The organism is Clostridium sp. CTA-6, from assembly GCF_054768115.1.
This window is the reverse complement of record NZ_BAAAAU010000002.1, coordinates 57,672-115,342: the sequence shown is the minus strand read 5'-3', so window position 1 is coordinate 115,342 and position 57,671 is coordinate 57,672. Positions and strand designations below refer to the sequence as shown.

The 57,671-nt window shown below is 27.0% G+C and carries 58 protein-coding genes (1 of these 58 only partly in view); 4 read left to right on the top strand and 54 right to left on the bottom strand.

From position 1 onward, the window contains the following. Window positions 1-340: 340 nt before the first annotated feature. The 25 genes from spoIID to ACYUDJ_RS03755 all read right to left on the bottom strand — a co-directional run bounded on the left by spoIID (window position 341) and on the right by ACYUDJ_RS03755 (window position 22,151). The gene (gene spoIID / locus ACYUDJ_RS03875; protein ID WP_042385920.1) at window positions 341-1,417 is read right to left on the bottom strand and encodes a stage II sporulation protein D; all 1,077 of its coding nucleotides are present in this window, start codon (window positions 1,415-1,417) and stop codon (window positions 341-343) included. Window positions 1,418-1,675: 258 nt separating this feature from the next. Next, window positions 1,676-2,932 carry a UDP-N-acetylglucosamine 1-carboxyvinyltransferase gene (gene murA, locus ACYUDJ_RS03870; protein WP_003487852.1) on the bottom strand — a complete coding sequence of 419 codons (1,257 nt, stop codon included), beginning with the start codon at window positions 2,930-2,932 and terminating at the stop codon, window positions 1,676-1,678. Between the two features lie 23 nt (window positions 2,933-2,955). After that, window positions 2,956-3,663: a YwmB family TATA-box binding protein gene (locus ACYUDJ_RS03865; RefSeq protein ID WP_003487853.1), complete on the bottom strand. Its 708-nt coding sequence runs from the start codon at window positions 3,661-3,663 to the stop codon at window positions 2,956-2,958. A 190-nt stretch (window positions 3,664-3,853) separates the two neighbouring features. Beyond that, the gene (locus ACYUDJ_RS03860) at window positions 3,854-4,255 is read right to left on the bottom strand and encodes a F0F1 ATP synthase subunit epsilon (protein ID WP_043030923.1); all 402 of its coding nucleotides are present in this window, start codon (window positions 4,253-4,255) and stop codon (window positions 3,854-3,856) included. Between the two features lie 30 nt (window positions 4,256-4,285). After that, window positions 4,286-5,674 (bottom strand): F0F1 ATP synthase subunit beta, encoded by a 1,389-nt coding sequence (gene atpD, locus ACYUDJ_RS03855; RefSeq protein WP_003487857.1) that lies wholly within the window; start codon window positions 5,672-5,674, stop codon window positions 4,286-4,288. 13 nt (window positions 5,675-5,687) lie between these two features. After that, on the bottom strand, window positions 5,688-6,536 hold the full coding sequence (gene atpG / locus ACYUDJ_RS03850) for an ATP synthase F1 subunit gamma (RefSeq protein WP_043030922.1): 849 nt from the start codon (window positions 6,534-6,536) through the stop codon (window positions 5,688-5,690). 21 nt (window positions 6,537-6,557) lie between these two features. Then, window positions 6,558-8,072, bottom strand: a complete 1,515-nt coding sequence (gene atpA / locus ACYUDJ_RS03845) for a F0F1 ATP synthase subunit alpha (protein ID WP_003487862.1) — start codon at window positions 8,070-8,072, stop codon at window positions 6,558-6,560. 10 nt (window positions 8,073-8,082) lie between these two features. Next, window positions 8,083-8,622: a F0F1 ATP synthase subunit delta gene (locus ACYUDJ_RS03840; RefSeq protein WP_003487864.1), complete on the bottom strand. Its 540-nt coding sequence runs from the start codon at window positions 8,620-8,622 to the stop codon at window positions 8,083-8,085. Between the two features lie 2 nt (window positions 8,623-8,624). Next, window positions 8,625-9,104, bottom strand: coding sequence for a F0F1 ATP synthase subunit B (locus ACYUDJ_RS03835; protein ID WP_003487867.1), 480 nt, complete (start codon window positions 9,102-9,104; stop codon window positions 8,625-8,627). 64 nt (window positions 9,105-9,168) lie between these two features. Then, window positions 9,169-9,411 (bottom strand): ATP synthase F0 subunit C, encoded by a 243-nt coding sequence (gene atpE / locus ACYUDJ_RS03830; RefSeq protein ID WP_003487868.1) that lies wholly within the window; start codon window positions 9,409-9,411, stop codon window positions 9,169-9,171. A 41-nt stretch (window positions 9,412-9,452) separates the two neighbouring features. Continuing rightward, complete coding sequence (locus ACYUDJ_RS03825; protein WP_003487869.1) at window positions 9,453-10,133, bottom strand: F0F1 ATP synthase subunit A; 681 nt, start codon at window positions 10,131-10,133, stop codon at window positions 9,453-9,455. 14 nt (window positions 10,134-10,147) lie between these two features. Continuing rightward, on the bottom strand, window positions 10,148-10,516 hold the full coding sequence (locus ACYUDJ_RS03820) for an ATP synthase subunit I (protein ID WP_003487870.1): 369 nt from the start codon (window positions 10,514-10,516) through the stop codon (window positions 10,148-10,150). A 487-nt stretch (window positions 10,517-11,003) separates the two neighbouring features. After that, window positions 11,004-12,161, bottom strand: a complete 1,158-nt coding sequence (wecB, locus tag ACYUDJ_RS03815) for a non-hydrolyzing UDP-N-acetylglucosamine 2-epimerase (RefSeq protein WP_042385924.1) — start codon at window positions 12,159-12,161, stop codon at window positions 11,004-11,006. A 13-nt stretch (window positions 12,162-12,174) separates the two neighbouring features. Next, window positions 12,175-13,209, bottom strand: coding sequence for an MraY family glycosyltransferase (locus ACYUDJ_RS03810; RefSeq protein WP_003487872.1), 1,035 nt, complete (start codon window positions 13,207-13,209; stop codon window positions 12,175-12,177). A gap of 106 nt (window positions 13,210-13,315) precedes the next feature. Then, window positions 13,316-13,804, bottom strand: a complete 489-nt coding sequence (locus ACYUDJ_RS03805; protein WP_003491904.1) for a deoxycytidylate deaminase — start codon at window positions 13,802-13,804, stop codon at window positions 13,316-13,318. Window positions 13,805-14,514: 710 nt separating this feature from the next. Continuing rightward, window positions 14,515-15,144 (bottom strand): uracil phosphoribosyltransferase, encoded by a 630-nt coding sequence (gene upp / locus ACYUDJ_RS03800; RefSeq protein WP_003487874.1) that lies wholly within the window; start codon window positions 15,142-15,144, stop codon window positions 14,515-14,517. A gap of 29 nt (window positions 15,145-15,173) precedes the next feature. Then, the gene (rpiB, locus tag ACYUDJ_RS03795; protein WP_003487875.1) at window positions 15,174-15,611 is read right to left on the bottom strand and encodes a ribose 5-phosphate isomerase B; all 438 of its coding nucleotides are present in this window, start codon (window positions 15,609-15,611) and stop codon (window positions 15,174-15,176) included. A 59-nt stretch (window positions 15,612-15,670) separates the two neighbouring features. Next, on the bottom strand, window positions 15,671-16,123 hold the full coding sequence (locus ACYUDJ_RS03790) for a low molecular weight protein arginine phosphatase (RefSeq protein WP_030032878.1): 453 nt from the start codon (window positions 16,121-16,123) through the stop codon (window positions 15,671-15,673). A gap of 9 nt (window positions 16,124-16,132) precedes the next feature. Then, complete coding sequence (locus ACYUDJ_RS03785) at window positions 16,133-17,188, bottom strand: L-threonylcarbamoyladenylate synthase (protein WP_043030919.1); 1,056 nt, start codon at window positions 17,186-17,188, stop codon at window positions 16,133-16,135. 20 nt (window positions 17,189-17,208) lie between these two features. Continuing rightward, window positions 17,209-17,928, bottom strand: coding sequence for a ZIP family metal transporter (locus tag ACYUDJ_RS03780; protein WP_080333472.1), 720 nt, complete (start codon window positions 17,926-17,928; stop codon window positions 17,209-17,211). Window positions 17,929-17,988: 60 nt separating this feature from the next. After that, window positions 17,989-18,597, bottom strand: a complete 609-nt coding sequence (locus ACYUDJ_RS03775) for a hypothetical protein (RefSeq protein WP_003487879.1) — start codon at window positions 18,595-18,597, stop codon at window positions 17,989-17,991. Between the two features lie 27 nt (window positions 18,598-18,624). Beyond that, the gene (gene prfA, locus ACYUDJ_RS03770; RefSeq protein WP_172819847.1) at window positions 18,625-19,704 is read right to left on the bottom strand and encodes a peptide chain release factor 1; all 1,080 of its coding nucleotides are present in this window, start codon (window positions 19,702-19,704) and stop codon (window positions 18,625-18,627) included. A gap of 78 nt (window positions 19,705-19,782) precedes the next feature. Then, window positions 19,783-20,634 carry a peptide chain release factor N(5)-glutamine methyltransferase gene (gene prmC / locus ACYUDJ_RS03765; RefSeq protein ID WP_042385933.1) on the bottom strand — a complete coding sequence of 284 codons (852 nt, stop codon included), beginning with the start codon at window positions 20,632-20,634 and terminating at the stop codon, window positions 19,783-19,785. Between the two features lie 7 nt (window positions 20,635-20,641). Further along, window positions 20,642-21,559 carry a DUF1385 domain-containing protein gene (locus tag ACYUDJ_RS03760; RefSeq protein WP_003487885.1) on the bottom strand — a complete coding sequence of 306 codons (918 nt, stop codon included), beginning with the start codon at window positions 21,557-21,559 and terminating at the stop codon, window positions 20,642-20,644. A gap of 16 nt (window positions 21,560-21,575) precedes the next feature. After that, window positions 21,576-22,151: a thymidine kinase gene (locus ACYUDJ_RS03755; RefSeq protein ID WP_003356155.1), complete on the bottom strand. Its 576-nt coding sequence runs from the start codon at window positions 22,149-22,151 to the stop codon at window positions 21,576-21,578. A gap of 226 nt (window positions 22,152-22,377) precedes the next feature. On the opposite strand from ACYUDJ_RS03755, the gene rpmE reads away from it, so the two are divergent. Beyond that, complete coding sequence (gene rpmE / locus ACYUDJ_RS03750) at window positions 22,378-22,596, top strand: 50S ribosomal protein L31 (RefSeq protein ID WP_003487888.1); 219 nt, start codon at window positions 22,378-22,380, stop codon at window positions 22,594-22,596. A 39-nt stretch (window positions 22,597-22,635) separates the two neighbouring features. On the opposite strand, the gene rho is transcribed toward rpmE, so the two are convergent. The 7 genes from rho to ypeB all read right to left on the bottom strand — a co-directional run bounded on the left by rho (window position 22,636) and on the right by ypeB (window position 30,043). Further along, window positions 22,636-24,081, bottom strand: coding sequence for a transcription termination factor Rho (gene rho / locus ACYUDJ_RS03745; protein WP_042385937.1), 1,446 nt, complete (start codon window positions 24,079-24,081; stop codon window positions 22,636-22,638). 171 nt (window positions 24,082-24,252) lie between these two features. Then, complete coding sequence (locus ACYUDJ_RS03740) at window positions 24,253-24,597, bottom strand: hypothetical protein (protein ID WP_003487891.1); 345 nt, start codon at window positions 24,595-24,597, stop codon at window positions 24,253-24,255. Window positions 24,598-24,865: 268 nt separating this feature from the next. Continuing rightward, window positions 24,866-26,467 (bottom strand): CTP synthase, encoded by a 1,602-nt coding sequence (locus ACYUDJ_RS03735; protein ID WP_042385940.1) that lies wholly within the window; start codon window positions 26,465-26,467, stop codon window positions 24,866-24,868. A 235-nt stretch (window positions 26,468-26,702) separates the two neighbouring features. Beyond that, window positions 26,703-27,002, bottom strand: coding sequence for a hypothetical protein (locus ACYUDJ_RS03730; RefSeq protein WP_042385942.1), 300 nt, complete (start codon window positions 27,000-27,002; stop codon window positions 26,703-26,705). A gap of 141 nt (window positions 27,003-27,143) precedes the next feature. Further along, on the bottom strand, window positions 27,144-27,572 hold the full coding sequence (locus tag ACYUDJ_RS03725) for a YwiB family protein (RefSeq protein ID WP_003487897.1): 429 nt from the start codon (window positions 27,570-27,572) through the stop codon (window positions 27,144-27,146). A gap of 18 nt (window positions 27,573-27,590) precedes the next feature. After that, window positions 27,591-28,571, bottom strand: coding sequence for a DUF814 domain-containing protein (locus ACYUDJ_RS03720; RefSeq protein WP_042385950.1), 981 nt, complete (start codon window positions 28,569-28,571; stop codon window positions 27,591-27,593). A gap of 101 nt (window positions 28,572-28,672) precedes the next feature. Next, the gene (gene ypeB / locus ACYUDJ_RS03715) at window positions 28,673-30,043 is read right to left on the bottom strand and encodes a germination protein YpeB (RefSeq protein WP_003487901.1); all 1,371 of its coding nucleotides are present in this window, start codon (window positions 30,041-30,043) and stop codon (window positions 28,673-28,675) included. A gap of 382 nt (window positions 30,044-30,425) precedes the next feature. Here ypeB and ACYUDJ_RS03710 point away from each other — a divergent pair, with 382 nt between their 5' ends. Further along, window positions 30,426-31,667, top strand: a complete 1,242-nt coding sequence (locus ACYUDJ_RS03710; protein ID WP_003487905.1) for an MGDG synthase family glycosyltransferase — start codon at window positions 30,426-30,428, stop codon at window positions 31,665-31,667. Window positions 31,668-31,703: 36 nt separating this feature from the next. Here ACYUDJ_RS03710 and spoIIR read toward each other — a convergent pair whose 3' ends face one another. The 12 genes from spoIIR to ACYUDJ_RS03650 all read right to left on the bottom strand — a co-directional run bounded on the left by spoIIR (window position 31,704) and on the right by ACYUDJ_RS03650 (window position 45,359). Further along, on the bottom strand, window positions 31,704-32,336 hold the full coding sequence (gene spoIIR / locus ACYUDJ_RS03705) for a stage II sporulation protein R (protein WP_042385953.1): 633 nt from the start codon (window positions 32,334-32,336) through the stop codon (window positions 31,704-31,706). Between the two features lie 73 nt (window positions 32,337-32,409). After that, a complete protein-coding gene (locus ACYUDJ_RS03700) occupies window positions 32,410-33,588 on the bottom strand; it encodes a Ger(x)C family spore germination protein (RefSeq protein WP_045515707.1) in 1,179 nt (392 codons plus the stop codon). A gap of 43 nt (window positions 33,589-33,631) precedes the next feature. After that, window positions 33,632-34,735, bottom strand: a complete 1,104-nt coding sequence (locus ACYUDJ_RS03695) for a GerAB/ArcD/ProY family transporter (RefSeq protein ID WP_043030913.1) — start codon at window positions 34,733-34,735, stop codon at window positions 33,632-33,634. 19 nt (window positions 34,736-34,754) lie between these two features. After that, window positions 34,755-36,215, bottom strand: a complete 1,461-nt coding sequence (locus tag ACYUDJ_RS03690; protein WP_043030911.1) for a spore germination protein — start codon at window positions 36,213-36,215, stop codon at window positions 34,755-34,757. Between the two features lie 59 nt (window positions 36,216-36,274). Then, window positions 36,275-36,472 (bottom strand): CLC_0170 family protein, encoded by a 198-nt coding sequence (locus ACYUDJ_RS03685; RefSeq protein ID WP_003487916.1) that lies wholly within the window; start codon window positions 36,470-36,472, stop codon window positions 36,275-36,277. A gap of 161 nt (window positions 36,473-36,633) precedes the next feature. Further along, the gene (gene ispE, locus ACYUDJ_RS03680; protein WP_042385957.1) at window positions 36,634-37,476 is read right to left on the bottom strand and encodes a 4-(cytidine 5'-diphospho)-2-C-methyl-D-erythritol kinase; all 843 of its coding nucleotides are present in this window, start codon (window positions 37,474-37,476) and stop codon (window positions 36,634-36,636) included. Between the two features lie 92 nt (window positions 37,477-37,568). Further along, on the bottom strand, window positions 37,569-40,190 hold the full coding sequence (gene cphA, locus ACYUDJ_RS03675; RefSeq protein ID WP_003487920.1) for a cyanophycin synthetase: 2,622 nt from the start codon (window positions 40,188-40,190) through the stop codon (window positions 37,569-37,571). A 43-nt stretch (window positions 40,191-40,233) separates the two neighbouring features. Beyond that, a complete protein-coding gene (locus tag ACYUDJ_RS03670; protein WP_003487922.1) occupies window positions 40,234-41,034 on the bottom strand; it encodes a cyanophycinase in 801 nt (266 codons plus the stop codon). A 197-nt stretch (window positions 41,035-41,231) separates the two neighbouring features. Then, window positions 41,232-42,794 (bottom strand): DUF3794 and LysM peptidoglycan-binding domain-containing protein, encoded by a 1,563-nt coding sequence (locus ACYUDJ_RS03665; protein ID WP_003487924.1) that lies wholly within the window; start codon window positions 42,792-42,794, stop codon window positions 41,232-41,234. Window positions 42,795-42,896: 102 nt separating this feature from the next. Continuing rightward, window positions 42,897-43,133, bottom strand: coding sequence for a Veg family protein (locus ACYUDJ_RS03660; protein ID WP_003491830.1), 237 nt, complete (start codon window positions 43,131-43,133; stop codon window positions 42,897-42,899). 195 nt (window positions 43,134-43,328) lie between these two features. Then, window positions 43,329-44,231 (bottom strand): sporulation peptidase YabG, encoded by a 903-nt coding sequence (gene yabG, locus ACYUDJ_RS03655; RefSeq protein WP_003487928.1) that lies wholly within the window; start codon window positions 44,229-44,231, stop codon window positions 43,329-43,331. Between the two features lie 123 nt (window positions 44,232-44,354). Further along, window positions 44,355-45,359, bottom strand: a complete 1,005-nt coding sequence (locus ACYUDJ_RS03650) for a CotS family spore coat protein (RefSeq protein WP_003487930.1) — start codon at window positions 45,357-45,359, stop codon at window positions 44,355-44,357. A gap of 116 nt (window positions 45,360-45,475) precedes the next feature. On the opposite strand from ACYUDJ_RS03650, the gene ACYUDJ_RS03645 reads away from it, so the two are divergent. Continuing rightward, entirely contained in the window at window positions 45,476-46,603 is a 1,128-nt protein-coding gene (locus ACYUDJ_RS03645; RefSeq protein WP_003487932.1) for a glycosyltransferase family 4 protein, read from the top strand. A 208-nt stretch (window positions 46,604-46,811) separates the two neighbouring features. On the opposite strand, the gene ACYUDJ_RS03640 is transcribed toward ACYUDJ_RS03645, so the two are convergent. Genes ACYUDJ_RS03640 through ACYUDJ_RS03625 form a run of 4 tightly spaced genes read right to left on the bottom strand, consistent with a single transcriptional unit; the run spans window position 46,812 to window position 49,851 of the window. Continuing rightward, on the bottom strand, window positions 46,812-47,825 hold the full coding sequence (locus tag ACYUDJ_RS03640; protein WP_003487933.1) for a CotS family spore coat protein: 1,014 nt from the start codon (window positions 47,823-47,825) through the stop codon (window positions 46,812-46,814). Between the two features lie 12 nt (window positions 47,826-47,837). Continuing rightward, window positions 47,838-48,605: a hypothetical protein gene (locus tag ACYUDJ_RS03635; protein ID WP_003487935.1), complete on the bottom strand. Its 768-nt coding sequence runs from the start codon at window positions 48,603-48,605 to the stop codon at window positions 47,838-47,840. Window positions 48,606-48,631: 26 nt separating this feature from the next. Next, on the bottom strand, window positions 48,632-48,826 hold the full coding sequence (locus ACYUDJ_RS03630; RefSeq protein WP_003487937.1) for a hypothetical protein: 195 nt from the start codon (window positions 48,824-48,826) through the stop codon (window positions 48,632-48,634). Window positions 48,827-48,840: 14 nt separating this feature from the next. After that, window positions 48,841-49,851 (bottom strand): CotS family spore coat protein, encoded by a 1,011-nt coding sequence (locus ACYUDJ_RS03625; protein WP_042385960.1) that lies wholly within the window; start codon window positions 49,849-49,851, stop codon window positions 48,841-48,843. A 165-nt stretch (window positions 49,852-50,016) separates the two neighbouring features. On the opposite strand from ACYUDJ_RS03625, the gene ACYUDJ_RS03620 reads away from it, so the two are divergent. Further along, the gene (locus ACYUDJ_RS03620; protein ID WP_042385962.1) at window positions 50,017-51,132 is read left to right on the top strand and encodes a glycosyltransferase family 4 protein; all 1,116 of its coding nucleotides are present in this window, start codon (window positions 50,017-50,019) and stop codon (window positions 51,130-51,132) included. A gap of 117 nt (window positions 51,133-51,249) precedes the next feature. On the opposite strand, the gene ACYUDJ_RS03615 is transcribed toward ACYUDJ_RS03620, so the two are convergent. The 6 genes from ACYUDJ_RS03615 to ACYUDJ_RS03590 all read right to left on the bottom strand — a co-directional run. Beyond that, complete coding sequence (locus ACYUDJ_RS03615; protein WP_003487943.1) at window positions 51,250-52,524, bottom strand: ABC transporter substrate-binding protein; 1,275 nt, start codon at window positions 52,522-52,524, stop codon at window positions 51,250-51,252. Window positions 52,525-52,710: 186 nt separating this feature from the next. Continuing rightward, on the bottom strand, window positions 52,711-54,093 hold the full coding sequence (locus tag ACYUDJ_RS03610; RefSeq protein ID WP_003487946.1) for a radical SAM protein: 1,383 nt from the start codon (window positions 54,091-54,093) through the stop codon (window positions 52,711-52,713). Window positions 54,094-54,317: 224 nt separating this feature from the next. Next, complete coding sequence (larB, locus tag ACYUDJ_RS03605) at window positions 54,318-55,064, bottom strand: nickel pincer cofactor biosynthesis protein LarB (RefSeq protein ID WP_003487948.1); 747 nt, start codon at window positions 55,062-55,064, stop codon at window positions 54,318-54,320. Between the two features lie 19 nt (window positions 55,065-55,083). Beyond that, window positions 55,084-55,890, bottom strand: a complete 807-nt coding sequence (gene larE / locus ACYUDJ_RS03600) for an ATP-dependent sacrificial sulfur transferase LarE (RefSeq protein WP_042385964.1) — start codon at window positions 55,888-55,890, stop codon at window positions 55,084-55,086. 4 nt (window positions 55,891-55,894) lie between these two features. Beyond that, window positions 55,895-57,178 (bottom strand): nickel pincer cofactor biosynthesis protein LarC, encoded by a 1,284-nt coding sequence (gene larC, locus ACYUDJ_RS03595; protein WP_003487951.1) that lies wholly within the window; start codon window positions 57,176-57,178, stop codon window positions 55,895-55,897. Between the two features lie 336 nt (window positions 57,179-57,514). Continuing rightward, window positions 57,515-57,671: the final stretch of a mannose-1-phosphate guanylyltransferase gene (locus ACYUDJ_RS03590; protein WP_042385966.1), read on the bottom strand. Its footprint extends 911 nt past the window's final position; only the last 157 of its 1,068 coding nucleotides appear in the window; its start codon lies beyond the right edge, outside the window; it ends in the stop codon at window positions 57,515-57,517.

Genomic DNA, 57,671 nt, shown 5'->3' with positions numbered 1-57,671 from the left:
AAAAAATACATATTTTATTAAGAAATTTTCCCTTTTTTTCTCCAAAATTCAACATTGCTTTTGTTGTATTTGATATCTAATTGTTGATGCTTGTAAATTCTTAAATTGCAATTTGAATAATTAAAAATATTATTCAAAATAAAATAGATTTAATTTTAACACCACAAAGATAAAAAAATATACTTCACATAAGTCTTATTAATATGTTTATAATGTATATTTTTTATTTTTGCTATATTAAAATTAAATCTATTCTTAGGCATACACTTATATAAATTTTAAAGTTCTATGTTATATAAAAACTTATGATTATAAATGCCAATCCATAAATTTATTAACACTAATTTTTATATTTAAGAATTTCTATATCTACTCCTTTATAATAATGTTTAAGTATATAATCATATTTTTCTCCTGATTTACCCATACTATTTGCTCCCCATTGACTCATTCCAACATTATGTCCATACCCATTACAATTAACTATAAAATAGTTATCTTTAAATTCTAAGGAAAATTTAGATGAATTTAACCCTAAAATTTTTCTAAATTCTGTACCTTTAATTTCTATATTATCTATTTTAATTTTTTTAATACTACCACTTTCTGTTTTATCCTTTATTATTATTTTTTTATTTATATCTTTTTTATTTATATTACACTTAGGATATTGTTTTTTTATAATTTTTATAAATTCATCATAAGTAATTTTTTTACTGCTCTTAAATTTAGGAGCCCTCTCTTCTCCTGGACTTTTTACACTTTTTAAATAAGGAACGTCACTATTAAACACATTTTCGCTATTTTCTGTTTTTCCATTACTAGTAGCAAAATAATATGGAGCCATAACTATTTCATTGTTATATACAAGTACATTTCCCTTAGTACTATTAACGCTTTCTTCTATTTTATTCCAATATTCATTTCTCTTTCCTTTTGGCCAAGATTTTATTCTTTTATCCTTAGGCATAAAAACTTGAGACTGAACACTATCACATACATCTGCATTTATTCTTTTATTATATTGATTTTCACCAAAACCTTTCATATGAGCTAAGGCATATGTTCTAGCCGCTACTGCTTGAGCCTTTAGTGCTTCTATATGAAACTCTGCTGGCATTTCCGCTGAAACAACACCCTTTACATATTCTTCTAAAGGTATTGATCTTACAACCTTTTCATTAACAAAATAAACTCTAACCTGTGGCTCTGATTCCACTTTATATTTTTTATTTATATCTACCTTTTCTTCTTGTTTTTTCTTCTCTAGCCCGATCTTATTTATGGAATTCTTAACCTTTTGCTCTTTGTTTCCACTAAAAGATAACACAAAGCTTAAAATTAACATAATACAAACAGTACTTATTATTGTTATAACTAACTTATTAATATTAGTATACCTATTTAATCTTCTCATGTTTTCCCTCTTTTCATAATAAAGTTTTCTATACAATTATATTTTTCATAAAGGTGTATTATGCTAAAAGATAAGCTAAAACTTAATTATAATTTTGTTATAAGCTTAATATTATTTCCTATATGTATACACAAATTATTATAATTTTAATGCTAAGTAAATTTTTAAAATAAACTCAAAAGTTTACATATAAATATAATAAAAAAACTCATAGCAAATAATCACCATGAGTTATTCATCATATACAATTATTAAATTTTAATTTACTCGTATAATATCTGCTCCTAATTTATTTAACTTTTCCTCTATCTTTACGTATCCTCTATCTATATGATAAACATCAGTTATTTCCGTTTTGCCTTCAGCCACTAGAGCACATAATATAAGAGCTGCTCCTGCCCTTAAATCTGTAGCTTTAACTTCTGTTCCTGTTAATTTACTTACACCTTCTATTACGGCACTTCTTCCATCTATTTTTACATCTGCACCCATTCTCTTCATTTCAGATACATGCATAAACCTATTTTCAAATATAGTTTCTGTAATAATACTGGTTCCTTTTATAGTAGACAATAAAGCCATCATTTGAGCTTGCATATCTGTTGGAAAGCCTGGATAAGGCATAGTTTTTATATCTACTGGATTTAATACTTTTCTTCCATCTACTATAGCAGTTTCTCCTTTTATTTTTATATCAACACCCATTTCTGTTAACTTTGCAATTATGGGTTTTAAATGTTCTTCTATAACACCATTTATTTTTATTTTACTCTTAGTTATAGCAGCAGCTATCATAAAAGTTCCTGCTTCTATTCTATCATATATAGGTCTATGTGTTGCTCCCTTTAATTCATTAACACCCATTATTCTTACTGTATCTGTTCCTGCTCCTATAACCTTTGCTCCTATACTGTTTAAAAATCTTCCTAAATCCTCTATTTCTGGTTCCTCTGCTGCATTCTCTATAATAGTTTCTCCTTCTGCCATAACTGATGCCATCATTATATTTTCTGTAGCCCCTACAGAAGGAAAATCTAAATAAATTTTATTTCCTATCAATTTATCTGCCACGGCTTCTACATAACCATGGCCTATATTAACTTTTGCTCCAAGGGCAGTGAATCCTTTTAAATGTAAATCTATAGGTCTTGTACCTATATTACATCCTCCAGGTAATGATATTTTAAACCTTCCAAATCTAGACATCATAGGACCCATTAATAAAAATGATGCCCTCATTTTCTTAACTAAATCACTATCAGGTTCTAAATTATCCACTGGTTTAGAATCTATTATAACTCTATTGTTAACCTCATCTATATTCACCTTAGCTGAAATACTTTTTAAAATTTCTCCAATAACAAACACATCTTCTAGCATTGGCGCGTTATCTATAACACATTTATCTCCACTCAATATACTACCTGCAATGATTGGTAATACTGAATTTTTAGCTGTACTTATGTTTACATCACCTTTTAATTTATTTCCACCATTAATCACTATCTTATCCATTATTATCCTCCATTTCGATATTACTAATATGTTAGGTTTATCTGTGGTGTTCCTAATATTAAGTAGGTTTTTTCTGAATTATATTTACATACAGCATGATTAAAATCTATTTTTTTACCACAGACCTTTATTGGAGTATATCGTTTTGTATAAGCTGTAGTGCTATATCCATTATCTATTTTTATTGTTTCTATATTCCTAGCACCATTTTTATTTAAAATTAAATTTATATCATCATTTAATTTTTTTAAATTTTTACTATTATTTTCTGCTTTTAAATATTGAAAAATATAGTCTTTTTTATTTTTAAAGCTTAAATATGACTTTAAATTATTTTTAAAATTTATAAAGCTCTTGTTTAATGTAGAACTTTTAAAATCTATCATGACTATATTTTCATCATTATATTCTTTTATACTTATATTTCCTGACATCTCTTTGTTATAAAAATATATATTATAATTACCATTTTTATTAAGGTATTTTTTATTAAAATCTTTATCTAATCTTAAATACGAACATATTTCTTTAGCAATTTCTTCATTTTGTGATTTTGCAGAAAAAGTTACATTACTTCCTACTTCAACTATATTACTATTTGTTTTATCTACTATTTCAAAAAATAACTCATCCTTATCTTTTGCTTTAGAATAATTCTTGGGTATAAATAAAACTGCTATTATAGAAAATAATAAAATAATTAATATGCCAAATTTTATTCTTTTCTTCATTTATATCTCCCCCTTTCTCTTTAGATTATTTACATAAATTTCTAATTATATTCAATCCTAATATATTATTAATATATAGTTCTCAATAAAAAGTGTGAATTGTTTTTAAAATACTTACAAAAAAAGCTTACAAGGTATACATAACTTTAATATTAAAGTTATGTATACCTTGTAAGCTATAAAAATTTCTCTAATGTTCTTTAGTTTTAATTCTAGCAATAGATCTAAACAATGCTAATTCTGCTCTTTTTACATCTATTTCTTTTTTATTTAGTAATCTTTCCTCTGCTCTTTTTTTAGCATTTTCTGCTCTATTTATATCTATATCTTCTGGTTTTTCACTAGCATCACAGATAATATATATATTTTTATCATCTACTTTTAATACTCCACTAGATGTAAATATATTTTTTTTATTGCCATTTAAATCTATATATGTCGTAATAGTTGGCTTTAAATAAGTAATCATATTGACATGATTAGGAAGTATCGCTAATTTGCCATCTAATCCTTCGGTTATTACTTCTTTTATCTCTCCAATTTTAATGTTTTTTTCAGGAGTAAATATAGTAAGTTCTATATTATCTTTCATATTATTCTCCTCTATTAACCTATTATAATTCTATTCCATTTCCTCTGCTTTCTTTAAAACCTCTTCCATGGTTCCTTGGAATAAGAAAGCTGATTCTGGAATATTATCATGTTTACCCTCTAATATTTCTTTAAAACCTTTAACAGTTTCTTTTATAGGCACATATTTACCCTGCATTCCTGTAAATTGTTCTGCTACTGTAAATGGTTGAGATAAAAATCTTTGTATTCTTCTTGCTCTACCAACTACTAATTTATCTTCTTCTGAAAGCTCATCTATACCTAATATAGCTATTATATCTTGAAGTTCTCTATATCTTTCAAGTATATTTTTAACCTTTATAGCTACATCATAATGTTCTTCACCTATTATTCTAGGATCTAGCATTCTGGATGAAGACTCTAATGGGTCTACTGCTGGATAAATTCCAAGCTCTGCTATAGATCTTGATAAAACTGTTGTTGCATCTAAGTGAGTAAATGTTGTCGCTGGTGCTGGGTCTGTTAAATCATCCGCTGGAACATATACTGCTTGAACAGATGTTATAGAACCATTTTTTGTAGATGTTATTCTCTCTTGAAGAGCTCCCATTTCAGTAGCTAAAGTTGGTTGGTATCCAACTGCACTTGGAATTCTTCCTAAAAGAGCTGAAACTTCTGATCCTGCTTGAGTAAATCTAAAGATATTATCTATAAACAACAATACATCTTGACCTTGGTCTCTAAAGTATTCTGACATTGTCAAACCTGTAAGCGCTACCCTCATTCTAGCTCCTGGTGGTTCGTTCATTTGTCCAAATACCAATGCTGTTTTTTCCAAAACTCCTGATTCTTTCATTTCATAGTAAAGATCGTTTCCTTCTCTAGTTCTTTCTCCAACACCTGTAAATACTGATAGTCCACCATGTTCTTTAGCTATATTATTTATCAACTCTTGTATTAATACAGTTTTTCCTACTCCTGCTCCTCCAAATAAACCTATTTTTCCACCTTTTTGATAAGGCGCTAATAGATCTATTACTTTTATACCTGTTTCAAATATCTCTGGTTCTACAGATTGTTCTTCAAAACTTGGAGCTGATCTATGAATAGGATAACTTTCATTTGATGTAAATTCTCCTACTTCATCTATAGGGTTTCCTAAAACATTAAATAATCTTCCTAAAACTTCTTTACCTACTGGTACTGAAACTGGACTTCCTGTATCTAAAACTTCCATACCTCTTCTTAGTCCTTCAGTACTTTCCATAGCTATAGCTCTAACTGTGTCATCTCCTATATGTTGTTCAACTTCAGCTATAACTTTTTTATCGCCAGCATTTATTTCCAATGCATTAAATAAATCTGGAAGATTTTCCGAATCAAATTTTATATCTATAATTGGTCCTATTATTTGTATAACTTTTCCTAAGTTTGGCACTATAGTACACCTCCTACCTTTGAGCTTCTGCACCACCAACTATTTCTGATATTTCTTGTGTAATAGCACTTTGTCTTAATCTATTAAATTGTACATTTAAATTATCTAGCAAATCATTAGCATTATCTGTCGCACCATTCATTGCTGTCATTCTAGAACCATTTTCACTAGCTTTTGAATTATAAAAACAATTTAATACCGTTGCTTTTAAGTAATTTTCTAAAACTTCATCCATCACCTGAGTTATTGAAGGATTAAATTCTATATATCTATTATCATTTTTATTTTCTTTAGTAAATGGTAATATTTTATTAATTAAAACCTGCTGTTTAACAGGTGAATAAAACTCTGAATATACTAAGAAAACTTCTCCTATTTTTTTAGTGCTATAAAGTTCAATTATACTCTGTGCTATAGTTCTAGCTTCTTTTGCTGTAGGAACATCAGGTATTTCTATGTATTCTGCTAAAGTTTTTACACCTAATTTCTTTAAATACATTCTTCCTTTTTGTCCTATCACTATAGCCGAAGATTTCTCTCCATCTTTTTTTATTTCATCTATAACATTGTTTATTATGTTTACATTAAAGCTACCACAAAGACCTGAATCAGATGTAAATATAACATATAGCTTATTATCACTATCATTGCCATCTATATAAATATTTTTATCTTCCATAGAGTTAATTATATCTTTTAATACTAATTCATACTTATTATAGTATTTTTTATTTATTTCTAAATTAACCCTAGCTTTTCTAAGTTTAGCAGTAGCCACAAGCCCCATAGCTTTTGTGATTTTTCTTATATTGGTTACAGATTTTATTCTTCTTCTTATTCCGATAAGCCCTGCGCCTGCCATATCTTACCTCCTTCAGAGATATTACATCTCTGATAAAAATACATTTTTAAAATCATTAATAGCTTTATCTAGCTTGCTTTTAAGCTCATCAGTTAATTGTTTCTTTTCCAATATCTCTTTTTCTATTTCTCTATAATGAGTATCCATATATTTAAATAATTCTTCTTCAAATGCTTTTATTTTATTTACAGGTATATCTGAAAGATGATTATTAACTACGGCATAAAGAATTATTATCTCTTTTTCAACAGGCATAGGTCTGTATTGAGGTTGTTTTAATATCTCAACCAATCTTTTACCTTTTTCCAATCTTTTCACTGATTCTTTATCTAAATCAGATCCGAATTGAGAGAAAGCTGCTAATTCTCTATATTGTGCTAAATCTAATCTCAATGTACCAGCTACTTGTTTCATAGCCTTAATTTGAGCATTTCCACCAACCCTTGATACTGATATTCCTGCGTTAACCGCTGGTCTTTGTCCTGCATTAAACAAATCAGCTTCTAAGAATATTTGACCATCCGTTATTGATATAACGTTAGTTGGTATATATGCAGTAACATCTCCTGCTAAAGTTTCTACTATAGGTAAGGCTGTTAATGAACCTCCTCCTAGCTTCTCTGACAATCTAGCAGATCTTTCTAGCAATCTTGAATGTAAATAAAATACATCTCCTGGATAAGCTTCTCTTCCTGGTGGTCTTCTAAGTAATAGAGACATTGTTCTATAAGCTACCGCATGCTTAGATAAATCATCATATACTATTAAAACATCTTTTCCTTTATGCATAAAGTATTCACCCATGCTGCATCCAGCATAAGGAGATAAATATTGTAAAGGAGCTGAATCTGATGCTGTAGAGGAAACTACTATAGTGTAGTCCATGGCTCCCATTTTAGTTAAGTCATTAACTATATGTGCTACTGTAGATTGTTTTTGTCCTATAGCAACATATATACATATTACATCATTATCCTTTTGGTTAAGTATTGTATCTATTGCTATAGCCGTTTTTCCTGTTTGTCTATCCCCTATAATCAACTCTCTTTGCCCTTTACCTATAGGTATCATGGAGTCTATAGCTTTTATTCCTGTTTGCAATGGTTCTTTTACAGACTGTCTATCTATAACTCCTGGTGCTTGCACTTCAACTGCTCTAGTTTCATTAGTTAAAACTGGTCCTTTCCCATCTATAGCCATCCCTAAAGAATTTACTACTCTTCCTACTAAGGCTTCTCCTACAGGTACTTCAACTACTTTTCCAGTTCTTTTTACTACATTTCCTTCTTTTATACCTTCTTCAGACCCTAGTAAAACGCAACCTACATTATCTTGTTCTAGGTTTAGAGCCATTCCATAAACATCATTTGGGAACTCTATAAGTTCTCCTTCCATACAATCTTGCAATCCATAAACTCTAGCAATTCCATCTCCAATTTGAATTATTGTTCCAGAATCTACAGTCTCTACGTTAGTATTAAATTTTTCTATTTGTTGTTTTATTATTGATGTTATTTCTTCTGGCTTTATATGCATAGTCTCACCTCTATTCTCTTTTGAGCATCATTTTTTTTATGTCTTTTAATTTTGTACTTAGAGTACCATCTAAAACGTCATCTCCAACTCTTACATATACTCCACCAAGTATGTTTTTATCTAATTCTTCTTCTAATATTATTGTTTTATTATATTTATTTTCTAATTTTTTTATTAGCTCTTCTTTTTCTTCTTTTAATAGTGGAATTACAGTTTTAACATTAGCTAAAATCATGTTATTCTTTTCTAGATATATTTTTTCCATTTCCTTTAGCTTTTCTCTTAAATACAAAATTCTATCTTTATCTATTAATACTAATAAAAATGATAAAATCTCATCGTCTACTTTATCTTTAAATATTTCAGTAAATATATCCTTCTTTCTAGAAGTGCTTATTTCTGGATGCTTTAGTACATTTAAAATATCTTCGTTATTTGTTATTACATTTACTACATCTTTTAGATCTTTTAAATATTCATCTACTTTATTGTTCTGTTCTGCTATTTCATAAAGAGCTAGAGCATATCTCCTATCTAAATATTCATACATAGCTATATACCTACCTTACTTATAAAATCCTTTATAAGTCTTCTATGCTCAAGATCATCTATAGTTTTTTCGAATGCTTTAGAAGAAACTAATACAGCAAGTTCTACTGCTTCTGTCTTTATTTCATCTTCCGCATTTTTCTTTTGTCTTTCCGCTTCTAATCTTGATCTTTCTATTATTCTATCTGCTTCTTCATGAGCTTCTTTAACAATGTCCTCATATACTGTTTCAGCTTTTGATTTATAATCTTCTACTATAGTTTTACCTTGTTTTTTTGCATTGCTTAGTTCTAATTGATTTTTTTCTTTTAGATCTAATGCTATTTTTTGATTTCTATCTGCATCTTCTATTTTAGTTATTATTTCATTTTGTCTTGAATCAACTACAGCAGTTATTTTATCAAACCAAAAATGTTTTAATATTAAAAGCAGTATAATAAAATTTAATATTGAAGCTATGACTTGCGGAATGCTTATTTCCATATATTAAAAGCCTCCCTTCGGCTTTTAATTTTACAAGTTCCTATGTAAATAGATACTTATAAAATTAAACTACCTTAGATATTAAAATTAATGCTACTATTAATCCATAAATTGCTGTTGCTTCTGAAAAAGCACTACCTATAAGAAGAGTACTCATAATCTTACCACTTGCTTCTGGTTGTCTTGAAACTCCTTCTACTGCCTTTCCTGTAGCATTACCTGTTCCTATACCTGCTCCTATACAAGCTAATGCTGCTATTCCTGCTCCTAAAGCCGCCATTCCTGATACAAATGCTTTTGGATCCATAACAAATTCCTCCTTAAATTTAAAAAAATTATATTTCTTAATTAATGTTCTGATATTACTTTTATATTAATCATAGTTAACATAACAAATATAAACATTTGAATTGTTCCATCAAACAAATCAAAATATATATGGAATGGAATAGGTATTACCAATTGTGCAAAAGAACTTACTCTAGATAAAGCTGAATAAACCAAGTCCATAATAAGTACTGCTGCAGTCATATTACCAAATAACCTTAGACTTAAAGATACTGGTAACATAATCCTTTCCAATATATTTAAAGGTAATAAAAACAAATACGGCTTCCCATATCCTGCCAAATAATGTGTTGCTCCACTTTTCTTTATGGCATATCCTTGTATTACTATAAAAGATATTACTGCTATTCCTGCCACTAGACTTAAATCTAAAGTTGGTGGTTTTAAACCTAATAATCCCATTAAATTCATAAGTAGTAGATATATCATTAATGTTCCTACATATGGGACAAATTTTTTAAATTCTGGTCCCATATTTTCATTAACTAAACCCCTAACAGAATTTAACATTATTTCCATAATTGTTTGTTTTTTATCTGGAACTTTCTTTAGATTTCTTGTCAATATAATGCTCATTAAAGATATTATTACAATAATTACCCATTGAGTTATTAAAGTTGAAGTAATACCAAACTTATATCCAAACAAATTAATATAAAATAATGGTAAAATCTTTTCCAATTCATCACTTCCTTTTATACTTCATTTTTACCTAAATTTGTTCCATAAAATATTATAGATATAAAATTTGAACTATATCCAAGTAAAAAAGGAATAATATTTTTTGTATTGTTTTTAGACAATACTAAGCCTATTACACACACGGTAATAATTCTAATAAAAAAACTTAGCATAGAAAATATAGGACTTTTATTTTTTACTACTACCATATTAGTGATTTTAGCATTTATAAACAGGTTAACATTAGATAATATTAATCCTATTAAAAAATAAAAACCATATCTAATATTAAAAATAAAACTAATAGTAATAAAAAAAATTGTTCCTATAATGATATTAAATATTATTATTTTAGAAATCATTTTTTTAATTTCTGCTATCAATTACAAATCCTCCGGAGTCATCTTTGTGATAACTTATTATATAACTTATAGTATAATAGTCAAAATTTTAATTATACTTATTTATCACCTTTTAGGCCTATTATTGGCAATTTAAACGTTTTACATACTTTTAACCATTACTTATCTCCAAATAAATATGAATTCCTTACTGTAAGAATGTTTTAAAACATTTTATGCAATTTCATCATTTAATTCACAATTCCAAATATTTTGTTTTTCATAATTTTTTTATACTTTTTTTTCAATTTTCATAATTTTTTTCAGAAAACTTATAATTTAATTATAAATTCATTATAAATTCATTATAAATTCATTATAAATATCACTGTTTTATATAGTAATTGTTACAATTTCGCAAAATAATAATGAATTAATGGTTTTTGATTCTTTCAATTGTTTTTAATAAAAAAACAATATAAATAAATAATATTTATATTGCTCTTTATTTTACCCATATTTTGTTTTATTATTTATTAATTTCAAACTCTTCTGGTCTTTTTTCTATCTTATCAAAATAGTATAATATACTATCTACTATTCTAGTTGATGCCTTACCATCCCCATATGGATTTATAGCTTTGCTCATAACATCATATTTTTGTTTGTTTTCTATTAAATCGGAGGCTTCTTTAGTTATAACTTCCTTATCTGTCCCCACAAGCTTAACTGTTCCTACTTTTACAGCTTCTGGTCTTTCCGTTACATCTCTTAGTACTAAAACTGGTTTACCTAAATGAGGTGCTTCTTCTTGAAGTCCACCTGAATCTGTCATTAACATATAACATTTATTCATTAAATTATGTGTTTCTTTTGTATCTAATGGATCTAATAAATGTACTCTTTCTAAATCTCCTAAGATACTATAAACTGTATCTCTTACCACTGGGTTTAAATGAACTAAATATACAATCTCCACATTCTTGTATTTTTCTATTATAGTTTTTAATGCATTACATATATTTTCTATACCTTCTCCCCAATTTTCTCTTCTATGAGCTGTAACCATTATTACTTTTTTATTTTTATAATCTATTTTATTTAAATCTTTATTTTCAAAAACGTAATCTTGTTCTACAGTAAACTCCATAGCATCTATAACCGTATTTCCTGTTACAAATATGCTGTCTTCATCTATAGCCTCTCTTAATAAGTTATTTTTAGAACCTATAGTAGGGGCAAAATTTAAATCTGCTATACTTCCTGTAAGTTTTCTGTTCATTTCCTCTGGGAAAGGAAAATACTTATCAAAAGTTCTTAATCCAGCTTCTACATGCCCTACTTTTATTTGCTTATAAAAACCTGCTAAGGCTCCTGCAAAAGTTGTAGTTGTATCACCATGAACTAATATTAAATTAGGTTTTTCTTTTTCAAAAATTTCTTCTAATCCTTCTAACACTCTTGTAGTTATACCTGTAAGACTTTGTTTTGATTTCATTATATTAAGATCAAAATCTGGTTTTATATCAAATAATTGTAAAACTTGATCTAACATTTCTCTATGTTGTGCTGTCACACATACCCTATTTTCTATTTCTTCTCTTTTTTCTAGTTCTTTAACTAAAGGTGCCATTTTTATAGCTTCTGGTCTAGTTCCAAATATAGTAATAGTTTTTATCTTATCCACTTTCCTTGCCTCCTTATTCTTTATGACTAAAAAATCCACATTTCCATGCTATTAATATAAGAGCTAACATTATTGCTGTAAGTAAAAAATATGACTTTTGATTACTTATTTGCATAGCTATTATAGCAAAGCTTCCTAATACAGCACTTATTAAATACATTATTATAACTGCTTGACGTTGAGTTAATCCCATATCTAAAAGCCTATGATGAAGATGACCCCTGTCTGCTTGCATTATTGGTTTTCCATTTATTTTTCTTCTAATCATAGCAAATAATGTGTCATATATAGGTAATCCTAATGCTAATATTGGTACAACTATAGCAAAAGCTGTAGCAGACTTAATAGCTCCCTCTATAGATATAGCTGCTAGCAAAAATCCTAAAAGTTGGGATCCAGTATCCCCCATAAATATGGATGCTGGATTAAAGTTATAAGGCAAGAATCCTAATATAGAACCACTTAATATACTAGTTAATATAGCTGCTTCCCATCTTTGATTTAAAACAGCTATTACAAACATTGTAATACATGAAATTAATGCAACTCCTGCTGCCAATCCATCAAGACCATCTATTAAATTTAAAGCGTTAGTTATACCTATGACCCATAATATAGTTATAGGTATAGCCAAAGCATGCAATCCCACATATAATGTAGCTTGATCAAAAGGATTAGTTATAAATTGTATTTTTAATCCACACATTATTAAACAAATAGCTGCAGCTAATTGAAATATAATCTTTTTTATAGGAGAAATATCATACTTATCATCAATAAATCCACCTATAACTATAACAGTAGATCCTAATATTATTCCTATTTCTTCTAAAGTTAGAGGGCCTTTTTTTAATATCAAGGCAACTACAAAAGATATGTATATTGCTATACCACCTAAAAGTGGTATAGGTTTTTTATGAATTTTTCTTTCATCCTTAGGTATATCTACTACACCTAGTATAAATGCAGCTTTTTTTACTATAGGTGTTAAAATAACTGATAGCACTATAGCTGTAATAGCTCCAATTATGTATAATTTTGTATCCATTATAAAACTCTCCTTAATCTAATTACAGGACTTATTATTTAATCAACATTAACTATGCCAAACCAGCTATGATAAACAAAAGAGCTATAAATCAATTTATTTTTAATTAATAAGATCCATCACCATCTAATGAATCATCATTTTCTATCCATTCCTCAACCTGTATAATTCTAAATTTTTCTTTTGAATCTCTTATAACTACTTTATCAATACCAGAATTTATTATAAATCTTTTACAAAGAGAACAAGGACCAGCATTGGCCACATATTTACCAGTATTATATTCTTTACCAACTAAATACATAGTTGATGCTATCATGTCTTGTCTTCTAGCAGATATGATGGCATTCTGTTCTGCATGAACAGATCTACAAAGTTCATATCTAGTACCTCGAGGTACCTTTAGCTCTTCCCTTTTACAATATCCTAAATCACAACAATTTTTTCTTCCTCTAGGTGCTCCTGCATACCCTGTTGCCATTATCTCATCATTCTTAACTATTATAGCAGCAAAGTTTCTTCTAAGGCATGTGCCTCTTTCTAAAATAGTCTCACATATATCTAAATAATAATTGTTCTTATCTACTCTATCCATTACGCCCTCCATATATAGTATAAATAAAATTTTAATTATAACTCTACTTTATTCTATAATAAAACCCAAATAATTAAAAGTATTTAAGAACATTTTAAGAAAATTACGACTTAAAGTAAGTTATACCACAACCTATTAAAAAGGGATGTGTGGCTACAAAGGCGTCTCAATTCGCTAAGAAATTCAAATTATATTTAAAGCATTTGCGGTAGCAAACAAATTTAATAAAATAAAAATAATGACTTCAGCAAGTTTTATTTCGTATGAACTTACTGAAGTCATTACTATCCCTACTTAGTTTGCAACTTCTATTTATAACAACTTATTTCTAGTTTAATATTTCTAATGAAAAATAATTTTGAACTATATAAAATATCTACTAAAGATTTCTGGCTATGTCAATAATTATTACATATGAAGCGGCTATTCAATTGTTCCCATTAGTAAGTAACTATATCAAAATGATAGATTTTAGATATCCACTTAAACTAAAATTTTCTTATATAAACCTAAATATTAATTATTATAACAGCTTTTAAAGGTATTAAAACAAGAAATACTTTTAGGAAAAATAGATATCTATAAAAATAATCAGAACACTTTATTTGTGAACTAATATTAGCATTCCTTTATTTTTATAGCTATCTATTGACTAAAAGTATTTCTTGTTTTAATTATCAACCTTTAAAGGATGTTAAGTCGTAATTTTCTTATTTTGTTCCGTATAGTCTGTCTCCTGCATCTCCTAAACCTGGAACTACATATCCTTTTTCATTAAGTTTCTCATCTACAGAAGCTACATATATATCTACATCTGGATGTTCGTCCATAACTTCTTTAATTCCTTCTGGAGCTGCTACAAGACACATTAATCTTATATGTTTTGCTCCTTTTTGTTTTAATAATGTTATTGCATCTTTTGCAGATCCTCCTGTAGCAAGCATTGGATCTGTAACAATTACATCTCTATCACCAATATCTTGAGGTAATTTACAGAAATATTCTACAGGTTTTAAAGTTTCCTCATCACGGTAAAGTCCTATGTGTCCAACTTTTGCCGCTGGTATTAAACTAGTCATTCCACCAACCATGCCTAAGCCTGCTCTTAATATTGGAACTATTGCTACTTTTTTACCTGATAACATTTTGCATTTTGTTTTACATATAGGAGTTTCTATTTCTACTTCCTTTAATTGTAAATCTCTTGTAACTTCATAAGCCATAAGCATAGCTACTTCTTCTACTAACTCTCTAAAATCTTTAGAACCAGTATTTTTATCTCTAATTAAGGCTAATTTATGAAGAATTAATGGATGTCCTATTTGTGTTACTTTACTCATTTATGTTTTCCTCCTAGTTATCTCTTATATTATTTTTCTATTCCCATCATTTTGTTAACTCTATTTTCATGTCTTCCACCTTGGAATTTAGCATTTAAGAAATTATCTACTATATCTAATGCTAACCCTACACCTACAACTCTTTGGCCTAGAGCTAATATATTAGCATTGTTATGTTCTCTGCATGCATGAGCACTAAAAGTGTCACTACACAAAGCTGCTCTAACTCCTTTGACTTTATTAGCAGCTATACTTATACCTATACCTGTTCCACATACTAATATTCCAAAATCAAATTCTTTAGCTACAACCTTTTCTGCAACGTTTTGTGCATAATCTGGATAATCACAGGATTCTTCTGTATATGTACCAAAGTCTTTTATTTCTATTCCTTTACCTTCTAAATGTTTTATTATTTCATTTTTCAAAGGTAATCCTGCATGATCACTTCCTAAAGCTATTTTCATTTAAAACACCTCCGCATTATTTATATTAATTTTTGCAAAAAAAGAAGATAAACCACCTATTAGTTTTGTCTATCTTCTTTTAATTTTTTTAATAATAATAAAATGATATTTTTTAATTGTTCATAAGTACTTTTATAAACTTCTATATCTCCACCAAAAGGATCTAAAATCTCACCTTTTTGTCCTACATATTCAGTTATACAAAAAATTCTATCACTATCCTCCTGAGATAAATTGGATAATAAATCTTTAGCTGAATATGTCATAGTTAATATTAGATCTGATTGATCTAATATCTCTTCATCTAATTGAATTGCTTCTCTATTAGATAGGTCTATATTAATATCTTCATTAATTATTTTACAAGCATTACCTGATGAAACACTTCCAGGCACCACAGCTATACCTGCTGATTTAGCAGTTATTTCTTCCATATCATTTAAAGAATTAAATATAGCCTCTGCCATAAAACTTCTACAGGTATTTCCTGTACAAACAAATAATATATTCATTAGTACCTCCTAATCTAAATTTATAATATCATAGCCAGCTGACTTCTTTAGCCTATTCATTATAGCTACTCCCATATCTTTTTCTTCAAATGCTTCAGATAAAATTAAATCTACATTCTTTTCATCAAAGGTTCTTAAAACATAAAACAAGTTATGGGCAATGGTGTTTAAATCTTTTCTACTTCCTATAGAAACCACCTCACCTTTTTTATAATTGTCTATAGTTTCATCTGTAGCAATAATTCCTACCTTCTTTTCTGCATCTATATAATTTTGCACCATTTCATTAATTTTTTCAATAGTTTTATTTAAATCCCCTTTAATTATTTTTAATGGAGCCTTTGGTGCATAATGTCTATATTTCATACCTGGTGCCTTTGGTCTCAATTCTTTATCTGGCTTTTTCATTATAGCTGGATCAATATATATATTAGAATCTACTTCTTTTAACATTTCTAATGTTATTCCACCTGGCCTTAAAATACAAGGTGGATCAATTGTACAATCTATTACGGTAGATTCAACACCTACTTCAGAATTATCCCCACCTAATATTGCATTTACCCTACCATCTAAATCCTCTACACAGGTTTCTAAATCTGTTGGGCTAGGTTTCCCTGATAAATTTGCTGAAGGTGCAGCTATAGGTACACCTGCCATAGAAATAAGTTCCATTGCTATTTTATTAGATGGCATCCTAATTCCTATACTATCTAAACCTGCACTAGTTTCGTTTGGTATTATATCTTTTTTCTTTAATATTATAGTCATAGGCCCAGGCCAAAATTTATCCATTAATTTTTGAGCTATAGGTGGTATTTTTTCAACTAATTTCTCTATATCTTTCACCTTAGAAATATGAACTATTAAAGGGTTATCCTGTGGTCTCCCCTTTGCTTCAAATATTTTTTTTACTGCATCTTTATCTAAAGCATTAGCTCCTAATCCATATACAGTTTCTGTAGGAAATACTACAAGCCCACCTTGTCTTAATATATTTCCAGCCTTACTTATGACATGCTCATCTATATTGTTTTCATCTAATCTCACAACTTTTGTTTTCATAATAAACACCATCCTAAGTTTTATAGTAGTTTTATTATAATCAATCCAGCTATAATACCTACTATCATATAAAAATATGAGGTAACTTTATCTCCTAAGTCTCTTGATTCTGGAATCATTTCAGCACATACAACATAAATCATTATTCCTGAAGCAAGTGATAAAAGTATACTTAAAAAATTTTTAGATATATTTGCAATATAAGAACCTAAGAATACACCAAACAATGTAGGAATTGCAGTAAGAAAAACATAAAACAAAGTTTTACTCTTTTTTTCATTAGATGCTATTAAGGGAGTGGCCACCGCTATACCTTCTGGTATATCGTGTATGGATATAATAAGTGCCATTTTCAGCCCTAATCTATTTCCTGCTTGAAACCCAACACCCATTAATATACCTTCTGGGAAATTGTGCAATATAAGACCTAGAGCCGTCATAAATGCTACCTTCTTATGCATATTTATATCTATACTATTTGTATTTTTATCAATAAAATATACAATTAGTATCCCTAGTACTAAAAAAATTGAAACTCCAAAACAATCCCATGTATTTAAAGCTTCTGGTATTAAATCAAAAATCACTATAGACAACATAAGGCCTGCTGAAAATCCCATGAATTTGCAAAGAAGTTTTTCAGAAGGGTCTTTTAAAGATATCCCTATTATAGCTCCTATCATTGTCCCTGATAAAGATATAATAGTTCCTATTACAATAATAAATAAAAGTTTACTCAAAAAATCACCTTTTTTTTATTGTTTACATATGATATTTATTATTATAATTTATCAAATATTCTAATCCATCTCTATTTCTTTTCTAAGTTCTTTTATTTTTTCTATACATTCCTCTGTAAAATGAGCATATACGCAAGTTCTATATAGTGCATCTAATAAATAATACTTTTTAAGTCCTCCTCTTTTTATAATTGTATAATAAAAATCTTTTTCAGGATCAATTTTTTTAAGTTTATAATAAAAATTTGCAGTGTAATTATGTAACTTAAGGAATTTCTCGTTAACTTTTATTATTCTTTTATTTCTAAATTTTGATGTAGTTAATAATACTATCCTAAAATCTTCTATATCATATATATTGTTATATTGCTCTATGTGAACTAATGCTACTTTATCACAAACTATATTTAATTTTCTATTTATTATCCCTAATACAATCTTCAATCTATTATTAGAATATTCAAATTTTAATTTTTCTCTGTCTGTTCTAATTATTATAGCCATTATAATTAGAACTTCAATTATAATTAAATAGCTAACATAAAAAATATCATAAATTTTATTATACAAATATAAAATTAGAGGCAATAGGATAAAAATAAAGCTCATAATCACAACAAATCTTTTATAAGATCTCTTTTGATTTCTAAGGCCTTTGTTTAAATCCATAATTACCTCTTCTTTCCTTAATTAATATTAGTTAACTCTACCTAAATCTTTCATTTTTTCCGCTTGATCTTCTGTAACTAAAGCTTCTATAACTTCATCTATATCCCCATCTAAAAAAGTTTCTAATTTATATAATGTTAAACCTATTCTATGGTCTGTAATTCTTCCTTGAGGATAATTATAAGTTCTTATTCTTTCACTTCTATCCCCAGTACCAACTTGACTTTTTCTATCTTCTGCTATAGATGCTGCTCTTTCAGCTTCTGCAGCTTCAAATAATCTAGCTTTTAAAACCTTCATTGCTTTTTCTTTATTTTTTAATTGTGACTTTTCATCTTGACATGTAACTACAAGACCTGTTGGTAAGTGAGTTATTCTTACAGCAGAATCTGTAGTATTTACACACTGTCCACCATGACCTGAGGCTCTATAAACATCGATTCTTAAGTCATTAGCGTTTATGTTTATATCTACATCGTCTACTTCAGGAAGCACAGCTACAGTAGCTGTAGAAGTATGAATTCTGCCACTTGATTCTGTATCTGGAACCCTTTGAACTCTGTGAACTCCACTTTCATATTTTAATCTACTATAAGCTCCTTTTCCTTTAACTGCTACAGTAACTTCTTTAAATCCACCTATGTCCGTAGCATTTAAACTCATAGTTTCTACTTTCCAGTTTTTTCTTTCTGCATATCTTGTATACATTCTTAATAAGTTAGAAGCAAATAAAGCCGCTTCATCTCCACCAGCACCTGCTCTAATTTCTATAAATACATCTTTATCATCGTTAGGATCTTTTGGTAATAACAATATAGTTAATTCTCTTTCTAAATCTTCTAACTTTAAAGTTAACTCTTTTATTTCTTCCTGTGCCATTTCTCTTAGTTCTTTGTCTGATTCTTCTCTTAACATCTCTTTATCTGATTCTAAATCCTCTTGTGCTTTTTTATACTCTCTATATGTATTAACTATAATTTCTAAATCAGCATGCTCTTTACAAAGTTTTTGCCATTCTTTTTGATTTGCCATAACTGAAGGGTCGCTTATTTTATTTGATAGTTCTTCATATTTATTTTCTATAAAATTAAGTCTTTCTAACATTATTTCTCACTCCGTATATATATTTTCACAATTTTATATTATATCATACTTTATAAAGCATTTACAACTAACCTGTGAATTTTAATACTTTCTAGCTTTTATAACTCTGTCTTTTCCAGCTAAATCTTTTATACATAATATATCCTTAAAACCATACTCATGTAAAATGTGAGAAACCTGTATTTTTTGATCATAACCTATTTCAAAAGCTATGGTTCCCCCATCATTTAGCACTTCTAAACTTTGCTTTATTATCCCCTCATAAAAAAACAATCCATCTTTTCCACCACACAAAGCTTCAAAGGGTTCATATTTTTTAACATCATCCATAAGTGTTTCAATAACATCTTCCCTTATATATGGTGGGTTAGACACTATAATATCAAACTTTCTTTTTCCTTTTATTGCTTCTGTAAGTAAATCACTTTTTAAAACTTTAATTCTATCTTGAAGATTATGTTTAAGTATATTTTCTTTAGTAGTATTGTATGGCACATCTTCTATATCATAGCAAATTATTTCTGTATTATTTAAAGTATATCCTATAGTAATTCCTATAATACCACTGCCACAACAAACATCACAAATTTGCTTATAATTTTTATTTTTTATTTCCTCCAAAACCGTTTCTACTAATATTTCTGTATCTGGTCTTGGTATTAATACTCCCTTTTTTATATTAAAATCTAGTCCCATAAATTCAGTTGTACCTAATATATATTTCATAGGCATTTTATTTTTTCTAAGGTCTATTAATTGAAAATATTTTTTTTTCTCTTCCTCTTTTATATGATAATCAGGATTAGTCAAAATAAACAATCTATCTTTTTTTAATGTTTTCCCTAATAAAAGTTGAGTATCTATTTGATAGCTATCTATAGATTCTTTTTTTAAAATACCATATCCTTCTACCAGCAAATCTTTTAATAACAAATTAACATCACTCCATTGAATTTTCAATTCCTTCTGCTGCTTTTAAAGCCATTATAGCTACTTCCAATTGCTTTAAATCAGGTTCTTTAGTTGTTAGTTTTTGTAACATAAGCCCTGGATATGCTATGATTTTTGCAAAATTACTATTACTTTTACCTAACCATTTTATAATTTCATAGGTAACCCCTGAAACCGCAGGCAATAATATTATTCTATATAAAATTCTTTGCCATATGTTACTCCATCCTGTAAGTGAAAATAAAAGTATGCTTACAATCATAACTAAAAACAAGAAATTCGTTCCACACCTTGGATGAAATCTTGTAAATTCTATAGCATTTTCAGGTGTTAGTTCCATATGATTTTCATAACAAAATATAGTCTTATGCTCTGCTCCATGATATTGGAACACTCTTTTTATATCTTCCATATTACTTATTAATAAAATATATAATAAAAATATAGCTATTCTTATTATTCCTTCTATTATATTTAATAATAAAGTACTTTGTATACCTATTTTTTTAAAAAAATTAGCTATAAAAGTTGGAAAAATAAAAAATACTACTGCAGATATAATAAAAGATATGAGTAATGTTATTCCAATTAAAATGTTATCTGCTTTGTCTTTAAAAACTTTATTAAACCACTTATCAAATTTAGATTCTTCAACCTGTTCTTCAAAAAATGATGCAGAATAATTTAAAGTTTTTATGCCTATTACTAAAGATTCGATAAGAGATACAAAGCCTCTTATTATTGGTAGAGAAAAGAAAAAAGTTTTTTTAGTATAAGGTGTATAGTCTTCTTTATTTACAACTATTTCTCCATTTGTTTTCCTAACTGCCGTTGCTATACCCTTTTTCCCCCTCATCATTACCCCTTCTAAAACTGCTTGTCCTCCAACGCTAGTACTTTTCCCCACTTAATCACCTCATTATTTATCTTGGAACACAATGACACTTTCTACATCTAGCTTCATAAGACTCTTGTGCACCTATTAATACTACTGGGTCAGATTTTTTCGCTGGCTTTCCATTTATAAGTCTTTGAGTTCTTGTAGCTGGATTATTGCAAACCATACATACGGCTTGTATTTTATCTACAAATTCTGCTATAGCCATAAGTTTAGGCATTGGACCAAAGGGTTCCCCTTTAAAATCCATATCTAGTCCTGCACAAATAACTCTTCTATTATTATTAGCTATTTTACTTACTATTTCAACCAAAGAATCATCAAAAAATTGTGCTTCATCTATCCCTATTACATCTGTATCATCTAAAAGTTTTTCTAATATTTCTTTACTACTTTTAACTGGTACTGACTGAATTTTATCTCCTGCATGAGACACAACATCCTGTTTACTATATCTGTTATCTATTTCAGGTTTAAAAACTTGAACTTTTTGCTTTGCTATTTCCGCTCTTCTTATCCGTCTTATTAATTCTTCCGTTTTGCCACTATACATAGGACCTGCTACAACTTCAATCCACCCATGATCTTTGGGACCATACATAAAAACACCTCCATTTTAATAAACAAGTATATTTTATCAAAACTAATTAGTATAATAAAGAATTTATTATAGGAAAAATTTACATATAATTATTTAATTCTTTATTATATTAGTATTTTTAAGTAATTTATGCAATATCCGTAATTTGTTGACTTCATTTAAATGCCTATGTTATAATAATGTAGTTAAAATAGTGATAAGACCAATTCGAAAGAGGTGAAAATAAATGAGAGAAGGAATACATCCAGAATATAACCATGACGTTGTAGTTAAATGTGCATGCGGTAATACTTTTACAACTGGATCAACTAATAAAGAATTAAAAGTAGAAATTTGTTCAAAATGTCATCCATTCTTTACTGGAAAACAAAAAATAGTTGATGCTGGTGGAAGAGTTGATAAATTCATGAAAAAATTCAACCTATCTAGCGAAGACGTTAAATAGTATAAAACCTAATCTTTCGGATTAGGTTTTATTTATTTTCTATTTATTATTTTTATTCATATCCATTTTGCTTATTATATTTACAAATTCCTCATTAGTCTTAGTTTTAGATAATATACTTAAAACTTGTTCAGTTACATTTTCCACATTATTTTCCTCATAAAGAAGCTTTCTTATATTAAATGCAGTTTCTTTTTCTAAAGAATCTGTAAATAATAAATCATCTCTTCTTGTACCTGATTTATAAATATCTAAAGCAGGGAATATTCTTCTTTCTTGAAGTTTTCTATTAAGATGTACTTCCATATTTCCAGTACCCTTAAACTCCTCAAATATCATGTCATCCATTCTACTTCCTGTTTCAGTTAAAGCTGTAGCTAATATGGTTAAGCTTCCACCATTTTCAATATTTCTAGCTGCCCCAAAAAATTTCTTTGGCATTACTAATGCACCAGGATCTAATCCACCTGATAATGTCCTACCTGTTGGGGTAATAGTTAAATTATATGCTCTAGACAATCTTGTTATACTATCTAATAATATAACAACATCCTGTCCTTGCTCTACCATTCTTTTAGCTCTTTCTAAAACCATATAAGTAACCTTTGTATGATGCTCTGGCTCTTCATCAAAGGTTGAGTATATTACTTCTCCTTTAATAGATCTTTGCATATCTGTTACTTCTTCTGGTCTCTCATCAATTAAAAGTACTATAAGTTTACATAATGGATTATTTCGGGAAATGCTTTGGGCTATCTTTTTTAGAAGAGTAGTTTTACCTGCTTTAGGAGGGGCTACTATCATTCCTCTTTGTCCTTTTCCTATAGGTGATATTATATCCATTAATCTTGTAGATAAGTCTTGTGAACTTGTTTCAAGTTTAATCCTTTCATTAGGATATATAGGTACTAAGCTTTCAAAAGGTTTTCTTCCTACTGCTTTTTCAGGATTTTCTCCATTTACCCTTTCTACGTATATTAAAGCTTTAAACTTTTCTCCATCCTTTGGTATTCTAACTTTTCCTTCAACTTCGTCACCTGTTCTTAAATTAAATCTTCTTATTTGTGATGGAGATACATATATATCTTCGGGACCTGACAAATAATTTTGTCCTCTTAAAAATCCATAATTATTATTTTCTATAATCTCCAAAACACCTTTAGCTCTTTGTGATTCATTTATCATCTCTTTTAATCTTTCCGCTTTATTTTCTTCGCTGTTTTTCATAAGAGAATTAGTTTTTTCTTCATTGACACTATTTTCTTTAGTGATTTTATTATGTATATAGTTTCCATTTTTTATAACTTTAGGTGATATTTTTTCAACTAAAATTTTTCCATCTTTCTCTATAGCTGTTGACTGTGAAGTTTTTATTTCTTCTATAAGTTCACTTTTTTTAAACTTAGAAATATTTTTTATATCAAGCTTTTTAGCTATTTCTCTTAATTCTTTAACGGTCATGCTTTCATAATCCTTATTTATCAAAAAAATCCCCTCTCTCTATTAAATTATATATATTAAATAACAGGAAAATATCAAAACTTAGGTTAAAAAGAGTAGTTAAATTTTAGAAAATCTTTCAAAATAGATTATACCCTATTTATGTATTTTAATCCATATATAAATAAAAATAAAGAGTAACTTTTAAAAGTTACTCTAAACCATCATATATATTTTATCAAAAATCTGATTTTGTTTATATACTCTTTCTTCTATGGTAGATTTGTTACCTATGTAAAATAATGGTATGCCTAATATTTCACACCCGCCTACAATAATTTCTCTTTTTAAAAATTCATCTATATTATAATTATATTTGTGAATATTATTGCATATATGACACTTAACAGTAATTGCAATATTCCCTTTATTGCTTTTATTAATTGTGAGCCCTAATTCATATTCATTTATTTTAGAAGTATTGAATAAAGAAAAATCTACTAATTCATATTTCCCAAAGGTATTTTTAATAGCTATACCTAATTCTGTTTGTATTATCATAGGACTCCATCTCCCCTCTCATAATTTTACAATTCATAACAAACTTATATATTTTTCATTAACTTTTTCATTTCTCTTGTTATTATATTTCTATAAATATATGTTAAATCCTTCAAGTATTATTAGTTTAATATTTACTTTTAAAAATATCTTTCCTATAAATTAATAGCTTATACAAGAAAAACAACAACACCAAAATTACTCATTTTTATAAATTCTGATGTTGTTGTTTATTAACATATATTAAATCTTAAATAATATATAAAATTTATTTTTTATCTAAAGTAGCTTTTACAAAATCTTTAAACAATGGATGTGGTTTATTAGGTCTTGATTTTAATTCCGGATGAAATTGAACAGCTACATACCAAGGATGATTATTTATCTCTACTATTTCTACTAGTCTATCATCTGGACTTGTTCCTGATAATATTAGACCTGCTTCTGTTAGCTTACTCCTATATTCATTATTAAATTCATATCTATGTCTATGTCTTTCATATACAATCTCTTGCCCATAAGCTTTTTCTGCATTTGTACCCTTAAGTAATTTACAAGGATAGGATCCCAATCTCATAGTTCCTCCCATATCATCTATATCCTTTTGTTCTGGCATTAAATCTATTACTGGATATTTTGTATTTGGATCTATCTCTGCACTATGAGCACCTTTATAATTTAATACATTTCTCGCAAACTCTATTACTGCACATTGCATTCCAAGACATATTCCTAAAAAAGGTATTTTATTTTCTCTTGCCCATTTAGCAGACCATATTTTCCCTTCTATTCCTCTATCACCAAATCCACCTGGTACCAATATACCATCCGCATCTTTTAAATACTGCTCAAAATTATTTTCATTTACTTCTTCAGAATTTATCCATTTTATATTCACCTTAGTATCATTAGCATAACCACCATGGTTTAAAGCTTCCACTATTGATATATAAGCATCATGTAATTCTACATACTTACCTACCAAAGCTATAGTAGTATTCTTAGAAAGATTTTTTGCATTATTCACCATTGATATCCATTCTGTATTATCTATTTTACTGTAATTTAGGCCTAATTTCTTGCATACTAAAGTATCTAAATTTTCTTTATGTAGCATTAATGGTACTTCATAAAGATTTTCTGCGTCTAAATTTTGTATGACATCCTCTTTATCTACATTACAAAATAATCCTATTTTCTCCTTTAATTCCTTTGGTATCTGTTTTTCTGATCGACAAACTATGATATCTGGCTGTATCCCTATTCCTCTAAGTTCTTTAACTGAATGTTGGGTAGGCTTTGTCTTTAACTCCCCTGCTTTTCCTAAGAAAGGTAGTAAGGTTACATGAATAAAGCATACATTTTCTCTTCCAACTTCGTATTTGATTTGTCTTATAGACTCTAAAAAAGGTAGGGATTCTATATCCCCTATAGTTCCACCTATTTCAGTTATAACTACATCTACTTCCTTTTCTTTAGCTACCCTATATACTCTAGATTTTATTTCTGTAGTTATATGAGGTATTACCTGCACTGTGGCACCTAAATAATCACCTTTTCTTTCTTTAGATATAACAGACCAGTAAATCTTTCCTGTAGTTACATTACTATTTTGGCTTAAATTTTCATCTATAAACCTTTCATAATGGCCTAAATCTAGATCTGTTTCTGCACCATCCTCTGTTACAAATACTTCACCATGTTGATAAGGGCTCATTGTTCCTGGATCTATATTTATATATGGATCAAATTTTTGTATTGAAACCTTAAGTCCTCTATTTTTTAAAAGTCTCCCTAAAGAAGCTGCTGTTATTCCTTTCCCTAATGAAGAAACAACCCCACCTGTTACAAATATATATTTAGTGCTCATACGCTCTCCTGCTTTAATATATAATAAAGCAGTTTTCACCTCCAAAGTTTAAGTTTGTATTATTCTGCACCAAATTTACATAAAATCTATTGACATCATTAGAATTTTAATATATAATAATCCTTACCTTTAATATTTAAAATCGCGATTTTATGTAAATTTTTATGGATTCAAAAAACATACCTATATATAATAACACAAATTATTATGTTGTGCTATATTTTTTCGTTAATTTTTATTTTATGTTGTCTAAAATTTCTCCTGCTTCAAAAAACATATCTCTTATTTTCTTATTTAATAATAATTTCTTTTCTGCTTCCTCTATATTATTACATATACCTTCATAATCACTAATATTAAAATCTTTTTTCAAGTTTTCTATTTCTATGCAATTATATTTTCTTAATAATAAAAATAATAAATACCTGCATTCATTATCTCTCACTATGTTTATCATTTCATATTCAGATATACCTTTATATTTACATAACAATTTTATTATATTTTCATATTTTGAGTTTGTAAAATAATTCATAATAACACCTCTTACGGTTTTTATTATAATTTTGTCCATATAGTTTATTTTTAAACAACATTAGCCCTCTTAAGCAAGGATTTTATAATTAAAACACTATCTTAAGAGGGTTAATACTGATTATGTAAATACATATGATATTTATTTTTTTTCAGGCGATATATTTATATTTAATATAGTGTTTTGAGGTTTTTGTCCTGCTACACTCATAATATAGTCAATATATATACTTCCCCCATTATCATCTATATTTATATCTAATTTCTTAGTGTTTATATTTATCTCTAAAGTACCATAAGGAGTACTATACATAGACATATTTTTCTTATTTAGTGCAAAGTCCATTTTTGTACTAGTACTTCCCATTCTTATTAGTGAAAAATTTTTTTCACTTATTTTAAGAGTAGTAGTAGTACCTTCCATTCCAGATATAGCAGTTTCTTCATAAACAGCATAATAATTCCTATCTTTTTTATAAAAGTTTCCTGGTGTAACCACTTCTATTGAATCATTTTTTTCTTTTGCCTCTGGAACAGAACTTAAAACATGGATAAGTGCTTTCTTTTTCATAGCTTACATTCCTTTTCTTTATATTATAAATTTTTTTAAATAATCATCAGAAGCTGGCTTTACTTCTATTATATTATTTAAATTAGTATTGACTTTACCATACTTAACCTTTATCTCATCTTCATCTTTACCTTTGCTATATCGCCCTGTTATTTCCGCTGCTAATTTTATATCATCTTCATTAGGTTCTCCTATTATTACCACAGTAGAACCATTATAATCACAAGATAAAAACATATAGTCTTTTGAACTTAAGTAATTTTTAATAACATCTCCTTCTTCTTTAGTTCTAGTAGATATTATTTTACAATTCTCTGATATTCTAAAATGTCTTCCGTATTTTAATAATTCAAGTTCTCTTTCTTCAGGAGTTTCTTTATGTTTTAGTAAATCCTTTAATCTTTTTGCATAATTAGGCTCTGTAAGTTTACATCCGCCTGCTGGTGAAGGGTACTCTTTTATACCCCATTTTTCTGCTAAATCCATTTGAACCTTTCTACTTCTACCAGATATATCTAAAAGTTTTTCTCTGTCTACGAGATTTTGTAACTCCATTTCTGTAGGTGGTAAAATCTTGGCACATAACGGTCTTAATATTTTTTGTTCATATCCTGATTCTTTTTTTACTACATTTAAAGCTGCTTTATTTTGTGACATAGGCCTCTGATTTAAAACCTCTCCTGTTATTATAAAGTCTGCATTAAATTTTTCTAAAAGTTCTCCTGAATATTTCATCATCATAGAATGACAATCAATACATGGATTCATATTTTTCCCATAACCATGTTTAGGATTTTTAACCATTTCTAAATGTTTCTTTGAAAAATCCACTACTTCTAAAGGTATATCAATCTGTTTAGTCATTCTCTCTGCATTTTTTTCATTAAAAAAATATGATCTAAAACATATTCCTATTACTTCTATTCCTTGATCTTTTATAAGTTTAGCAGCTAATGTACTATCTAAGCCACCTGATATCATAGCTAAAGCTCTTGTCATTAAACTCACCCTTCTTTTCATATTACTTACTTTTCAATAATTATTATTATAATACAAATAAAGAGTGAATACACTATTATTCACTCTTTATTTGTATTATATCATATTGTTAATTCACCATTTGGGGTATCTAGTATTTGTAATATCCTCTCTTCATACCCTGTATTGGCATTTATAAATATTTTAAATTTATCATTTTTATAAGTTCCAGAAAATTCATAGCACAAAACTTCTGTATTAGCCTCTGTCGGAATAATGCTTAATCTAACATTAGTAATATTTAAATTTTTTCCAACTCTCTTTTCTGCGTCCTTTTCACTAACCTTTATATTTTTATTAATATTCCTATCATGATGAGATATTAAATATTTTTCTGATTCTACTCCTATTATTTCCCCTTTATCTAAAGCTATTTTTAACTTTACTTGATCTGGGTACACTATTACATCATTCTGTTTGTATACATAATTTATTACAGCTACATTATCATAATTTAAAGTATATGTAGGTACCATATTAGAAATTTTAAGTTTTTTAAGATAATCATTTCCTATATTTATAGCTCTTTTTTTATCTATTTTAGGTTGACCTACTCCTCTAGAATCTATTAAATATACTAGTTTTCCACCATGCTTGCTAATTTCACATGTAACATTATCTTTTTTACCTTCCCTACCTTTAATATTAACTATAAATCTATAGGTTGCTATATTAGTTTTTCCTTCATTTGTATCTAATTTAATAGATTCTACTTTATCGTTTCCTATTATATTTTTAGCCATTTTCTTTGCTTCATTTTCATTAATCTTTTTTTCACTATTTATTTTAGGAGTTATTTCTAAAGTGTTATCTGAAAAAGGTCCATCATAAATTAACGCAGGATACTGCATAACCTGTTTTTGTATATTATTAAATTGACCTTTAATTGAATTTGGATTTTCTTTAGCTAATACTCCACTTACTTTCTTTCTTATATCTCCCCATCTAACTCTACCTTCATTAACATCCATAACAACGTTATTTAATTGATTTTCTAACTGAAGTGATTCTTTTTTTAATCTTTCTATATTGTCATAATCATCTTTTGACAAATTATTATTTTTAACTATTGACTTTGCTAAACTGTTAGAAAAATCTCCCACTTGGGATAAAAATTTACTAGTATTTGTTATTGTGTTTTGGTCTATAGGTAATGAATGTAATTTGTCATTGGCCATAGATGAATATTTAAATATTTCTTCAAATGTAACTATTTCCTGCTCTCTTGAACCTATAATAGGTGCTTTAGATAAATTAACTCTTATGTTTTGTACAGAAGTTATTAGTTCATGTAAATTTTTACTATATTCACCTTGAAGATAATTTCTATAATCATTTCTTTCTAAAGTCATTAAAATAGCAAATGTACTTGAAAAAACAACTATCAATGTTACAGTTAAAGTATATAGTATTCTTTTAGTACTTTTTTTCATATATCCTAACCTCCCAACATTTCTTACTTTATTATCTGTATTTATAGTTGGGGTTATTCATTAATTGATAAAATTTATTTGAATATATAACTATAATTTATAGGTTTCTTATTTTTAATTCTATGTTATTATAGACTATACGATCTAATTTTTGTAAAATATTTAAGTATTTATTTTATATTTATAATATATAATATATTTAATATACTTCTTAATACTTCTTAACATTTTATATTCTCATATTAAAAAATCCTTAAAACTTATTTAAATACATTTATAATTATATATTTATCCTATATAATGTTAATGTATAACCCATACACTAAATTTTATTTCTACAATCATATTTTATTTATTACATAATAAATTAGAGGGTGACTAAATGAAAATTCTAATATTATCTGTTTCTGCTGGAGGTGGCCATAGTCATGCAGCAGAAGCATTAAAATCTTATATAAAATTAAATAATAATGAAGCCGAAATCACTATAATAGATACATTAAAGTATATAAACCCTTTAATAGATAAAGTTATTATAGGTAGCTATTTGAAAACATTAAAAGTAACTCCTTCTTTATTTGGGAAATTATATGACCATTCAGAGGATGATGAAGGCTTAGCCACAGTTATAAGTTCTAATCTGAGCAAAATTATGAACTACAAACTTTCTCATTTAATAGATGAATTTGACCCAGATGTTATAATATGTACTCATCCTTTCCCAGCTGAAATGATATCTATTATGAAAGATAAGGACAAATTAAATATACCTTCTCTAACTATACTTACTGATTATGCTCCTCATAGTTTTTGGATTCAAGAGCATACGGATGCTTATGTAGTATCTAATTCAGATATGATTGATGAGATGGTAGCCAGAGATGTTCCTAAAAATAAAATTTTTGATTTTGGTATACCTGTTAGCCCAAGTTTTTTAAACAAATATGATAAAGAAAAAACCTTAAAAGAATTAGACCTAAATATTAATATTCCTACTTTTTTAATAATGGGCGGAAGTTTAGGTATAGGTAAAATATCTGACCTTTATAGCGAATTAATAAAAATAGAACAAAATATACAAATTATTATAATAACAGGTAATAATAAAAAACTATATAGCCAATTAAGTAAATTAAAAGAAGATTCTGATAAGGAAACTAGAATCATAGGCTTTACTAATGAAGTAAATAAATATATGCAATGTTGTGATTTGCTTTTAACTAAACCTGGTGGTCTTACTATTACAGAAGCATTAGTTTCAAATATACCAATGGCTATTTTTTCGCCTATACCAGGTCAAGAAGAAAAAAATGCAGAATTTTTATTAAGACATAATTTAGCTATAAGTATAGACTCTATAGAAGATACAAAAAATATAATAAGTGATTTATTAAAATCTGAATCATCATTAAAAACTATGAGTTTAAATTGTAACAAATTCGCCAAGCCAAATTCTGGAAATGATATTTATAACTTATTAAAATTTTTAATGAATATCAAGATAAATGACTCTGCTAAAAATAAAATGTATGTATCTAACCATATAATTAGTAATAAAAATAAAAATTTGTTTAAATCTATAGAAAAATATTTTATAAAAACAGCTGAAAAATTTTTATTATAAAAAAACTCTGTATTATTTTCAAATACAGAGTTTTTTTTATTTTTTTAATTTATTAATCTCTTCTACAACTTTAAACTTTATTTCATAAGAATTTTTTGAATTATTAATAGACTTCAACTCTTCTTCTTTTAATACTTTTTTCATTTTTTGTTCTGTTTCCTTTGTTGATACTTCTCCTTTTGTTACATCAACAAAACATAATGGTGGAAACATAACACACCACCAATTTTGCCCCTGACCATTGCCTATAACGATTTTATAGGCTTCATATTGCCCTTGTGGCAAGGTTATATTCCCATAGGTTTTTATAGGAAATTGCTCTTGTCTTAAATAAGTATTAACTGAATATTTATATCCATTTTTATTTATGATATTTTCTGCTATTTTTTTTATCTCTTTATCATTTTCTTTTAATATTTTTCTTGACTCATCTATGCTATTACTTTTGTCTAATTTTGGCATCATATATTTTATTATTTCATCTTTAACTTTAAGTTTCAAACTTTGATCTTCTATACTATCACTATTTGCTAAGACATGAAACCTTATTATTTTATTTGAAATATTTTTTTGTTCACTGCTTGTACTCCCATAAACTAAATTAAAAGAATTAAAGCCAATAAAAAATATAACTATAATACTTAACATAAAAACTAATATTCTTTTCATATATATTCCCCCCATTGATCTTATTTATTAGTTATTATTACCAAATATTATAGTTATATTCAATTTTAAAAAATTATTTTATTGCTCCTATTCTTCTAACTTTTGTATCTACAGTAACATTTATATCTAAACTTTTATATAAATCATTCCAATTACCTTTTATTTTTTTCCACAGCTTAGGATGATACTTATGAACATATTCCCCTAAATCTAAGATATCTGTATTATACTCACTTTGAGATACCCTTATAACTTCATTTATTTCTTGTGTTATAGCTTTATTTAAATCCTCTTCTATTTTATTTATATCCCCTTTAGAAGATATTTGTTTATCAATATTATATCCTTTAATTTGGCCTTCTAAATTTAATTTTATATCAAAGCTCAAATTTTCTTTATCCTTTAACTTAATTTTTCTTTCACTGTTTTCTATGGAATAGTCTAAAGGGCTTCCATCTCTTATTATAGTTCTAGTTCCACCTTTAAATTTTTTATTTATAAGTTGTATATTATTAGATTGCTCTGTACTTATATATCCTTTTATCTTATTATTTTTTATTACAGCAACTTTTGATATTTTAAGATCCTTATTTTTTTTATCTATATTAATAACAGGTATCAAAGCTGTATTATTTTGGCTAGTCTCTTCTAAAAATTCATTTAATGTAAGTGGAAAAGCCGTATTATTTTTTTCATTATTTTCTAACATACCTATTATATAATTTTCTATACTTTTTTCCATATTAGGTTTAAAACGTAATATTTCTTCACTTTTATCTTCTGAAAAAACTATATAAATCATTCTATTTATAGCGGGTTGTCTTTGTATATAATCTATTACTTCTTTAAAAGTATTGCTATAATCCAAAATACTTGTATTTAAAACCATAAGTTTTAAGTGTCCAAAACTTAAATTTCTACTACTTTTATTTACAATTTTATCCATACTATCCTGCATTGAATATGCATCTACTGACATAGTATTATCTGCTGCTGTTCCTCCCTTTTCAGGTCCTAATTTACTTATATCCGGAAAAGCATAGGTTACTCTTATTTTGTCAAACTTACTTCCTGTAAAAGATGCAGCAGGACTTATTTTCTCTAGCTGCTTTTCTTTTCCTATATCCTTTCCCGCATCCACTCCTAGAACGGAAACAAATGCTTTTTTATCTATTTCTACCTTATCCCAGCATCCTGTCATACATATAGTTGATAATATAAGCATTATAACTAAATACTTTTTTGATTTCATAATATAACAACTCCTAAATATATATTTATGCTTATACTTACTTTTAATATTTACCCTTTCTTTTACTTAATTTAAACTTACTTATTGCAAATAAAATTATAGGAATAACCACTATATTTATAATAAACAATATAGACATTAAACTTTTTTCTACACTCATTACTTCAGCTACATTCTCAGGATATAGTGCAATAATATATATAAATGGCACTATAAGTAAAGAAGATATTTTTATATCTTCTATATGTAATATATCTTTTAATACATCTGCTGAAAAATAATAAGTGTTAGTAAATGTAGTAAAGAAAAACAACACCCACACAGCCATAATTATACCTTCCCATCTTTCAACAAATGTGCCAGGTATATCTATAGACTTTATCATTGTTATTCCTGGCCAAAGCATTACTTTTACCTGTTCTGTTGAAAACATAATTATAGATAAAATTACTATAAAAATATAAAAAACACCTATAAAAAATAAACTATTAAACAATACTTTGGGAGTTTTATTCTTTTTTTTCATAAAGGGTAATAACAGAAATATAATTTCTATTCCTTTAAATCTATTTATAGTAGTCCATGTAGCTTTTATATAATTAGTAGGTTTATTTTCAAATACAGGTAATAAATTGGTAAAATCCCCTTGATAAAATGCAAAGATTAGTATAAATATAACTGGAATAAAGCTAACCCAGAAGGCTACTTCATTAAATTTAACAAGAGTATCAACCTCTCCTCTTATAAGATAACTAGCTACAATTATACTAACAATAATCAAAAATTCTGTAGGAGTCTTCTCTAATAAGTATAATTTAATTTCCTCTATGAAAACCCTTAATCCATTAGATATATATATAATGTTATACATAATAAAACTTAAGGCTATAAGTTTTCCTAAAACTGCTCCAAAATTATTACTTACTATTTCATAGAATTCATTATAATTATTAAATTTTATTATTAAATACATAATATATATTAAAAAAAAGCTAATTAAAGCGCTTATGATTATTACTATCCATCCATCATTTCCAACTATATTTGAAAGATCACTAGCATAAGAAAATACACTTATACCAATAACACTAGTTACAATGGTAGCAAATAAACTATAAGATGTTACAAAGTTCTCATCCCTCACCATTAATTCCTCCAAATCTATTTTATCTTTGTCTTATTTTATCTCTAGTTTTCATATAATCTGGTCTTTTCTTAAAAGACCTTATAGGGGCTCTTATATACATATCTTTGAAATCACTAATGCTTGGATTAACAATAGGTGATAAATAAGGTATTCCAAAACTTTTTAATCTTACTAAATGTATCAACACTACTATTAAACCTAAAACCACTCCATATAACCCTAAGAATGATGCTGCTATAATTAATAAAAATCTAATTATCCTGAACGAAGAACTTACATCATAGCTTGGGGCTGTAAAGTTTGTTATAGTAGTTATAGAAACAATAATTATCATGATAGGACTTACAATACCTGCTGATACTGCTGCCTGACCTATTATAAGTCCTCCAACAATACCTATAGTAGACCCTACAGGTTTTGGTAATCTAACTATAGATTCCATTAATAATGCTAAGCTAAGTTCCATTATTATAGCTTCCATATAAGCGGGAAAAGGAACTCCTTCTCTAGATGCAGCTATAAAATAAGCTAACTTGGTTGGTATAATAGCACTATGATAGGAAGTTACAGCTACATACATAGCCGGTAATATCATACTAATAATCATTGAAAATAATCTTATTATTCGTATTATTGATGAATGTATCCATCTTTGATAGTAATCGTCAGGGGACTGAAACAAACTTGGTAAAGTAGTAGGGACTATAATAGCAAAGGGTGAATTATCAACTAAAATAGCTACTCTTCCTTCATATAAAGCTGAAGCTACCACATCTGGTCTCTCTGTACTTTTAGTGGTTGGAAAAAGGGACCATTTATTATCCTCTATGAAATGTTCTACATATCCGCTTCCGAATATAGCATCAATTTTTATTTTTTCTAATCTATGATATAAATTATTTAAAACATCCTGATTTACAATATCTTCTATGTACATAATGGTCACATCGGTTTTAGATCTTACTCCTAATTTTTTAGACTCTATTTTCAATCTAGTATCTCTTATTCTCCTTCTAACCAATGCAGTATTAAATCTTATAGTTTCTGTAAACCCATCTCTACTTCCTTTTATTGCTGTTTCTGACTGTGGTTCTCCAATCCCCCTAACAGGCCAAAGTCTTGTAGCTATTACATAAGCCTTATCAATGCCATCTATTAATAGTAAAGTCTCTCCTGATAACACTAAATCTATGACTTTGCTTAATTTTTCTTGTTCTGATAAGTCTGTTACTGTTAAAATCTTATTTTTAATGTTATCTATGCTATTCAGTTTATGTGCTTCTAACATAAGCGATTCTAAAACATAATCATTTAACAAATTTTTATCCGCCATACCATCTATGTACACTATAAAAGCTTTTGTATTTCCTATTAAAAATTCTCTAAAAACCATATCAGAACTACCTTCTAGTAATTCTTTTATATATTTTATATTTTTGTCTATATTTTTATATATTTCATCCTTAACCATTTCCTTCATTGTTTACACTCCCTTTAGAACTAACCTTGAAAATAATAGATTTTAATAAATATACTCTTTTAAAACAATGTTTTTTGCAGAATATATAATATTAAACTTATAGTTATAATAAAAATACCAATATATCTAGCTTGCTTATAACTTTTAATCATATTTGAGTTTTTAAAAGAAGGAGCATCTATAAATATAGTAATACCCCCTTGAATTAATACTAAAGCTATAAAATAGTTATCAAATATACCTATTATTCTTCCCATAAAATCCTCCAATAAATTTAAAATTAGTTCTAAAGTATTTTTTCCTTCATAACTTTAATTTATTCATTTAAGCAAAAATTTTAATTTTATACATAAATAGTAAAATAACAAAAAGGCCATAGAAATACTTCTTAAAACATATCTCTATGGTCCTTTGGCTATTATATTGTTCTTGTTATAAATACTTCTTTATACCTTTCTTTCATATTATCATAACATATTTGAGCCTTTAACATATCATCAAATAATCCAAATACACTGGGTCCGCTACCACTCATCATGCTTCCTAATGCTCCTAACTCTATAAAATTACTTTTTATAGAATTTAATGTCTTATATTTTTTTAATGTAACATTTTCTAAGACATTCTTCATATTTCTAGCTACAGATTTTAAATCAGTTTCTTCTATTGATTCTATTAATTTTGTGGTATTAGGATGAATATATATCTTTTCTACTTTTAAATTATTATATACCTCTTTTGTAGATACCCCAAAATTAGGCTTAACTAATACTAATATCTGATTTCTAAAATTTTTTATAGGCGTTATTTTTTCTCCTATACCTTCGCAAAGGGCGGTTCCACCTTCTATGCAAAAAGGTACATCTGCTCCTATATTTAAAGATATTTCTTTCAATTCTTCATTACTTATATTTGGTTTAAATATATCCCTCATTGTTTTCAGAACTGTAGCTGCATCTGTGCTTCCTCCTGCCAATCCTGCTGCTACTGGTATATTTTTAGTTATATTTATTCTAACTCCTGACTCTATATTGTATCTATCTAAAAATAGTTCTGCTGCTTTATATGCCAAATTTCTCCTATCTTTAGGTATATACTCTCTATCACAATCTATTATTATACCTTTTTTAATTTTTTTTATTTCTATTAAGTCATATAAATCTATAGTTTGCATTAACATCTTTAAAAGGTGATATCCGTCTTCTCTTTTTCCTATTACATCTAAGGATAAATTTATTTTAGCATAAGCTTTTGATAACATTTCATTCCTCCCCAAAAATATATTATAAAATATATAATACATCAAAAAAATTAAAGCTACAATCATGATATTCATAAATTGTAGCTTTAATCCTATGCTAAAGCTGTTTCACTTTTTGTTAGCTTGCCTTTTTTTATTTTATTCTTTACAATATTTGCTGCTGGTTCAAATTCTTCAAAAAACATTATGACCAAGTCTCCTGGCTCAGAGAATTCTATAGCCTTTTTAAGAGCTTCTTCCTCATCTAATATTATATCTAACTTAGAATTTTTAAATCCCATTTCTAAAATTCCTTTTTTTAACAAACCTGCTATTTCCCCATGTTCTCTTCCTCTTTTGTCTCTATCTTCCTTTACATAGATATAATCAAAATTTTCTCCACAGATATTACCTACTTTTAACGTACTACTATTGGTTCTATCTCCAGGAACTCCTATAACTCCTATTATTCTTTTATGGTCAATTTTTTTAACACTTTCTAAAACCACTTTATATCCTTCAATGTTGTGTCCATAATCTAATATTACATTTGTTCCATGTACATTATACATATTAAATCTACCAGGATTTTGTTCTTCATTAGTAAAACTTTCTAGGCCTTCTCTAATAGTATTTATATCTAATCCTAATGCTATTAATGCTGCTATAGATGCCATTATGTTTTCTATATTATAAGTTAATTTTCCTCCTAATGTTATAGGAGCTTTATTAACATTTATTATTTCTTTATTTTCATTTAAATTCTGTAAATATATAATATTTTCTTCCAAATATACTATTAAATTTTTATTATTTAAATATTTAGATACAATAGGATTATTTTTATTTTTAGTAAATAATATAATTTTACTTGTCATCCTATCTATAATATTTAAACTAGCTTTATCATCGGCATTTATTACTACATATCCATCTTTTTTAACAGCTTCTCCTACTAATGATTTAACATAAGCCATATCCTCTAAAGTATTTATGCCTCCCAATCCTAAATGATCCTCTGTAATATTGGTTATTACACCTACATCCGCTAAATCGTAAGGTAAACCTGCTTTGATTAATCCACCTCTTGCTAGTTCTAAAACAGCTACTTCTACCTCTTTATTGGTTAATACAGTCCTAGCACTATAATATCCGGTAGTATCTCCTTTATCTATACATTTATTATTTATATAGATGCCACCAGTGGTTGTCATTCCTACCTTTTTACCTAAAAGACTTAAAGTATGAGCTATTAATCTAGTAGTTGTAGTTTTCCCATTAGTTCCTGTAATAGATATAATAGGTATGGTCCCATTGTCTTCCTTAAACATCATATCTACTATGGCCTTTGCTACATTTCTACTTTCTCCTTTATAAGGATATTGATGCATTCTTATACCAGGTGCTGCATTTACTTCCATTATACCTTCATTATCATTAAGTGGCTGGCTTATATCACTACAGCATATATCTATTCCACATATGTTTAATCCTATAGCTTTAGCAACTCTCTCACAAACTTCTTTTGTTTCATTGCATATTAAATCAGTACAATCTATAGCTACTCCTCCAGTAGATAAATTAGCATTATGCCTTAGTTCCAATTTATATCCCTTAGGAAGTATATACCCTAAAGTATATCCTTCTTTATTTATATTATTTTTAAGGTCTTTATCTATTTTTACTTTAGTTAATGGTTTTTCATGTCCATAGCCTCTTCTTTCATCCCTATTCAATTCCTTTATCAATTCATAAATACTATCTTTACCATTACCTATTATGTATGGTGGAATTCGTTGTGCTACAGCCACCACCTTTCCATCTACAACGCATGCCCTGTAATCTTTACCATTGATATATTTCTCTATCATTATATCTTGAAATTTTTTATTTATTATGCTGTAAGCATTTACTAGATCCTTTTGGTTTTTTATATTTACTACTACACCCTTACCCTGGTTACCAAAACGTGGTTTTAAAACTACTGGGTAGCCTAGTTTTTCTGCTTTAAATAATAAATCAATGTAATTTTTCACTTTATATCCTTCAGCAACAGGTATACACTGATCTATCAATATATTTTTAGATAGTAATTTGTCACAAGCTATATCCACAGATACAGCACTAGTGCTATTACATATGGTTGCCTCTATAGTTTTTCCCTTTATGCCATATCCCAATTGAAACATACTATCTTCCCCTATTTTTGTAACAGGAATACTTCTCTTTTTAGCTTCTTGTATTATGGCTGAAGTGCTAGGTCCAAGCTCCTCTGCCTTTAATAAACATATTAATTCTTTTGTTTTAATTTTCATATTATATTTTTTTCCATTGATTATATTATTAATTAGATTTACGGCTATTTTTCCACACTCAATAGCCATATTTTTATATTTATATTGATAAATTATATAATATTTTTCTTCTTGTATTTCTCTTGCTTTACCGTAACTTACATCTATACCAATTCTATTTTGTAATGCTATTATTACGTGTTCACATATATGAGATAAGTAAGTTCCTTCATAAAGTCTTTCTACAAAACCACCTTTTCTACCTACACAACAGCAATGCTCTCTTAATTCTGGAACATAATTTAAAAGAGTCTCGTTAAAGCCTTCTATTTCTTTACTAGATATATTACTATATCCTTCTAAATCTACATTCATTCTTATACATTTTTTATGAGAATAAATATTTCGTCCCTCAAATACTCTTATATCTTCTATTTTCATGTTGTAATATTTCCTCCTCTTTTCCAAAAACATCTATGCTTTGTTATATAGGCCTTCTATAATTCAAATCAAACTTATCTCTATTTTTAAGTACATGTAATTTAACATCAAATATAGATAGTATTTCGTCTGGGTATTGTTCTGAAACATTTGTACCACTTATCTCTGTTCCATCTATTATATATACTGCTCCAGAGCCAATTACTTTAAACTGCCCCTCTGGATTAACAATAATAGCTGTGTCCTCGTCTATACCTATTCCTAACCATTGAGGATTTTCTGCAATGCCCGTTAAAAGTCTTCCTATTCTTCCTCTTTGAGCAAAATGTTGATCTATTATTACTCCTTTTATAAGTGATAATCCTGGTGCCATTTTTAATGTACACTTTCTTGGTGATTCATCATCCAGTCCAGAAACTATCATAGTATCACTCATGACTGAGGCTCCTGCTGAGGTTCCCACAAACATACAGCCTTCTTTATAGGCTCTTTCTAATGCTCTGTAAAGGGGTGTTCCTCCTAATAAACTTGTTATTCTTAATTGGTCTCCTCCAGTAAAGAATATAAGAGATGCATTCTTAATTAAATTTATATTTCCTTCATAATGAGTATCTTTTCTATTGTTTATATTTAATGTTTTTACATTTTTTACACCTAAATTTTTAAATATATTTGTGTACTCTTCTCCTAGTTCCTCTGGAAGTTCAGATGCTACAGTAGCTATTAATAGCTCTTCTTTATCTTTATCTATTTTTTTGCATACTTCTTTTAATATATCTTTGCCGTCTTTTTTATCTTCAGCTCCTCCTATGATTATGAGGTTACCTTGTATTTTTTTTTGCAAAATACATACCCCTTCCTTTTATATATATTTTTTATTTTTTCCATATAAACTATTTTTATGCACAAAAATACCCTATATAACAATACTTATAATATTATTGTCATATAGAGCTTTTTTATTTATATATAAAAAATAAACACTAAATTTATCTTATAAAGTAAAAACTCAATTCAAATTAAGTTTTACCTTATAAATAATTATATAATAGCTTTACCAGGTATTATTAATTTTTGTCCTGGTTTTATAACATCCGGATTATCAATTTCATTAATTAATACTAAATTATCTACTGTAGTATAATATCTTTTTGCTATCTTCCAAAGAGTATCTCCTTGTTGTACTACATATATTGTTATGCTAGATTTTTTTTCAGGAACTTCTTCTTCCATTGGCTCCACATTTACTAAAAATTCTTTGTGTGATGTATAATTAACTCTTGAATATACTTCTATTAAAGCTTTTATAGCTACAGTATTAGCTTCTATATTAGCTTCTATATCTTCTAATACTACCTTTGTCATGCATTGCATATCTATTTTAGTTCCTGGTATGTCTACAGCACAACTAAAAGGCATATCTTCTTTTAAAGTATAAATATACTTCTCATCCTCTGTAGTTTTATACATAACTTCTGCATTTAAAACTCCTTCTACAACTACCTTATCTTCTACTATTTTTTTGTCTGTTATATATGCCTTCCCTTCTGTCATTATTATCTCTCTTATACTAGGCATATCAGATGTTATTTCTATATTTTCTTTGACTATGCATTCATTTTTAGAATGGCCTTGCATAACATTTAATTCATAATCTTCTTTATTCATATTTAACATCATATTAGGTGAATACATGTCTTCTATAAGTTCTATTTCTTTTTTATACATAACCCTTGTATTAGATTTAACAAGTGCTTCTACATCTATAATTCTACTTTCTCCTAAATCATCTTCTTTAGGTTCTGTATTTATTCCATCTACAGTAAAATCCGTATAACTTTCCATGAAAGAATTTACTCCCTCTAATTCTACTTCCTTATCTATAAATATATCATCCACTATATAGCAAATATCTCTATTTTCCTTAGCCCTATATATTAATTCTATTTTAGCAAAAGCCTCTACACTTACTTTATCATCTAATACAGTTATTTTCTTTTTATGAATATTTAAATTAGTCTTTAATATACTTCCTACCTCTGGTTTATCAGCTCCTATTTTTATACTAGTTTTAACCAAAAGCTCTCCTGTAGCTGTACCTGCTATTTTATCAATAGAAATTGGGTTCCTAAGCATTTGTATATCCTGCAGTGCATCTAAATCTTTTATTATTTCAAAATTATATTTTTTATAAACTGCTCCCTTTAATCTAACTATGCCTTCTATAGATATTTTTCTTTCGTTAACTATTTTACAATACATATCCTCAACAAAACATTCAGCTTCGCATAACATATCTTTTTCTGTTCCAGTTATCTGCATATCATTTGAAAACTTGCTACTATATCTAGTATTGTATAAAACCCCTCTCTCTTCTTCTTTTGCAAGATATAATATGTTATAGTCTATATATCCTTCCATATAAAGTTTATCTTGCATGACTTCCTTACTTGTTATATAAGGTTTAGCATCTAACATAAGTACTTCATAAACATCTGGATGAGTATCTGGAATAACATATTCCCCCTTTATAGGGGTATTAACAAAATTTTCTCCAAGTAATTGTTCACATTCTATATTTTCTTTAAGTAAATTCAAGTCCATTTAACTTATCCCTCCCATAAAGCCTACTAATAATTTATATAATAGTTTTAGGGGAATTATGCATATAAAAAAAAAATTGGTACTTATTAAGTACCAATCCATTTATAATACAAAATCTAATTGAACTGTCTTTGTTAATACATCCGAATAACTATATGTCACTTTCCTTTGGGTGTCGTCTTCTAATCTTATAACAAAAATACTTGGGTAAGTTTCTTCTAGTACACCTTCATTAACAAATGTTTTTCTTCTTCCACCATTTGCTTTTAAAGTTACCCTTTCACCAACATGGCTTTCTATGTCTCTTTTTATGTTAGCGATGACATTTCTTCTTTCCATATTTAACACCCTCTTTCTACATTTTACATTATACATTAAAATATAGAAAATGTCAAATCAACTTTATATTTTACCAATTTATTATAAGGTTTGTCAATATTATTTTTCATATAAATATTTCGATTTTTTTAAAAATTTCTTGTTATTCTTAATATTACCTTAAAATTATATATATATTCAAAATTTAATAAAGCTCTATACATATTCTGACTTAGGAAACCCTTCTCTATATTTCCCTCTAGTTTGCAATCCACCGATTCCTTTTATACCTGTTATTGTATTTTCTAAAGCGTCCTCTATAGATACTATATTACTTATGTTTGTATAGGCTATTTTTTCACATAAAAATACTGGGTCTAAGCAATGTATTAAAACCCTTCCTGGGGAACTAGCATAATTAGCACCTGCATCTAATATAGCTTCATAACAAGATTGACAAGCCCCAGCGAATATAATTAAATCATCATAACTTCTTTCATAATCTCTTAAAACCCCTACAGTCTTAACAAAATATTTAGAGTTTCTATAGTTATTTATATCTGTATAATTTTCCGTTTCTTTTAATACAGCATCATGGCCTGTTATGACTACGATATCAGGTTTGTATAACTTAACTAAATTTAATACCTTATTAGGTTGTTCCTTTTCTAAAACGGTCTCTCCAACCACATCTAACTGCAATTGCTTGTATACCTTAAGACATGTATCTAAGTATTCTGAATCTCCATCTACATGAAGAATTTTACCTGGCCTCCCAAAATACAATTCTTTGGTTTTTATATTTTTATTTGTTCTATACATTTTCTCTATCTTACTTTTCTTATTTAAGTGCTTTCCCTTAGCCTCCCCTCTAAATTTTCTATCATCTAATATTTTTTTTATAGAGTCATTGACTTTACTAGTAAACACTTCTTCTTTCTTAGTCATAGTAGCTACTGATACTTCTTCTAAATCTTCGTATGGCGAATCTGCTATTATTCTTACATTTACACCTTTTAAAGTATATATTTCCCTGTCTTCTTCTTGCTTTATATCTATTATTTTAAATGTTATGTCTTTTTTATAAGATTTTCTTACAACTATATCTCCTATTTCCATATAATTTAGCTCCACCTTAATAAATCAATCACTCTATATACTATGATGCTTATAATAAATTTGTTAACAAAACTATTTAAGGCATATAAAACTATATAAGCTTCATATGCCTTAATATATTCATTATTCTTTTTGTGAATATATTTTTTTAAATTCTTCAATAAAATTAATATATTTATCTTTTTCAGAAATCAATTCCTCCATCTTCTTATTAAAAGTATTTGATGGCCAAGTAACTTCATTGTAATAATATCTGTTGCTTAATCTCCAAAATCTCTGTGGAAATAATAAAAATGCAAATAAGGTTCTATACTCTTCCTGTTTTAATGGATTTATAGCTGTGTAAGAATTTAATATAAGTTCTGCATATTCTATGTTCCAATCTACTCTTTTTAAAACCTTTATCATAAAATTAGAAATATCGTAAGTTTTTATTTCTCTTTTACAATAATCAAAATCTATAACATTAATATCATTATTTTTATCTATTATTATATTATGATAAGTATAATCATGATGACAAAAGCTTTTTTCTTCCTCAGTTTTTTTGCATATTTCCATATAAGCAGAATCCTCTAAAACTTTCATAGATCTCTTACCTAATTCCTTGTAAAATTCTATGTTTTTTATATAACTTAGATCAAAATCCGTTTTATTGTTATTCTTCCTTATCATTTCTCTCATTTTATCCAAAGATCTAACTCTTTTTTTCATTAAATTTGGCCATCTACCTAAATCTGTTTTCAGCTTACTATTCTCTGGAGGTTCATATCCTTTTGATGCTATATGAAGATAAGCTAATGCCCTAGCTGCTAATATGAGATCTTCTTTGTCTCTAAAATTACATTCTCTCCCTTCTATCCATTCTGACAAAGTATATATATCTTCGTTTACCAGTGCATAGGGTTCCTCATTTAGATTTAAAAAATAATTGTCCACATAGTTAAATCCATTCTTCATAAGATGTTCTTTAGCACCAGAAACAAATAATAATTTTTGTACCCCATAATTAATTTTTTTTAAACATCTATCTCCTTCATTAGTTTTTAAATGATATACTCCTCTATGAGGTTTAAGTTTTTCAATTTTAATATTAAACTGTCTTTCAATTTCAAATTCTCTCATCATAGTTAACCACCTCTATTAAAACTATATGTGTATTATTATAGTTTTAGAAGTAATTTAACACTTTTCCCTTTAAATTAATATAATGAATTATGATGAATTAAGAAAGGAAAATTTTTATGCGCATAGGTATTGATGGAAGACCTGCTTATTGGTATAGAGGCACTGGAATAGGCACTTACACTTACCAATTAATCAATTCTCTAAATAAAATAGATAAGAAAAATGATTATTTAATTTTTAATCCTGAATTTTCAAATTCTCCTTTAAAATTAAACAATAATTTTAATATAAAAAATATAAATGCTCATTCTCCAAAAAATTTTTGGAATGAAGTAAACCTACCTGCAATATTAAAAAACAATAGCATGGACATTTATCACGTACCTCAAAATGGGGTAGGACTTCCTAAAAATAAAAATTGTAAATTTATAATAACATTACATGATGTAATTCCTTATAGAATGCCGGAAACCGTAAGCGATAGATATTTAAAAATATTTTCAGAAGAAATACCTAAAATAGTTTCTTCTTCTGATGGTATAATAACAGTTTCTGATTTTTCAAAAAAAGATATAATGAAATCTTTTAACTATCCTGAAGACAAAATTTTTGTAACTCATTTAGCTAGTGAAGATATATATATGCCATTAAATAAAGATTTTTGTAGAAATATATTAAAAATGAAATATAACATAAATAAAAATTTTATTTTATATGTTGGTGGATTTAGTCCTAGAAAAAATATATTAGGACTAATTGATGCATTTTATAATCTTATAAACATATATAAGAAAGATATCTGTTTAATTATAGTAGGGAGAAAAGGTAAAATATACGAAAAATATATAGAAAGAGTTCGGGAATTAAATATAGAAAATAAAGTATTTTTTCCTGGATTTATATCCGTTAAAGATTTACCTTATTTTTATAATTGTGCTGAACTATTTGTATATCCATCCTTTTATGAAGGTTTTGGATTGCCACCTATAGAAGCTATGGCTTGTGGCACTCCAGTAATAACATCTAATGTAACATCTATACCAGAAATAACAAAAGATGCAGCAATGCTAATAAATCCCTATGATACTGATAGTATATGTAAAGCTATGTATACTGCATTATCTAATGAAAACATGAGAAACATATTAATAAAACGAGGTTTAAATAGAACCTCTCAACTTACTTGGAATAATTGTGCTAAAAACACTTTATTAGCCTACAAAAAAATACTATACTCTAATTAGACTCCAGCCCCCCTTAACTGGAGTCTTAAATAATTTTCGGGTTATAAAATTTGAATTATATTTTACAAATTAAAAATATTATATAAATAATCTATATATTATATTGTATAAAAATTTATTTAATATTAAATAAAACACTATCAAATTTTATTTAGTAAAATAATTTTGATAGTGTTTATATATTTAAATTAATATTTTATAAATCATATTATAATAGATTATCTCTAAAATCTTTTAAAAATTCCTTTCTATCTTCCTTATAGTTACATTTCTTTATTAGCCTGTTTAGAAATACCTCATCATCCCAATCTTTTCGTTTTGTATAATAATTTTTAGATATATCATAAAAGTCATAGGGAAAACTTAACAAACCATATAATACTTCTAATTCTTTATCCGTTATGCTATATACGTCAGAATAGCTATTTAAGATAATATTTGCCTTGCTAATATCAAAGCCAAAATTTTTTATAACCTTTGTTATAAAATTACACAAATCATTAACTTTTAAATCTAAAATAGCATAATCAAAATCTATAAAATAAGCCTTATCTTCTTTAATCAATATATTATGATAAGCTAAATCATGATGACAAATAGATATTTTGTCATTTTCTTTACATATATCATAATAATGACTATTCTCTAATATATTTATACTTTTACTTATCTCATCTATATAATAATCTATTTCGGATAAGAATAAATTATCAAATTCATTCTTATTTTTATGGATATTAGCCATTTTTTTAAAAAAATTCATCTCCTCTTTTTGTATCTTAAATTTTTCTATAGATTTGCCATTTAAAACCCTTTTATTAAAGTTTGTTGTAAAGCCTTTTGATGCTTTATGCATTTTGGCTAAAGCTGCAGAGGAAATCTTTAAGTCTAAAGGATTACTAAATTGACATTCTCGTCCATCAATTAAATCCATTAAACAATACATTTCACCTTTATATATAGTATATATATCTCCTTGTATGTTCTTTTCAAATTCCATTATTCTTCCAAATTGAATTTTTATATAATCTATTATTTCTTCTATAAATTTTAATTCTTCTAGAGTATAATCAACTTTTTTTAATATTTTTTTACCTTTGTTTGTATCTATAATATAAACATTTCTAATAGGATAAATATCCTTTACAATAAAATCATATTGATCAAATAAATCTAAGGATAAATTATATTTTTTAAGATAACTTTTATTTAGCTTATCCATTTCATCACTCCTTTAAAAAAAGCTATTAGAATCCAATTTCATAGCCTTATTAAATCTATCCATATAGTGTTTTTCTTTATTTAAATCCTTTTCTTTCATATATTTTGTACAACACTTTATTATGGAGTAAGGATAAGATAACATATATAAAATAAATTTATAGCTTTCATCATTCAAGCTTTCAAATTCACAAAAATTTTTACATAATTTTTCTATATTTAAAGATGAGTTTTTTTTATTTACTTTATATAGTAATTCTATACAATCCATTTCTACCATATTATAACTACATTTACTAATATCTATAACTTCTATTTCTTTATTATATCTAATATTATTAAAATACGTTTTACCCAAACATATTTCCTTTCTCTCCATACTTCTCCATACCAAATTAATATATCCATTTTCATATATGTTTTCTATAACCTTCTCAGCCCTATTTATATAATTAGGCATATAATCTAAAATTAATTTTTCTAAATCCGTATTATTACTTTTTTTATCTTTTAAATTTCTAACATACTTATTTATTTTTTTTAAATCCAGTTTATATTTCTCAATTATAATGCCTGTTTTATTTTTTATCCCACCTCTTATATAACTTTTATTCCCTAGTGTATTTTTATGAAAAAAACTAATCACTTCTAATTGTTCTGTTACCAATTCCTCTGATAAATTATTTAACTGTCTATGATCATCTTTAAAGTCTTCTATTATATTTATATCCTTACTTTTTAAATAATGAGAAATATCAGTTATTTTTTTTAATGAATCCATTTCATATATTGCACCTCCTTTAGTACCTATTTATATTTTTTTCTTATCTTCTTTAAGACTTCTTTCTCTTCATCTTTAAGTTTATTTATTTTTTTCTTTTTTTTCTTTATTTCTTTTAATTTTTTAACAGATTCTTTTAGTTCCTGTAATTCTTCTTCATATTTATCTAATTCACTCATATTTTCTTTTATATTTTCATAATATTTTTTATTACGAGACATAACTATATCTCTCCTTAAATATTAATTTTTCTAAATTTTTCTATAAACTCTTGTCTTTCTTCTCTATCTGCATAATATCTATTTAGCTTACTAAAAAAGAACTCCTCACTCCAAGGTTGCTTTTCCCAGTAATACTGTATACCTATTTGCCAATAATCCTGTGGAAATTCCATAAAAGCGGCCATTATAAGTATATATTCTTTATCTATATAAGATTCTTCGCTGTAAGAATTCAAAATAAGTTCTGCTGATTTTAAATCCCATTTACCATTTTTCATAACTCTAATAAGTATACTGGCTAAATCATGTAATTTAGTATCTAACATACAATAATCAAAATCTATTATATATATTTGATTTTCACTATCTATAAGTATGTTATGATTAGCATAATCATGATGGCAAAAACATCTATCCTCAATTTGTTTTAACATTACATTTAGATAGTTTGTTTCACATAAATTCTTTATTGACCTATCTGCTCTTTCAATCTCATCCTCTAATATGCTTATATAAAAATTATCAAATTCACTTTTTTTATTTTTATTTAATATCCTTTTTTTGAAATCTAGTATTTCATCTTTTCTTGTTTGAAACGTCTTGGGCCATTTAAACCATCCGATTCTAGGTTTCATATATTCTGTTATATAAAAATTCTTACTCTTTTCATGTAACTGGCCCAATTTATTGGCAGCCATCATAACTTCTACCGGATTAGAATAATTACATTGTCTTGAGTCATCTATCCATTCTGTTATATATCCGTAAAAATCTCCTATTTTTATATAATCTAAACCCTTATTATTAGGAATAATTTCTGGAATTTTGCTAAAATTATTACATTGTAAATGTTTCATGCAACTTATTATAAATAAAAAATGATTGAATTCATATTTTATTATTTTAAAAGCATATGCTTTATTAGAATCACTAATTATCTTATATACATTTTTTATTTTTTCTATAGAATTAATATTTATATCATAATTATTTTCCACTATGTTTATGATTTCTGATTTATCCAAAATAATGCCTCCATTATTTTATTAATCTATATGTATTATATGAAAATATTGTACTTTGGTGATAACTGGAACATTTTTTAGGAAAGATTAATATTATATATAACAGTAAAGCTATACTTTATGTTGACATATATAATAAATGCTTTTAATGAGGTGGTTATAAAAATGAATATTTCCATAGATGGTAGGGGTATAAATTGGTATAAGGGTACTGGTATAGGAACATATACAAAAAAAATATTAACAAATATGATAGCAGAAACTCACGAAGATTCATTCAATATATATTGGTCAGGGGATGACTATCTTAAATTTAAAAAACATAATACTAATATTATACTAACCTCTAAAAAACATAGTAGATTTTTTGAGCAAACCTATATTCCATATAACCTTAACAGCACTAAATCTGATATATATCATATACCACAAAATGGTATAGGTATTTCTGAAAATATAAATTGTAAAATTATAGTAACTATTCATGATTTAATTCCTTATATAATGCCAGAAACTGTTGGAAAAGGTTATTTAAATAAATTTCTGAAAGAAATGCCTAAAATAATTGAACTATCTGATAAAATAATAACCGTATCTGAATGGTCAAAAAAAGATATATTGAAATTCTTTCCTATGAGGGAAGATAAAGTTGAAGTTATCCCACTAGCAGCAGATTCCAAATACAAGCCCTTAAATAAATTGTATTGTAAAGACATACTTAAAAGAAAATATGGAATAAACTTACCTTTTATTTTATATTTAGGTGGCTTTAGTTCTAGAAAAAATGTTACATCTATAATAAAGGCTTTTGAAAGGATATATGACAAATTACCACAAGAACACGCTTTAGTTATAGTGGGTTCTAAAAAAGATGAAGGTGAAAAATTATATGAATTTAGTCGTAAACTTAAAATAAGCTCTAATATAATCTTCACAGATTTCGTAGAAGAACAGGATCTACCTATATTTTATAATGGGTGTAGTGTATTTATTTATCCCTCATTATATGAAGGTTTTGGACTTCCACCACTTGAGGCTATGAGTTGTGGTTGTGCAGTTATAGCTTCTAACATTACCTCTATTCCGGAAGTTACTTCCGATTGTTGTATTAATATAGATCCTTTAGATATTGATGATATATCAAACTCAATAGAAAATATATTAAAAAATCCAGACTTAAAAGATAGATTAAGTAAAAAAGCTTTTGAAAGATCTATGCTTTTTTCTTGGAATAAAACCGCACGAAATACCTTAAATGTATATAACAGCGTTTTAAAATAACATAAAAAAGAGCCAAAATTTTTTCTTAAATTTTGGCTCTTAAATACTTTTTTAATATAAATATATAATTACTAGTCAATAAAATTATATATTTATATTACTTTATATATCTTATTTTTATTTTGTTATACTATTAATAAAAATTTTTATACTTTTTAGCTCTTTTTCTATATCATTAGTATTTAATAACTCTTTCTTAAAATCTATCATAACTTTTTGTACATAATTGTAGTTCTTGGTATAATTTATATTTGGAGTTTTACTTGCTATATCAACAAAAATTCTCCAAATTTTTTCCTCATTAAAATAGTTTACATTTTCAGAAAATTTAGCATACTCATAAGTTGGTTTATAGGATGGAAATTGTCCATAATTTAAAAATCCTTTATTTAAACTATACTTATTTAATGTTATATTTTTTATCAGTTCCATTGATAATTTATCTTTAGATTCCTTGCAAGATTTTATTGCAACAATAGAAGTTCCTCCTGTAATTGCAGAATTTTTACCTCCTACTTCAAAGGATGGTAATTTCATTATTTCCCATTTACCACTTTCTTTCTTTCTTTCACTTATCAAATAATTAGATAGCTCTGAATTATATGGAATACATACTACATTATTATTATTGACAAATGATTTAAAATCTCCCTTGTTATCAAAATCTATATTAGCTGATTCTATTCTCTTTAAAATATTAAAAGTATCTATATAATTAGGTTGATCTATTTGTAACTTATTATCTTTATCAAAATAGTAAATTCCTTTTTCATTTAATAAAACTTCAAGCATACTGTTGTCTCTTTTGTTAAATGATATCATTTTTACTTTTCCATTGCTTTTTTTATATATTTCCTCACCAATTTTTATAAAATCATCCCATGTTTTTATGTCTTTACTATTTATATTATACTTTTCTAATAACTCTTTTCTATAATATAATGCTACAGGCTCTACTGTATAGGGAACAGCAATAAAGTTATCATATAGCTTAACTAACTCTCTTTTGCAAGGAATAAAATCCTTTATGGTATTTTTCATAAGGTCATTTAATATAATTACATCTTTATAGTATCTTGCTCCAAACTCTTTTGTATCCTTATCATCTAAACATATTATATTAGGATAAGAATTTTTATCTTTTATTTTTGAAAATTCATCTATCATATTCTCCTTATTTTTATTATAAAACTCCACTTCTACATTAGGATATTTTTCTTTAAAGTCTTTAACACCTTCATTCATGGCTTGATTATGTTTAACATCTCCCCATATAACTAATTTATCTTTTGTAAAATTTTTAGTATTATTATATCTACCTAAAATAACTAATATTACAGGTATTATCAATATTACAATAATACCTATATAAATAAGTTTCTTTTTCTTCATTTTAACCTCCCTTAAAGGCCTTATATTAATATTTTTAACATATATACTATAACTATAATATATTATAATATAATTATGTTCAACTTAATGAAGCTTAAATAATAAGTTTTACAAATCCTTATGGAGTAAATAAAAAGGTATCCCATTAAAATGAAATACCTTAATTTATATAAAATTAATTTATTTTTAGCCCTTTGACATTTCATAATTTCCTTTTTCATGAAAATCTTCTTTCCAAGCTTTTTCTGCTAAAGGATCAAAATCCTTTGCCAATTTGTCTAATTTACTTTTAAATACTTCATCATGGAGCATCATTTCTGCCCCTTTATCTGTTGGTTTAGCCCCTGTTTTACTTGCTATTTCCCTTATAACTTTAGGATTATCTATCATCATGCATGGTTTTAATAGATTATCATTGTATGGCTGTCTATCTCTTAACTCCTTAAAGAAAGGCGCTTTAAATACATCTATTAATTTCTTATTTTTTAAATTATCTGTAGCAAAATGAGCGAATATGCATGGCTCTACATCTTCATGTGAATTTATATGACAATAATATTTTCCAGCTATGCAACCACCAACATATGGAGCATCATTAAAGAAATCTATAGCAAAATATGGTTTCTCATTCCTTATTTTCCTGACTTTCTTACCTAAATATATTCTTTGTTCTGGTGTTAACATTAAATTAAAATCTGGATCCTCACCTACTGGCATAAATATGAAATACCAGCTCATTTTAGCACCTTTTTCTATTAACATATTAATAAACTCATCTGAAATGACTGTATCTATGTTATTTCTTCCCGTAGCTGTAGAAACTCCAAACAATACGCCTCTTTCTCTTAGTAGATCCATTCCATGCATAACTTGTTTAAATACACCTTTTCCTCTTCTAGCATCTGTCTCTTTTTCAAAACCTTCTAATGAAAACATTGGTATTATGTTCCCTAACTTTTGAACTCTATCTGCTAATTCTTCATTAAACAAAGTTCCATTTGTAAAAGGTGTAAAAATACAATCATTGTATTTCTCATAAATATCTAACATATATTCATTAAAAAAAGGTTCTCCACCTAATACTATAAAATAATATATTCCGATTTCTCTAGCTTCTTCAATTATTCTATCTACTTCTTCATAAGGGATATCATCTTCTTTACTATAATTTGCAGCATAGCAACCTGTACATCTTAAATTACATCTCATAGACGGGCTTATTAATATTACGAAAGGTGTTTTTATTTCATCTTCTTTAAAAAGTTTTTCTCTCTTTGGCATTCCATACCAAACAGCATTTGCAAAAAAATTTGTAAAAAATTTTTGCATACAGTTTTTATCTGTGGTTTTAAATAAATTTTGTACAAATTCATGGGTAGATGGATTATTATAGTACTCATCCTCTACAACTTTTAATCTTTTTAAATTATCCTCATCTTTAGCTATGGTTTTTTCTATTAATGTAAATAATCTGTCTACATTTTTTTCGGGGTTTGTACTAAGTAAACCTGCTGCAGTCTTTACCATTTTGTCTTTAGCAGATTTTTGCAATAATTTTATGACTTTCATATGAGCTCCCTCCCGATAAAATAAAATTATTTTTAACCTTAACTATAATTTATCACGAATTATGATTACTTATAACCATTATATTACCAATTGACTAATTGTCAATAATTTAATTTTATGTTTTACAAAGTATTCACAAACATATTTAATACTATCCTATTCATTATATTCAAAAAAAATAACTTAGTGATTTAAAATCACTAAGTTATTTAAAATAATAACCTTTACAAATTATTTATCATACTAGCCAGATATCCTGCTCCAAAACCATTATCAATGTTAACAACACTTACACCACTTGCACAACTATTTAACATAGACAATAGGGCCGAAAGTCCTTGAAAGTTAGCACCATACCCTATACTAGTAGGTACTGCAATTACTGGCTTATCTACAAGACCGCCTACAACACTAGCCAAAGCCCCTTCCATTCCTGCTGCTACCACAACAACTCTAGCACCTCTTATTAATTCTAATTTATCAAATAGTCTATGAATCCCAGCTACACCTACATCATAAATTCTTTCAACTTTATTTCCAAATAGCTCTGCTGTAACTGCTGCTTCTTCAGAAACAGGTATATCAGAAGTTCCTGCTGTAACCACAGCTATGTATCCATCTTTAGATTTTACTTCTCTTTTTTTAATAACTATAGTTCTAGCTAATTCATTATATTCAGCCTCTGGACATATTTTTTTTACTTCTTCATAGGCTTCTTTTGTAGCTCTTGTACCTAATACATTATTCTCTTTTGTAAGCATAAATTCTATTATGCCCTTTATTTGATCTACGGTTTTTCCTGCGCAATATATAACCTCAGGATATCCTACTCTCATTTCTCTGTGATTATCTATTTTAGCATATCCTAAATCCTTAAAAGGAAGATCCTTTAATATATTTACCCCCTCTTCTAATGAAATTTTATCATTTTTAATATCTAGAATTAATTTTTTAATATCTTCTGTATTCATTTTATCACCTCTTTTAAAGCTATTTCATATTTATTTCAGCATTTAAACTTCCCATTTTATATCCCTCTATATCTACAGTAACATATTTAAATCCCAACTCTTTAAGTTCTTTTGATACTTTATCTAAAATCCTCTCATTAAACAACTTCATTCTTTCCTTTTGAGGGACTTCTATTCTAGCTAAATTCCCATGACTTCTTACTCTTACTGCTCTAAATCCTAGTTTCATCATATATACTTCTGCTTTTTCTATTCTAACTAAATCCTCTTTTTTTATTTCTTGATTATAAGGGATTCTAGATAAAAGGCATGCATAAGCAGGTTTATCCCAAGTGTCTAGTTGTAACTCTTTAGACAAAATTCTTATTTCCTCTTTATTAATAGCATTTTCTAAAAGAGGGCTTTTTACTTCTAATTCCTTTAAAGCTCTCATTCCTGGCCTATAGTCTTTAGTATCATCTGCATTGGTTCCATCTACTATATATTTAATTCCTTTTTCTTTCGCCAAACATTTTATTTTATTAAATACACTTTTTTTACATATATAACACCTATCTTCTGGATTAAATCTTATTTCTTCAAGCATTGGTACTTCTATAAAATATGATTTTATTCCTATCTTATTTACTAATTCTTTAGCTTCTTTTATTTCCCACTTTGGTATATAAGGTGATACTATAGTAATAGAAATAGCATTATCTCCTAAAGCTTCTTTTGCTGCTTTCAATAATAATGTACTATCCACTCCACCAGAAAAAGCCACTGCCACACTCTTTAAATCTTTTAGATAGTTAATAAGATTATTATACTTGTCATTTATGTTCATAATATTACTCCTTATGTTTATTAACTGCCTCATAAACTTCTTTTATAGATATGTTGTTTTCTAATGCAATTTTTTTACAATCCTCATATTCTGGTTTGCTATTTAATACCTGACCTTTTAAATAGGATTTTTTTACGGAAACCTCTCCATATATAGTGTTTACTTTTTCTACTTTTCTCTTTAGCATAGACTTTTCTACAGAGTATTTTCTTATTCCTAAGGTAGTAGTTTCTCTAAACATAATTTCTTTCATAATATTTTCTAATTTATTTTCACATAAAACCGTTAATTTAGCAGCTGGTCTAGTTTTTTTCATTATTATTGGTGTAATATAAGCATCTGATGCTCCTTCATGAAGTAGCTTGTTAATTACATATTCATAAATCTCAGAATTCATATCATCTATATTGCATTCTAATATTAAAGCTTCTTCTTGTTCAATATCATTCCCTTCTTGTTCTTTATTTTCTGCTAAAAAAATTCTTAATACATTAGGTATATCTGATAAATCTTTTCCACCTATACCATATCCAACTTTTTCAATATGAAAATTTTTATTTTGTGTAAATTTATATACTGTAGAAGCTATTATAGCCGCTCCTGTAGGAGTGGTTGCTTCAAAAGGTATTTCTTCTGAAGATACCATTGGTATATCTTTTAATATCTCTGCCGTAGCCGGTGCTGGAACTGGCATTGTTCCATGGGCGCATTTTACAAATCCAGATCCTACTTGAATCTTTGAACACAATACTTTATCTACTTTTAAATAATCTAAACATATAGCAGCACCAACTATATCTACTATGGAATCTGTTGCACCAACTTCATGAAAATGAACTTCTTCTAAAGGTTTATTATGCACCTTTCCTTCAGCTTTTGCTACCTCTAAAAATATATCCTTGCTAATCTTTTTAACATTATTATTTAGCTCACTATTATCTATTATTTTATTTATATTTATCAAATTTCTGTGATTATGATCATGATCATGCTTATGAACATGTTCATGCTTATGGTTATGTTCATGTTCATGACTATGTCCATACTCATGGCTGTGTTCATGTTCATGATTATGATCATACAAATTTTTTAATATAACATCAACTTTTGTTCCTGATATGCCTTTTCTAGCGTCCTTATTTATTTTAATTTCAAATTCATCATTAATATTAAGCTTAGCTAATTCTTTTAATAGATACTCCTTATCTACACCTAAATCTATTAAAGCCCCTAAATTCATATCCCCACTTATTCCTGAAAAACAATCATAATACAATATTCTTCTCATATTTCATTCTCCTTATTTTATATTCATTATATAAAGTATAATATCAATTTATATTATTCACAATAATTGTCTAAATATATAATTAATTTTAACATATATTAAATAATTTTTTAACAATATACTGTATTTAATTATTTGAATTAACAAAAATTATATATTAGTTAGATACTTAACATGTAATTTTTACACTAAAAATGTTATTACTTAAAAATTTTTTTCAAATATACATAATAAATATAAGTAAAAAAATATACAATTATATCTGAAACTACATATAATCTTTTAAAAATATAAAAAATAGTATGGATATTAATTTTTTAATATCCATACTATTTTTTATATATATTTTTTTAAGCTTTCATTTTCCTTTAGCTCTTGTACTAAATGCTTAATTTCTTGATCTTTATATTTGTCCATTATAAGTAATACATCTCCACCATCTACTATAACTAAATCTTTTATACCAAATCCTATAACTAATTTATCTTTTGCA

What these genes read in the sequence shown, in the direction of transcription:
- spoIID (WP_042385920.1), bottom strand. Translation starts at nt 1,417, where the DNA reads ATGAGAAGATTAAATAGGTATACTAATATTAATAAGTTAGTTATAACA.
- murA (WP_003487852.1), bottom strand. Translation starts at nt 2,932, where the DNA reads ATGGATAAGATAGTGATTAATGGTGGAAATAAATTAAAAGGTGATGTA.
- ACYUDJ_RS03865 (WP_003487853.1), bottom strand. Translation starts at nt 3,663, where the DNA reads ATGAAGAAAAGAATAAAATTTGGCATATTAATTATTTTATTATTTTCT.
- ACYUDJ_RS03860 (WP_043030923.1), bottom strand. Translation starts at nt 4,255, where the DNA reads ATGAAAGATAATATAGAACTTACTATATTTACTCCTGAAAAAAACATT.
- atpG (WP_043030922.1), bottom strand. Translation starts at nt 6,536, where the DNA reads ATGGCAGGCGCAGGGCTTATCGGAATAAGAAGAAGAATAAAATCTGTA.
- atpA (WP_003487862.1), bottom strand. Translation starts at nt 8,072, where the DNA reads ATGCATATAAAGCCAGAAGAAATAACATCAATAATAAAACAACAAATA.
- ACYUDJ_RS03840 (WP_003487864.1), bottom strand. Translation starts at nt 8,622, where the DNA reads ATGTATGAATATTTAGATAGGAGATATGCTCTAGCTCTTTATGAAATA.
- ACYUDJ_RS03835 (WP_003487867.1), bottom strand. Translation starts at nt 9,104, where the DNA reads ATGGAAATAAGCATTCCGCAAGTCATAGCTTCAATATTAAATTTTATT.
- atpE (WP_003487868.1), bottom strand. Translation starts at nt 9,411, where the DNA reads ATGGATCCAAAAGCATTTGTATCAGGAATGGCGGCTTTAGGAGCAGGA.
- ACYUDJ_RS03810 (WP_003487872.1), bottom strand. Translation starts at nt 13,209, where the DNA reads ATGGATACAAAATTATACATAATTGGAGCTATTACAGCTATAGTGCTA.
- ACYUDJ_RS03805 (WP_003491904.1), bottom strand. Translation starts at nt 13,804, where the DNA reads ATGGATAGAGTAGATAAGAACAATTATTATTTAGATATATGTGAGACT.
- upp (WP_003487874.1), bottom strand. Translation starts at nt 15,144, where the DNA reads ATGAGTAAAGTAACACAAATAGGACATCCATTAATTCTTCATAAATTA.
- rpiB (WP_003487875.1), bottom strand. Translation starts at nt 15,611, where the DNA reads ATGAAAATAGCTTTAGGAAGTGATCATGCAGGATTACCTTTGAAAAAT.
- ACYUDJ_RS03790 (WP_030032878.1), bottom strand. Translation starts at nt 16,123, where the DNA reads ATGAATATATTATTTGTTTGTACAGGAAATACCTGTAGAAGTTTTATG.
- ACYUDJ_RS03785 (WP_043030919.1), bottom strand. Translation starts at nt 17,188, where the DNA reads ATGAAAACAAAAGTTGTGAGATTAGATGAAAACAATATAGATGAGCAT.
- ACYUDJ_RS03775 (WP_003487879.1), bottom strand. Translation starts at nt 18,597, where the DNA reads ATGGATTTAAACAAAGGCCTTAGAAATCAAAAGAGATCTTATAAAAGA.
- ACYUDJ_RS03755 (WP_003356155.1), bottom strand. Translation starts at nt 22,151, where the DNA reads ATGTATGGTCCCAAAGATCATGGGTGGATTGAAGTTGTAGCAGGTCCT.
- rpmE (WP_003487888.1), top strand. Translation starts at nt 22,378, where the DNA reads ATGAGAGAAGGAATACATCCAGAATATAACCATGACGTTGTAGTTAAA.
- ACYUDJ_RS03740 (WP_003487891.1), bottom strand. Translation starts at nt 24,597, where the DNA reads ATGATAATACAAACAGAATTAGGTATAGCTATTAAAAATACCTTTGGG.
- ACYUDJ_RS03735 (WP_042385940.1), bottom strand. Translation starts at nt 26,467, where the DNA reads ATGAGCACTAAATATATATTTGTAACAGGTGGGGTTGTTTCTTCATTA.
- ACYUDJ_RS03730 (WP_042385942.1), bottom strand. Translation starts at nt 27,002, where the DNA reads ATGAATTATTTTACAAACTCAAAATATGAAAATATAATAAAATTGTTA.
- ACYUDJ_RS03725 (WP_003487897.1), bottom strand. Translation starts at nt 27,572, where the DNA reads ATGAAAAAGAAAGCACTTATCCATGTTTTAAGTTCTGTTCCAGAGGCA.
- ACYUDJ_RS03720 (WP_042385950.1), bottom strand. Translation starts at nt 28,571, where the DNA reads ATGACAAGAGCTTTAGCTATGATATCAGGTGGCTTAGATAGTACATTA.
- ypeB (WP_003487901.1), bottom strand. Translation starts at nt 30,043, where the DNA reads ATGAAAAAAAGTACTAAAAGAATACTATATACTTTAACTGTAACATTG.
- ACYUDJ_RS03710 (WP_003487905.1), top strand. Translation starts at nt 30,426, where the DNA reads ATGAAAATTCTAATATTATCTGTTTCTGCTGGAGGTGGCCATAGTCAT.
- spoIIR (WP_042385953.1), bottom strand. Translation starts at nt 32,336, where the DNA reads ATGAAAAGAATATTAGTTTTTATGTTAAGTATTATAGTTATATTTTTT.
- ACYUDJ_RS03700 (WP_045515707.1), bottom strand. Translation starts at nt 33,588, where the DNA reads ATGAAATCAAAAAAGTATTTAGTTATAATGCTTATATTATCAACTATA.
- ACYUDJ_RS03695 (WP_043030913.1), bottom strand. Translation starts at nt 34,735, where the DNA reads ATGGTGAGGGATGAGAACTTTGTAACATCTTATAGTTTATTTGCTACC.
- ACYUDJ_RS03690 (WP_043030911.1), bottom strand. Translation starts at nt 36,215, where the DNA reads ATGAAGGAAATGGTTAAGGATGAAATATATAAAAATATAGACAAAAAT.
- ACYUDJ_RS03685 (WP_003487916.1), bottom strand. Translation starts at nt 36,472, where the DNA reads ATGGGAAGAATAATAGGTATATTTGATAACTATTTTATAGCTTTAGTA.
- ispE (WP_042385957.1), bottom strand. Translation starts at nt 37,476, where the DNA reads ATGTTATCAAAAGCTTATGCTAAAATAAATTTATCCTTAGATGTAATA.
- cphA (WP_003487920.1), bottom strand. Translation starts at nt 40,190, where the DNA reads ATGAAAATAGAAGATATAAGAGTATTTGAGGGACGAAATATTTATTCT.
- ACYUDJ_RS03665 (WP_003487924.1), bottom strand. Translation starts at nt 42,794, where the DNA reads ATGGACTTGAATTTACTTAAAGAAAATATAGAATGTGAACAATTACTT.
- ACYUDJ_RS03660 (WP_003491830.1), bottom strand. Translation starts at nt 43,133, where the DNA reads ATGGAAAGAAGAAATGTCATCGCTAACATAAAAAGAGACATAGAAAGC.
- yabG (WP_003487928.1), bottom strand. Translation starts at nt 44,231, where the DNA reads ATGGAAATAGGAGATATAGTTGTAAGAAAATCTTATAAAAAAGACATA.
- ACYUDJ_RS03650 (WP_003487930.1), bottom strand. Translation starts at nt 45,359, where the DNA reads ATGATGAGAGAATTTGAAATTGAAAGACAGTTTAATATTAAAATTGAA.
- ACYUDJ_RS03645 (WP_003487932.1), top strand. Translation starts at nt 45,476, where the DNA reads ATGCGCATAGGTATTGATGGAAGACCTGCTTATTGGTATAGAGGCACT.
- ACYUDJ_RS03640 (WP_003487933.1), bottom strand. Translation starts at nt 47,825, where the DNA reads ATGGATAAGCTAAATAAAAGTTATCTTAAAAAATATAATTTATCCTTA.
- ACYUDJ_RS03635 (WP_003487935.1), bottom strand. Translation starts at nt 48,605, where the DNA reads ATGGATTCATTAAAAAAAATAACTGATATTTCTCATTATTTAAAAAGT.
- ACYUDJ_RS03630 (WP_003487937.1), bottom strand. Translation starts at nt 48,826, where the DNA reads ATGTCTCGTAATAAAAAATATTATGAAAATATAAAAGAAAATATGAGT.
- ACYUDJ_RS03620 (WP_042385962.1), top strand. Translation starts at nt 50,017, where the DNA reads ATGAATATTTCCATAGATGGTAGGGGTATAAATTGGTATAAGGGTACT.
- ACYUDJ_RS03615 (WP_003487943.1), bottom strand. Translation starts at nt 52,524, where the DNA reads ATGAAGAAAAAGAAACTTATTTATATAGGTATTATTGTAATATTGATA.
- ACYUDJ_RS03610 (WP_003487946.1), bottom strand. Translation starts at nt 54,093, where the DNA reads ATGAAAGTCATAAAATTATTGCAAAAATCTGCTAAAGACAAAATGGTA.
- larB (WP_003487948.1), bottom strand. Translation starts at nt 55,064, where the DNA reads ATGAATACAGAAGATATTAAAAAATTAATTCTAGATATTAAAAATGAT.
- larE (WP_042385964.1), bottom strand. Translation starts at nt 55,890, where the DNA reads ATGAACATAAATGACAAGTATAATAATCTTATTAACTATCTAAAAGAT.
- larC (WP_003487951.1), bottom strand. Translation starts at nt 57,178, where the DNA reads ATGAGAAGAATATTGTATTATGATTGTTTTTCAGGAATAAGTGGGGAT.